This window comes from Streptomyces aureus, from assembly GCF_000725495.1.
Classification (GTDB): domain Bacteria; phylum Actinomycetota; class Actinomycetes; order Streptomycetales; family Streptomycetaceae; genus Streptomyces; species Streptomyces aureus_B.
On record NZ_JNZD01000026.1, the window covers coordinates 56,869 to 113,677 of the forward strand.

A 56,809-nucleotide genomic window follows, 5' to 3' on the forward strand; every position below is an offset into this window, starting at 1 on the left:
CGAACTCCCGGACGCCGTCGCGGTGCTTGAGTTCGCCTGCCGCGAGGTGGTGCCGCGGCTCGCCCGCACGACGGACGAGATCGGCCACATCCTCAAGGCCCTGGACGGCGGTTACATCCCGGCGGGCCCCTCGGGCTCACCGACGCGCGGACTCGTCAACGTCCTGCCGACCGGCCGCAACTTCTACTCCGTCGACCCCAAGGCCATTCCCTCCCGGCTCAGTTGGGAGGTCGGGCAGTCCCTCGCCGACTCCCTCGTCCAGCGCTACCTCCAGGACACCGGCGCCTACCCGACGTCGGTCGGGCTGACGGTGTGGGGCACGTCCGCCATGCGCACCCAGGGCGACGACATCGCCGAGATCCTCGCGCTGCTGGGCTGCCGTCCGGTCTGGGACGACGCCTCGCGCCGGGTGACCGGCTTCGAGATCGTGCCGCTGGAGGAGCTGGGCCGCCCGCGCATCGACGTCACGGTCCGTATCTCCGGCTTCTTCCGGGACGCGTTCCCGCACGTGATCGCGCTGATCGACGACGCCGTACGGGCGGTGGCCGAGCTGGACGAGCCCGCGGACCGCAACTTCGTCCGCGCGCACGCCGACGAGGACACCGCCGGGCACGGCGACCGGCGGCGCGCGACCGCCCGCGTCTTCGGCTCCAAGCCGGGCGCGTACGGCGCCGGTCTGCTGCCGCTGATCGACGCCCGCAACTGGCGCTCGGACGCCGACCTCGCCGAGGTCTACGCCGTCTGGGGCGGCTACGCCTACGGGCGCGGGCTCGAGGGACGGGCGGCGCGCGGCGACATGGAGACGGCGTTCAGGCGGATCGCGGTGGCGGCCAAGAACGTCGACACCCGCGAGCACGACCTCGTCGACGCCGACGACTACTTCCAGTACCACGGCGGCATGGTCGCGATGGTCCGCCACCTCACCGGGGCCTCCCCCGAGGCGTACGTCGGCGACTCCGCGGTGCCGGACCAGGTGAAGACCCGCACGCTGGGCGAGGAGACCCACCGGGTCTTCCGGGCCCGGGTGGTCAACCCGCGCTGGATGGCGGCGATGCGCCGGCACGGCTACAAGGGCGCCTTCGAGATGGCGGCGACCGTGGACTACCTGTTCGGCTACGACGCCACGGCCGGGGTCGTGGACGACTGGATGTACGAGAAGCTCAGCGCGGAGTACGTCTTCGACGCGGAGAACCGGGACTTCATGAAGAAGTCCAACCCGTGGGCCCTGCGCGGCATCACGGAGCGGCTGCTGGAGGCCGCGGACCGGGGCCTGTGGGCCGAGCCGGACGCGGAGACCCTGGAGCGGCTGCGCGCCACGTATCTGGAGCTCGAAGGCGACCTGGAGGGCGACGACCAGTGAGCACCCCCTTTCCCTTCACGGCCGTCGTCGGCCAGGACGACCTGCGGCTCGCGCTGCTGCTGAACGCCGTCTCGCCCGCCGTCGGCGGAGTGCTGGTCCGCGGCGAGAAGGGCACCGCCAAGTCGACCGCGGTGCGGGCCCTTTCGGCGCTGCTGCCGGAGGTGGCCGTCGTGCCCGGGTGCCGGTTCTCCTGCGACCCCGGCTCCCCCGATCCCGGCTGCCCGGACGGACCGCACGAGGCGGGTACCGGCACCGGGCGCCCGGCCCGGATGGTCGAGCTGCCCGTCGGCGCCTCCGAGGACCGGCTGGTCGGCGCCCTGGACATCGAGCGGGCGCTCGCCGAGGGCGTCAAGGCCTTCGAGCCGGGGCTGCTCGCCGACGCGCACCGCGGGATCCTGTACGTCGACGAGGTCAACCTGCTCCACGACCACCTGGTCGACCTGCTGCTGGACGCGGCCGCGATGGGCGCCTCGTACGTGGAACGCGAGGGTGTCTCCGTACGGCACGCGGCGCGGTTCCTGCTCGTGGGGACGATGAACCCCGAAGAGGGCGAACTGCGGCCGCAGTTGCTCGACCGGTTCGGGCTGACGGTCGAGGTCGCCGCCTCGCGCGAGCCCGACCAGCGGGTGGAGGTCGTACGGCGACGGCTCGCGTACGACGACGACCCGGCCGGCTTCGCCGCGCGCTGGGCCGGCGAGGAGGCCGCCGTACGGGCGCGGATCGTGGCGGCGCGCGCGCTGCTGCCCTCCGTGCGGCTCGGCGACGGCGCGCTGCGGCAGATCGCGGCGACCTGCGCGGCCTTCGAGGTGGACGGCATGCGCGCCGACATCGTGATGGCCAGGACCGCGACCGCGCTGGCCGCCTGGGCGGGACGCACCGAGGTGCTCGCCGAGGACGTCCGGCAGGCCGCGCTGCTCGCGCTGCCGCACCGGCGCCGCCGCAACCCCTTCGACGCGCCCGGGCTCGACGAGGACAAGCTGGACGAGACGCTGGAGGAGTTCGGGGGCGGCGGCGACGGGACGGACGACGACCCGGACCCGGACCCGGACCCCGGTCCGGACGGGCCCGGCGGTGGCGGTCCGCCGCCGCAGGACGGTCCGGACGAGGGCTCCCCGGCCGGTGACGTGCCGGCGCAGGGCGAGCCGGCGGAGAACGGGAAGGCGCCGGCCGGACAGGGCCCCGAGCAGTCCCCGGTCCGGGCCGCCGAGCCCTTTCGCACGAGGACGCTGAGCGTGCCCGGGATCGGCGAGGGCGCGGCCGGACGGCGGTCACGGGCGCGGACCGAGCACGGCCGCACGACCGGGTCGCGCCGTCCCCGCGGGTCGCTGACCAAGCTGCACCTGGCGGCGACCGTGCAGGCCGCTGCTCCGCACCAGCGGGCACGGGGCCGCTCGGGCCCGGGGCTGGTGGTGCGGCGGGACGATCTGCGGCAGGCGACGCGGGAGGGCCGTGAGGGCAACCTCGTGCTGTTCGTGGTGGACGCCTCCGGATCGATGGCGGCCCGGCAGCGGATGGGCGCGGTCAAGGGCGCGGTCCTGTCACTGCTCCTGGACGCCTACCAGCGGCGGGACAAGGTCGGTCTGGTGACCTTCCGTGGGTCGGCCGCCGAGGTCGCGCTGCCGCCGACCTCCTCGGTGGACGCGGCGGCGGCCCGGCTGGAGTCGCTGCCGACGGGCGGGCGCACTCCGCTGGCGGCCGGGCTGCTGAAGGCGCACGAGGTGCTGCGGGTGGAACGGCTGCGGGACCCGGCGCGCCGTGCCCTCGTCGTGGTGGTGACGGACGGACGTGCCACGGGCGGGGCCGAGCCGGTGGCACTGGCCGGGCGCGCGGCGGGGCTGCTGGCGGCCGGGCAGGTCGCCTCGGTGGTCGTCGACTGCGAGAGCGGGCCGGTCCGGCTCGGGCTCGCGGGGCGGCTCGCGGGTGAACTGGGCGGCGCGGCGGTGACGCTGGACGAGTTGCGGGCCGACTCGATCGCCGGTCTGGTCAGGGATGTGCAGGGGACGTCGACTTCGAGGAGGGCCGCCTAGTGCCGCAGGGACAGCCGAGTGTCGTGCCGGACGACGGTCTGACGACCCGCCAGCGCCGCAACCGGCCGCTGGTCGTCGTGCACACGGGCATCGGCAAGGGCAAGTCGACCGCCGCGTTCGGGCTCGCGCTGCGCGCCTGGAACCAGGGGTGGCCCATCGGGGTGTTCCAGTTCGTCAAGTCGGCGAAGTGGAAGGTAGGCGAGGAGAACGCGCTGCGGGTGCTCGGCGCCTCCGGCGAGGGCGGCAGCGTCGACTGGCACAAGATGGGCGAGGGCTGGTCCTGGGTCCAGCGCGACGCGCAGATGGACAACGAGGACAAGGCCCGCGAGGGCTGGGAGCAGGTCAAGCGCGACCTGGCCGCCGAGACGTACCGGCTGTACGTGCTCGACGAGTTCGCCTATCCGATGCACTGGGGCTGGATCGACACCGACGAGGTCGTCGCGGTGCTGCGGGACCGGCCGGGCACCCAGCACGTCGTGATCACCGGGCGCAACGCCCCCGAGAAACTGGTGGACTTCGCCGATCTGGTGACCGACATGTCCAAGGTCAAGCATCCGATGGACGCCGGCCAGAAGGGCCAGAGGGGCATCGAGTGGTGATGTCCTCCGTCCCCCGGCTGGTCGTCGCCGCACCCTCCTCGGGCAGCGGCAAGACCACCGTCGCCACGGGGCTGATGGCGGCCCTCGCCGGTCGGGGGCTCGCCGTGTCCCCGCACAAGGTGGGGCCCGACTACATCGACCCCGGGTACCACGCGCTCGCCACCGGGCGCGTGGGGCGCAACCTCGACGCGTACCTGTGCGGAGCGGACCTGATCGGGCCGCTGTTCGCGCACGGGGCGCGCGGCTGCGACCTCGCGGTCGTCGAGGGCGTGATGGGGCTGTACGACGGGGCCGCGGGCGAGGGCGAACTGGCCTCCACGGCCCATGTGGCGAAGCTGCTGCGGGCGCCCGTGGTGCTGGTCGTCGACGCGTCCTCGCAGTCGCGGTCCGTGGCCGCGCTGGTGCACGGCTTCGCCTCCTGGGACCCGGAGGTGCGGATCGGGGGCGTGATCCTGAACAAGGTCGCCTCGGACCGGCACGAGGCGCTGCTGCGCGACGCGCTGGACTCCTCCGGGGTGCCGGTGCTCGGTGTACTGCGGCGGGCGCCGCAGGTGGACACGCCGTCCCGGCACCTCGGTCTCGTGCCGGTCGCCGAGCGGCGGGCGGAGGCGGTCGCGGCCGTCGCGGCGATGGCGGCGCAGGTCGCCGAAGGGTGCGACCTGGACGCGCTGGCGGCGCTGGCGCGCACTGCCGGTGCGTTGTCGGGTGCGGCCTGGGACCCGGCCGAGGCCGTGGCCCCGCCCACCCACGACCACCCGACTCGCTCCGCCGACAAGCGTGCGCCCGTGGTGGCCGTCTCCGGAGCCGAGGCGCTCAGCGGCCACCCGACCCGCCCGGCCGGGAAGCGGGTGCCCGTGGTGGCCGTCGCGGGCGGGGAGGCGTTCACCTTCTCCTACGCCGAGCACGCCGAGCTCCTCGCCGCCGCCGGCGCCGAGGTCGTCCCCTTCGACCCGCTGCGCGACGAGCAGCTGCCCGAGGGGACGGGCGGGCTGGTGATAGGCGGCGGTTTCCCCGAGGTGTACGCGGCCGAGCTGTCCGCCAACGAGCCGCTGCGCAAGGCCGTCGCGGCCCTCGCGGAGTCGGGTGCGCCGGTGGCCGCCGAGTGCGCCGGGCTGCTCTACCTGTGCCGGGAGCTGGACGGGCGGCCGATGTGCGGGGTGCTCGACGCGCGGGCCCGGATGGACGAGCGGCTGACCCTCGGCTACCGGGACGCCGTGGCCCTCGGCGACAGCGTGCTCGCCCCGGCCGGCACCCGGATGCGCGGGCACGAGTTCCACCGCACGGTCGTGGAACCGGGCGCCGGGCCGTCCCCGGCCTGGGGGATGCGCGCCCCCGAACGGCGCGTCGAAGGTTTCGTGCAGCGAGGCGTGCACGCGAGTTATCTGCACACGCACTGGGCGTCCGAGCCCGGCGTGGCCCGTCGGTTCGTCGAGAGGTGCCTGACGTCATGAGCAGCAAGCTGATCGGAGTCGGGGTCGGTCCCGGTGACCCGGAGCTGGTGACCGTCAAGGGCGTCAACGCCCTGCGCGCCGCGGACGTCGTCGTCGTCCCCGTCATGGCCGCGGCGGACGGGACGGACGGCGGGGAGCGGGGACGGGCCGAGGCGACCGTCCTGCACTACGTGTCCGAGCAGAAGGTCGTCCGGGTGGTGTTCGCGCTCAACGAGCGCAGCGACCGGGAGCGGCGCGAGGCCGCCTGGGACGCCGCCGGCGACCGGGTCGCGGGCCTGCTCGCCCGGCACGGCACGGTCGCCTTCGCCACCATCGGCGACCCCAACGTGTACTCCACGTTCACCTACCTCGCGCACACGATCGGGGAGCTGGTCCCCGGCACGGTGGTGGAGACGGTGCCCGGCATCACCGCCATGCAGGACCTCGCCGCGCGCTCGGGCGCGGTCCTGACCGAGGGGACCGAACCGCTCACCCTCGTCCCGGTGACCGCGGGCTCGGCCGTGCTCAAGGACGCGCTGAACGGGCCCGGCACGGTGGTCGCGTACAAGTTCGGGCGGCAGGCCGCCGAGGTGGCCGAGGCGCTGCGGGACAGCGGGCGGCTCGAGGACGCCGTCTGGGGGTCGGCGCTCGGTCTCGACGCCGAGTCGATCCGCCCGGCCGCCGACCTCGACGGCGAACCGCTCCCGTACCTGTCGACGCTCATCGCGCCCGCGCGCCGCGACGGGACCCGCGGCGGAAAGCTGTGACCCTCCCCCGCCCGGCACGCCCGGCCGGCCCCACGGGCTCAGCCCGCGAGGCCCACCACCAGCCAGATGAAGGCCACCCCCGCGACCGTGCAGAGCAGGGTCGAGCGGGCCGGGTGGTCGTGGTGCGCCTCCGGGAGGATCTCGGCGGCGGCGAGGTAGAGCAGCACGCCGCCGAAGAGACCGAGGTACCCGCCGAGCACCCGTTCGGGGATGGTGAAGAAGAGCGTCGAGGCGGCACCGATCATGGGGGCCGCCGCGTCCGCGTACAGCATGAACAGGGCCTTGCGGCGGGCGTTCCCGTACAGGCTCGTGATCGTGTACGTGTTGAAGCCGTCCGCGAAGTCGTGCGCGATGACCGCGAGGGCGACGGCCAGCGCCATGCCCCCGCCGACCTGGAAGGCGGCGCCGATCGCGACGCCGTCCATCGCGCTGTGGCCGACCATCGCGGCGGCCGCCGTCAGGCCCACCTCGGGCGCCCGTCCGTCGTTCTCCCCGCCCCCGTGCGCGGCCCGGCGGTGGGCGAGGAGCCGTTCGACCAGATGGGCCAGCAGGAAGCCACCCACGAAAAGCAGCAGCGCGGCCGGGACCCCGAACACCTCGGTGCCCGCCGCGTCCAGCGCCTCCGGCAGCAGGTCCAGGCCGACCACGCCCAGCATCAGGCCCCCGGCCAGGCCGAGCACCAGATGGCGGCGGTCGGTCACCCGCTGCGCCGTCCAGCCGCCGGCCAGCGTCATCAGGAACGCGCCGAGCGCGACGAGGACCGCCATAGGCCCTTGCTATCCGATCCACCCCCGTGTCCGCACCTCAGGCGACGGCCCCGGGCCCACTGAACCCCTCGCAGCACCCCGATCTTCCGTAGGAGAGGACCCATTCCCATGGCCGAAGCCCCCACCGGCAAGGTGACCTTCGTCGGTGCCGGCCCCGGCGCCGCCGACCTGCTGACCTTCCGCGCCGCGCGGGCCATCGCCGAGGCCGACGTCGTGATCTGGGCGGCGAGCCTGGTGCAGGCCGAGGTCCTCGGCCACGCGCGCGAGGGCGCCGAGATCCTCGACTCGGCGACGATGTCGCTGGAGGACGTCGTCGCCGTCTACGAACGGGCCCGCGACGAGGGCCTGCGGGTGGCGCGGATCCACTCCGGCGACCCGGCCCTGTGGGGCGGGACGCAGGAACAGGTCGACCGGTGCGCCGAGATCGGCATCGACACGGAGATCGTGCCGGGCGTCTCGTCCTTCTCCGCCGTCGCCGCGATCGCGCAGCGCGAGCTGACGATCCCCGAGGTCGCCCAGTCCGTGATCCTGACCCGGCTCGGCGGCGGCAAGACGCCGATGCCGCCCGGGGAGGACGTCCGCGAGTTCGCGAGGCACGGCACGACGATGGCGCTGTTCCTGTCGGCGGCGCGCAGCGGGCAGCTGGTGCGGGAGCTGCTCGAGGGCGGCTATCCCACGAGCACACCGGTCGTCGTGGCCTACCAGGCGACCTGGCCGGAGGAACTGATCGTGAGGTGCACGGTCGGCACGCTGGAGGAGACCGTCAAGGAGCACAAGCTCTGGAAGCACACGCTCTTCCTGGTCGGCCCCGCCCTCGACGCGAGCGGCACCCGCTCGCACCTCTACCACCCGGGTCACTTCCACGGCTTCCGCAAGGCCGACCCGCAGGCGCGCGCCGAGCTGCGGGCCGCGCGCCGGGCCGGTGCGGGCGGTACCCAGGACCCGGCGTCGTGAGCGTGGACGTCACCGGAGCGGGGGTCCGGCCGGCCGGCGGGCGGGACGCGTCCGCCCCTCCGGCGGGCCGGCCCGGTGTGATCACCGTCGTCGGTACGGGCACGGGTGCGCCGCTCTCCCCGGAGGCCGAGGCGGTGCTCGCCGGGGCCGGGCTGGTCGTGGGCGCCCGGCGGCATCTGACGGCCGCCCGGACACCGGAGCGGGCGGAGCGGGTGGTGCTCGGGCCGCTGGCACCGGCCCTTGACCGGATCGAGCGGTACGCGGCCGAAGGGGAGCGCGAGGGCCCGGTCGTGGTGCTCGCCTCGGGCGACCCCGGATTCTTCGGGATCGTGCGGGCGCTCGCCGAGCGGTTCGGGTCGGAGCGGCTGGACGTGCGCCCCGGGGTCTCGTCGGTGGCGGCCGCCTTCTCCCGGCTCGGGCTGCCCTGGGACGACGCGGTGGTGGTCAGCGCGCACGGGCGTGATCCGCGCACGGCCGTCCTGATCTGCCGGTCGCGGCCCAAGGTGGCGGTGCTGACCGCTCCCGGGTCGGGGCCAGCCGAGCTGGGCGCGGCCCTGGCCGACGCGGGCGCGGAGCGCGTCCTGGTGGTGGCGAGCGCCCTCGGCGATCCGGAGCGGGAGCGGGTCGAGCGGGTCACCCCCGCCGAGGCGGCCGCCCGCGACTGGGGTCCGGCGGTCAGTGTCGTGCTGTGTCTGGACGAGGCGCGGGCCCTGGCGCCGGTGCGGACCGTCGCCGGCCCGGTGGCCGGCCCGGACCGCTGGGCCCTGGAGGAGGGCGAGTTCGCCCACCGCGACTCGATGATCAGCAAGTTCGAGGTGCGGGCGCTGGCCCTGGCCCGGATCGGGCCCGGGCTCGGCGACCTGGTGTGGGACATCGGCGCGGGCTCCGGTTCCGTCGCCGTGGAGTGCGCGCGGTTCGGCGCCGCGGTGACCGCGGTCGAGAAGACCGAGGACGGCTGCGAGCGGGTCCGCGCCAACGCTGCGGCGCACGGCGTGGACGTGCGGGTCGTGCACGGGGCCGCGCCTGGCGCACTGTCCGCCCTGGACGCTCCGCACGACCCGGACGCGGTGTTCATCGGCGGCGGCGGACGGGAGCTGCCGGAGATCGTCTCGGTGTGCGCGCGGCGGGCCCGGCGGGCCGTCGTGATCGCGATGGCCGCGCTCGACCGGGTGCCGGCCGCCCGGGACGCGCTCACCGCCGCCGGACTCGTCTGCGACGGCGTCCTGTTGCAGTCCTCGCGGCTCGCCCCGCTGCCGGGCGGGGTCTCCCGGCTCGCGGCGGCCAATCCCGTCTTTGTGCTGTGGGGCGTCCGGCCCCCGGCCCCTACCGAAGGAGTCCTCCAGTGATCGGCCTGATCTCCGCCACGGCGGCGGGCACGGCGGCCCGTGACCGGCTCGCCGCGGCCTGGCCCACCCGTACCCGGGTCTACGACGGACCCGTGGCGGAGGCCGTGCGGCGGGCCTTCGCGGAGTGCGACCACCTGGTGTGCTTCCTGGCCACCGGCGCGGTCGTACGGCTCGTCGCGCCGCTGCTCGGCGACAAGGCGTCGGACCCCGGTGTGGTGTGCGTCGACGAGGCGGGACGGTTCGCCGTGTCGCTGATCGGCGGGCACGCGGGAGGGGCCAACGAACTCGCCCGCGAGGTGGGGGAGTTGCTGGAAGCCCAGCCGGTGGTCACGACGGCCACGGACGCGGTGGGCGTGCCCGGACTCGACACCCTCGGCCTCCCCGTGGAAGGGGATGTCGCCGGGGTCTCGCGGGCGATGCTGGACGGCGAACCGGTCGTGCTGGAGCGGGAGTCGCCCTGGCCGCTGCCCGCCCTGCCGCCGAACGTGGGAAGCCCCGCGACGCCGGGTGCCGCCGTGGTCCGGGTGAGCGACCGTGACCGGGAGCCCGTCGCGCGCGAGGTCGTCCTGCGTCCGCCGACCCTGGTCGTCGGTGTCGGCGCCTCCCGGGGCGCGCCCGTGGAGGAGGTCCTCGGCCTCGTCGGGGACACCCTGCGCGAGGCCGGGCTCTCGGCGGCGTCGGTGGCCGAACTGGCCACCGTGGACGCCAAGTCGGAGGAGCCCGGCATCGTCGGGGCCGCCGCCCGGCTCGGGGTCCCGGTCGTCACGTACACAGCCGAGGAACTGGCGGCGGTCGACGTCCCGAACCCCTCCGGCGCGCCGCTCGCGGCCGTCGGGACCCCGTCCGTGGCGGAGGCCGCCGCGCTGATCGGCGGGGGCGAACTCCTGGTGCCCAAGCGGAAGTCGGTACGGGACGACGGGCGGCCCGCGATGGCGACCTGCGCGGTGGCGCGCCGCCCGGCGCGCGGACGGCTCGCGGTCGTCGGCCTGGGCCCCGGGGCCCGCGATCTGCTCACCCCGCGGGCGACGGCGGAACTGCGGCGGGCCGCGGTGCTCGTCGGGCTCGACCAGTACGTCGACCAGATCCGCGACCTGCTGCGGCCTGGCACCCTGATCCTGGAGTCGGGGCTCGGCGCCGAGGAGGAGCGGGCGCGCACGGCGGTGGCCGAGGCCCGGCGCGGACAGGCCGTCGCGCTGATCGGCAGCGGCGACGCGGGCGTGTACGCGATGGCCTCGCCCGCGCTGGCCGAGGCGTCGGACGACATCGACGTCGTCGGGGTGCCGGGCGTGACCGCGGCGCTCGCGGCGGGGGCGATCCTCGGCGCGCCGCTCGGCCACGACCATGTGTCCATCAGCCTGTCCGACCTGCACACGCCGTGGGAGGTCATCGAGCGCCGGGTGCGCGCGGCGGCCGAGGCCGACATCGTCGTGACCTTCTACAACCCCCGCAGCCGGGGCCGGGACTGGCAGCTGCCGAAGGCGCTCGCGATCCTCGCCGAGCACCGGGAGGCGGCGACGCCGGTGGGGGTCGTGCGCAACGCCTCCCGGCCGGACGAGTCGAGCCGGGTCACGACGCTGGGGTCCCTGGATCCGGCGATCGTCGACATGATGACCGTGGTGACCGTGGGCAACACGGCGACCCGCGAGATCGCCGGGCGCATGGTGACCCCGCGCGGCTACCGCTGGCAGAAGGAGACCGAGTGAGCCCCGTGAGCCAGGCACCGCCCCGGACCGGGCACCCGCTCGGGCGGGGTTCCGCCGGAGTCCGCCTCCCGGTCCCCGGGGCCGAGCGGGCCTCGGACGAGGCCGTGCGGGCCGATCTCGCCCCGCAGACCGTGGGGGCCGACCCGGCCCCGCAGACCGACCGGGCCCACCAGGCCTCGAAGACCACCGCGGCCGACGCCGCCGAGGAGACATCGTGACCACCCCGCCCCCCGCCCTGCTCGTCGCCGGACACGGCACCCGGGACGAGGCCGGAGCCGAGGCCTTCCGTTCCTTCGTACGGGAGCTGGGCCGCCGCCATCCCGAACTGCCCGTCGCCGGCGGGTTCATCGAGCTGTCGCCGCCCCCGCTGGGCGAGGCCGTCGGCGAACTCGTCGCCCAGGGGGTACGGCGTTTCGCCGCCGTGCCGCTGATGCTGGTGTCCGCCGGGCACGCCAAGGGCGACATCCCGGCGGCGCTGGCCCGCGAGAAGGAACGGCACCCCGGGATCTCGTACACGTACGGCCGTCCGCTGGGCCCGCATCCGTCGCTGCTCGCCGTGCTGGAGCGGCGGCTGGAGGAGGCGCTGGGCGACAGCGTCACGACGCCCGAGGAGCGGGCCGAGGTGACGGTGCTGCTCGTGGGCCGCGGGTCCACCGACCCGGACGCCAACGCCGAGGTGCACAGGGCCGCCCGGCTGCTGTGGGAGGGCCGCGGCTACGCGGGCGTCGAGACCGCGTTCGTGTCCCTGGCGGCACCGGACGTTCCCTCGGGCCTCGACCGCTGCGTGAGGCTGGGCGCCCGCCGGATCGTGGTCCTGCCCTACTTCCTGTTCACCGGCATCCTCCCGGACCGGGTGCGGCGGCAGACGGAGGACTGGGCGGCCGCGCATCCCGAGGCCGAGGTGCGCTCCGCCGACGTCATCGGTCCCGAACCCGAACTGCTCGACCTGGTCATGGAGCGCTACCGTGAGGCAGTGGCGGGCGCCGTGCGGATGAACTGCGACTCCTGCGTCTACCGCATCGCGCTGCCCGGCTTCGAGGACAAGGTGGGGCTCCCCCAGCAGCCGCACTTCCACCCGGACGACGACGGCGGCCACGACGGACACGGGCACCACCATCACGGGGGGCACACGCATTCCCATGCCCACTGACGAGGCCGCCGAGGGCGGGCACGATCTGCGGCACCACGGCGACGCCGAGGTGCGCGACGACGGTTCCAAGCTGACCGATCTGGCCGTGAACGTCCGGGCGGACACCCCGCCCGGCTGGCTGCTCGACCGGATCACCGCCTCGCTGCCCTCGCTCGCGGCCTACCCGGACGGGCGGGCCGCGCGGGCGGCGGTGGCGGCGCGGCACGGGCTGCCGGTGGAGCGGGTACTGCTCACGGCGGGCGCGGCCGAGGCGTTCGTGCTGCTCGCGCGCGCCCTGGAGGTGCGCCGGCCGGTGGTCGTGCACCCGCAGTTCACCGAGCCCGAGGCCGCGCTGCGGGACGCCGGGCACACGGTGGGCCGGGTGCTGCTGCGCGAGGAGGACGGCTTCCGGCTCGATCCGGCGGCCGTCCCCGAGGACGCGGATCTGGTCGTGATCGGCAATCCGACCAACCCGACCTCGGTGCTGCACCCGGCCGGGGTCGTCGCGGGGCTGGCCCGCCCCGGGCGGGTGCTGGTGGTCGACGAGGCGTTCATGGACGCGGTGCCGGGCGAGCGGGAGGCGCTGGCCGGGCAGACCGACGTGCCCGGACTCGTCGTGCTGCGCAGCCTCACCAAGACCTGGGGTCTCGCGGGGCTGCGGATCGGCTACGTGCTCGCCGACCCCGCGACGATCGCCCGGCTGGAGCGCGCCCAGCCGCTGTGGCCGGTCTCCACGCCCGCGCTCGCCGCCGCGGAGGCGTGCGTGTCCTCGCAGGCGCTGGCGGAGGCCGCCCACGCGGCCCGGCGGATCGCCAAGGACCGGGACCATCTGGTCGCGGGACTGCGGGAGTTCGCCTGCACCGACGGGTTGCGGGTGGTGGAGCCCGCGGAGGGTTCCTTCGTCCTGGTCCGGCTGCCCCGGGCCGCCGGGGTGCGCCGGGGGCTGCGCGATCTCGGGTTCGCGGTGCGGCGCGGTGACACGTTCCCGGGGCTCGGGGACGCGTGGCTGCGCATCGCGGTACGGGACCGGGCGACGGTCAACCGCTTCCTCCAGGCCCTGGACCGCGCGATGACCATCGCCGGGGACGGAGCGGGGCCCGCACCGGCGCAGAACGGAGGCACGGCCCCCGGGAACGACGGAGGCGGCGGCCCCGCTGCTGGACGGGACGGGGATCCGGCCCTCGGGCACGACGGAACCGGCGGCGGCCCCGCTGCTGGACGGGACGGGGGCCCCGCCCTCGGGCACGACGGAACCGGCAAGCCCGGCGGCGCAGAGGACGGCCGGGAGGCCACCCCCGGGAACGGCGAGACCGGAGGCCGGCAGGGCCGTACTGCCGGGCAGGGCAAGGCCGGGGGCTGGCGAGGCCACGTCTCCGGGAACGGCGAGACCGGAGACCGGCGGGGCCGTACCGCCGGAGAGGGCGAGACCGGAGACCGGCGGGACCACACCCCCGGGAACGGCGAGGCCCGAGACGGGCAGGACCACACCGCCGGAAAGAGCGAGGCCGGGGACTGGCGAGGCCACACCCCCGGGAACGGCGAGGCCGGGGACGGGACCGGGATCATTGCGCCCCGGCAGCCGCCGACGCCCTCGCCCTGCCCCCGTCCGAAGCCGCCCCGGAACTCCCCCTGACCTGAGCGGCCCGGCGCGGACGTCCGGTCCCGGCACGACGGCCACCGGGGCAGCCCGCGTCGCGCCGGGGTCGGCATGGGCCCCACCCCGGTCCGCCCCGTCAGGTGCGCCCGCGCCCTCGCCGACCGGCCCGGCGGGCGGGAACCGGGCTCCCGCCGTCGGCCGGCCCGTCAGGCACACTCCCGCCGCGGCCTCAGCCGCGGCCCCCGGCCTCCCGGCGCCGTCCTGACCGGCCCCTCGCCCGGGACCCGTCGCCCTCGTCAGGGCACAGGCCCGGTCCCCCTCCGGTCCCCCTGCCTCGGGAACCGCCCCGCCCCTCGGGCCGGACCGGCCGCCGCCGGAGTCAGCTCCTGCGGCGGCGGGAGAGGGTGACCGCTCCGGCGCCCGCGGCGAGCAGGACCGCCGCGCCGCCGGCCAGGTACGGCGTCATGGAGCTGCCCCCGGTCTCGGCGAGGCCCCCGGTCTCCTCCTCCTGCCCGCCCTGCGGGGACGCCTCGGCCACGGGGGCGTCGGCCTCCTTCGAGGGGGCGGGGGACGCGGACTCCTCGGCGGCGGGCGCGGCCGGGGACTCGCAGGTCGACTTCGCCAGGGTCACCGTGCCCTCGACGGCGGCCACGCCCAGCTTCAACGGGTCGACGGACACGTTGAGTTCGAGCGCGGAGGCGGCCGCGGTCCGGGAGGTCGTCTCGGTCTTGGAGAGGTCGAGCCGCACCTCCCCGACCCCGGGCACCTTCACATGCGTCGGGCCGCCCGTCGTCACCGTGACCTTCTTGCCGAGCACGGTGACGGAGCCCAGCAGATTCGCGGTGGCGACGGGCTGCTTCCCCGCCTCGCAGGTCGCCTTCGAGGTCACCTGCTCGACCTCGATGAGCGACAGCAGCGGCAGCCCGGGGACGTGGACCACGGCGTGCGCGAGGTGGGTCGAGCCCTCGGCCTTGGCGGCCGAGACCGTGGCCTCGGCGTGGGCGACGTCCGCGCGCAGCACGCTGAACGGCCGCCCCCGGTCGACGCCGTCCAACTGGGCGGTGAGCGCGGTCTTGTCGGCGCTCTGCGGTGCCTGCACCTCGTTCAGGGAGACCGCGAGCGGGACGTCCACGGTCTTCTTGAGGAGGGACACGTCGAGCCCGGTGCGGAGCACGACGGCGCTCGCGCGGCCGTGGTCGTCGCTCGCATGGGCGGTGCCCGCGCCGGCCAGCGCGGTGGGACCCGCGGCGAGGACGGTGGCGGCCGCGGTGACGGCGAGACGGCGTGCGGGAGTGCGGTGGGTGTAGCTGTTCAAGGGTGGGACCCCCCTAGGAGAAAGCCTGGGACCCGGAAAGAATTACGCACTGAGAGTGAACAGTCAGGCACCTGACGTGAGTTCACTCCTTCGTGGGTTTACCGCGCACGCCTTCGAATCCCGGGGCACGGCTGTTCCCTGCCGTCACTCGGTCAACACCCCCGGGTGAACGCGCCGGTTGACGCGCCTGCCGGTGAACCGTTCCCGCGCGGGGCGGGCCCGAGGGTGCTCAACGAGCGCGCCCTCGGGACCGTCACGCTCCGTCAATCGATGACGCGTCCGTTCAGGACCACCCGGCGCGGATCCGCCAGGACCCGCACGTCGGCGCGCGGATCCGCGTCGTAGACCACGAGGTCCGCGGGCGCTCCCTCGTCGAGTCCGGGCCGACCCAGCCAGCGCCGGGCGCCCCAGGCGGTGGCGGACAGCGCCTCGACGGGCGGGATGCCCGCGGTGACGAGCTCGGCGACCTCGGCCGCGACGAGGCCGTGCGCGAGGGAGCCGCCCGCGTCGGTGCCGACGTAGACGGGGATCCCGGCGTCGTACGCGGCCCGCACGGTGTCGTACCGGCGCTCGTACAGCCGCCGCATGTGCGCCGACCAGTCGGGGAACTTGCTCTCCCCGCCGTCGGCGAGCCGCGGGAAGGTGGCGATGTTCACCAGGGTCGGGACGATGGCGACCCCGCGCTCGGCGAAGAGCGGGACGGTGTCCTCGGTGAGCCCGGTGGCGTGCTCGATGCAGTCGATGCCCGCCTCGACCAGGTCCCGCAGCGAGTCCTCGGCGAAGCAGTGCGCGGTGACCCGGGCACCGAGCCGGTGCGCCTCGGCGATGGCGGCCTCGACGGCGTCGCGGGGCCAGCAGGCGCTCAGGTCGCCGGTGCCGCGGTCGATCCAGTCCCCGACGAGCTTGACCCAGCCGTCGCCGTTGCGGGCCTCCCGGGCGACGTACGCGACGAGGTCCCCGGGCTCGATCTCATGGGCGTAGTTGCGGATGTAGCGGCGGGTGCGGGCGATGTGCCGGCCGGCCCGGATGATCTTCGGGAGGTCCTCGCGGTCGTCGATCCAGCGGGTGTCTGAGGGCGAGCCCGCGTCCCGGATCAGGAGGGTGCCGGCGTCGCGGTCGGTCAGCGCCTGCTTCTCGGAGACGTCCGCCGGGACCGGGCCGTGGGCGTCGAGCCCCACGTGGCAGTGCGCGTCGACGAGGCCGGGCAGCGCCCAGCCCTCGACGGTGCGGACGTCACGGGCGCCGCCGGGGCGCTCGTACGAGATCCGGCCGCCGACGACCCACAGCTCGTCGCGGACGTCGTCGGGTCCGACGAGGACCCGCCCCTTCACGTGCAGTACCGGGTGATCGCTCATGTACGGCACCTTAGTGACGCGGTCCGCCCGCCCCCACTCCCCCTTCACCGGTGCGGCCCCGGCGGGTACGGCGGTGCTACTCCCGCGTGTCCTCCGTGTCCGCCGTCTCCTCCTCGACGTCCGCCATCGCCGGGTCGAGGAGCCGGGACAGGAAGTGCCGGGTGCGCGCGTGGGCCGGCCTGCCGATCACCTGGGCCGGGGCGCCCTCCTCGACGATCACGCCGCCGTCCATGAAGACGACCCGGTCGGCGACCTCGCGCGCGAAGGACATCTCGTGGGTGACGACCATCATCGTCATGCCCTCGTCGGCGAGCATCCGCATGACGGCGAGCACGTCGCCGACGAGTTCGGGGTCGAGCGCCGAGGTCGGCTCGTCGAAGAGCATCACGTCGGGGCCCATGGCCAGCGCGCGGGCGATCGCGACGCGCTGCTGCTGGCCGCCGGAGAGCGAGGCGGGGAACGCGTCGGCCTTCTCCGCGAGGCCCACCCGGGAGAGGTTCTCCGCGGCGATCCGGGCGGCGTCGTCCTTGCTCCGGCCGAGCACCCGGCGCTGCGGGAGGGTGAGGTTCCCGGTCACCGAGAGGTGGGGGAAGAGGTTGAACTGCTGGAAGACCATGCCGATGCGGCGGCGTACGGCGTCGATGTCGACGTCCGGGTCCGTGATCTCCGTACCGCCGACGAACACCCGGCCGGCGGTGGGCTCCTCCAGGAGGTTCACACAGCGCAGCAGGGTCGACTTCCCGGAGCCCGACGGGCCGATCACGCAGACGACCTCGCCCTGGCCGATCTCCAGGTCGATGCCCTTCAGCACCTGGTTGTCGCCGAAGGACTTGTGGAGGTCCTGGACCCGGATCTCGGGTGTGCTCACTTGTCGGCCCCCTTCCTCTTGTCCTCGAGACGCCGCGCGAGGAAGCCGAGCGGGATCGTGACGAGCAGATAGCACAGGCCCGCGACCAGGATCGGCGTGGAGTTCGCGGTCTCGCTGGCCAGGTCGCGGCCGTACTTGGACAGTTCGCGTTCCTCCAGCGTGACACCGAGGAACAGCACCAGCGAGGAGTCCTTGAACAGCGTCACGAGTTCGTTGGTGAGCGGCGGGACGATGATCCGGAACGCCTGCGGGACGACGATCGAGACCATGGCCCGGGCGTGCGAGAAGCCCAGCGAACGGGCCGCCTCCATCTGCCCCTTGGGCACGGCCTGGATGCCCGCGCGGAACGTCTCGGCCATGTACGCGGCCCCCACCGTGCCGAGCGCGATGGCGACCTTGCCGTACGTCCCGCCGGGGATCTCCGTGCCCGGGAAGGCGAGCGGCACCGCGACGCCCACGAAGATGAAGATCAGCAGGGCCGGCAGCCCCCGGAAGATCTCGATGTAGAGGCCGGCGACCCAGCGGTAGGGGCCGACCGAGGACAGCCGCATCAGGGCGAGGACGATGCCCAGCACGAGACCGACGACGAAGCCGAACGTCGTGTAGAGGACGGTGTTCTTCAGCGCCAGCGTGATGACGTCCGGGAACATCTGCTTGACCAGGTCCCACTGGAAGAACTGGTTCTTCAGACGGCCCCAGTCCGCCGTGACCGCGAGGGCGATCACGACGGCGGCGAAGACGGCGTACTGCGCACCGCGCGAGATCTGGCGCTTGCGGCTCCGGCTCAGGCCAGTCCTTCGGGGCTGGAGGGGCGTGCCGGGATCGGTCATGAGGCGGACGGGGAGGCGGCGGCCGCGTCGTACGGGCCGATCCACTTCTCGTAGAGCTTCTTGTACGTGCCGTCGGCCTTGGCGTCCGCGATGGCCTTGTTGATGGCCGCGAGCAGCTTGGTGTTGCCCTTCTTCACCGTGAAGCCGTACTGCTCACCGGTGTTGATGTTGTCGGCCACCTTGAACGCGTCGGCGTTGGCCTTGTCCTTCAGCCAGCCCTGGACGACCGGGTAGTCGATGATGACGGCCTTGACCTGGCCGGTGCGCAGTCCGTTCAGCACCGCGTCGGAGGACTCGAAGGAGATGGGGTCGAGGCCCTGCTTCTTCGCGTAGTCCTCACCGGTGGTCTGCGCCTGGGCGCCGAGCTTCACGCCCTTCGCCTTGATGTCGGCGAGCGAGGTGACGCCGCTGTTCTTGTCGACCAGGACGGCCTGGGTGGCGTCGAAGTACGGGTCGGAGAAGTCGACGTTCTTCTTGCGCTCCGGCGTGATGGTCATACCGGCGGCTGCGAGGTCGCACTGCTCGGAGTTGAGGAACGCGCCCGTCTTGAAGTTCTCGAAGGGCGTGTCGACGATCGTCTGCTTCACGCCGAGGTCGCTCGCGACCAGGTCGATCAGCGACACGTCGAAGCCCTGCACCTTGCCGTCGATCTCCGACTGGAAGGGCGGGTAGGGCAGGTGGGTGCAGGTCGTGAGCTGACCGCTCTTGACGAGCGGGACCCCGCTCGCGGTCGTGGTCTTGCCGCCTCCGCTGTCCGAGGAGCAGCCGGCCACGAGCAGCAGCCCGGCCGTCGCGGTGGTGGCGGCCAGGATGCGGGTCCGGCGTCCGGGGACCGAGTACACGGAGACCTCCAGTGGGGGGGCGCAGAGGGTCGTCTGACGGGAACACAGGGTTCCGATTATAAGGAAAGGTTTGGGTTGCTCAAATCATTCCGATGGCCACTGGTCCGTCTGGCCTCAGAATTCGCCGCTCCGGGTACCTCGGGGTCGGCGGTTACGCTCTGATCGTCGACCCTGCCGCGAGTGAAGAGAGCAACGCCGTGACCCACCCCCTTCTTGACCTCGCGCCGCTGAGCGCCGCCCGCTTCGCGTCGATCGAGGACCGTGTCGCCCGGCTGCTCGGCACCGTGCAGGACGTCGTGATCATGCAGGGCGAGGCACTGCTCCCGCTGGAAGGGGCCATCCGGGGGACGGCCGGTCCCGGCACCACCGCGCTGAACGTCATCACCGGTCCCTACGGCCAGACCTTCGGGAACTGGCTGCGGGACTGCGGGGCGACCGTGATCGACCTGGCGGTGCCGTTCCACACCGCGGTGACCGCCGCGCAGATCCGTGAGGCCTTCGCCGAGCACCCGTCGATCGACTTCGTGTCGCTCGTGCACGCCGAGGCCGCGACCGGGAACACCAACCCGGTGGCGGAGATCGGCGAGGTCGTCCGCGAGCACGGGGCCCTCTTCTACCTGGACGCCGTCGCCTCGATCGGCGCCGAGCCGGTGCTTCCGGACGCCTGGGGCGTCGACCTGTGCGTGATCGGGGCGCAGAAGGCGATGGGCGGTCCCGCCGGGGTGTCGGCGGTGTCGGTGAGCGAGCGGGCGTGGGCACGGATGGCGGCGAACCCCGGCGCGCCGCGCCGCTCCTACCTGTCCCTGCTGGACTGGAAGGAGCGCTGGGTCGACGGCGGCCGCACGACGCTGCTGCACGCGCCGGCCCAGCTGGAGATGCTGGCGCTGGAGGCGTGCGTCGAGCGGATCGAGGGCGAGGGCCTCGACGCGGTGACGGCGCGTCACGCGGCGGCCGCCGCGGCCACCCGGGCCGGGGCCGTGGCGCTCGGCGGCGGCCTCGCGCCGTACGTCGACTCCGCGTCCGAAGCGGCGCCCGTGGCCACCACGCTGCGGGTGCCCGAGGAGGTGGACGCGTCCGTGGTGGTCGCCAAGGCGCTGGCCGCCGACCCCGCGCTGCCGCTCGCGGCGGGCGGCGGCGCCCTCGCGCAGTCGATGATCCGCGTGAACCACTACGGCCCCGACGCCACGCCCGGCGCCGTCCACGCCTGCCTCGCGGGGCTCGGCGCGGCCCTGGCCGAGTCCGGCCACGCGGTGGACCTGGAGGCGGCGCGCCGGGCCGTGACACTGGCCTGGGGCTGACCCAGGGCATCCCGGTGGAGGCGTGCACGCCTCCACCGGGCGTCCGGCGCCGGGGCTGGAGCCTCCCGAGCCTCCCGCCGGAGAGCCGGACCGGGGCGCCCGCGCCGGGACGGGGGATCCGCTCCGGGAACGGGCGGCTTCGGCAGGACCGCCACGACGGGGACGAGCGGCCACGGCAGGACCGCCACGACGGGACCGCCGTGCCGGGGACGGGCCGCTTCGCCCGGACCTCCCGGCCGGGTCCGGGGCGCCCGGGAGCGGGCCGAGGAGCCGCGCCGGGGACGGGGGTCTTCGGCAGGACCGCCGCGCCGAAGTCGGGCGGCCGCGGCCGGACCGCCGAACCGAGGACGAGCAGCCCCGCCCGGACCGCCCGGCCGGAGTCGGGGTGTCCGGGCGGCGCGCCCGTCAGGGCGCGGGAATCGCGCATCCACTCCGCACCTTTATTCCGCCGCCCTATTCTCCAACGAATACCCGCGACATTTATTCGGAATAGCTTCCCGCGTTCTCCTGCCCGCTTCACCGGTACCTAAACTCAAAGATTTCGCGAACGCCGAATGGCGCGATCCGGCGGAACCCTCACACCTTCAACTACTGTGATGCACTCCACAACGCACCCCTTTTCTGCGGTATTTTCCGGGCAAAAGCACGCATAAACCTGTGGTCGCCGCCACTCCTTCACGGGCGCGTGATAACACACCGACGCCCCATCCGTAACCCGGTCCGACGATGCAATCCGAACTTTCCGTCGGTAAATTCAATCCGCATGACCGTCGCCCATGCAGACCTGTCAGCGGAATTCCTGGAAATGCCGGAGGGCCTTCGGATCGACCGTCCGGAGGTGGCCGACGGGGCCGCCCTCTGGCGTATCGCCAAGGACTCCCGGACCCTCGACCTGAACTCCTCCTACAGCTACCTGCTGTGGTGCCGTGACTTCGCCGGCACCTCGGCGGTGGCGCGCGACGCCGACGGACGGCCCGTCGGCTTCGTCACCGCGTACGTGCGCCCCGAGCGTCCACGGACCCTGCTCGTGTGGCAGGTCGCGGTCGACGACGCCCACCGCGGCCGCGGACTGGCCGCGCGCCTGCTCGACGGACTGACCGCGCGGGTGGCGGCCGAGCGCGGGCTGTCGGCCGTCGAGACCACCATCACCCCGGGCAACACCGCCTCCGAGCGCCTCTTCACGTCGTACGCACGGCGTCACGGGGCGGCCGTCGAGCGCGAGGTGCTGTTCGAGTCGGGCCAGTTCCCCGACGGACCGCACGACCCTGAAGTGCTGTACCGCATCGGCCCGTTCACGGCCTGAGCCGACCGGGCCGACCCGACCGACCGGCCCCGACTCCCCTACTTCTCCCCTCCCCCCACGCTTCGAGGAGCGAATCGTCTTGACCATCACCCAGCCCGACCTCAGCGTCTTCGAGACCCTCGAGTCGGAGGTGCGCAGCTACTGCCGCAACTGGCCCACCGTCTTCGACCGGGCCCGGGGCAGCCGCATGTACGACGAGGACGGACACGAGTACCTCGACTTCTTCGCCGGCGCCGGATCGCTGAACTACGGGCACAACAACCCCGTGCTGAAACGGGCCCTGATCGACTACCTGGAGCGCGACGGCGTCACCCACGGCCTCGACATGTCGACGACCGCCAAGCGCGGTTTCCTGGAGGCCTTTCAGAACCTGGTGCTGCGGCCGCGCGACCTGCCGTACAAGGTCATGTTCCCGGGCCCGACCGGCACCAACGCGGTCGAGTCGGCGCTGAAACTGGCGCGGAAGGTGAAGGGGCGCGAGGCGATCGTGTCGTTCACCAACGCCTTCCACGGGATGTCGCTCGGCTCGCTCGCCGTGACCGGCAACGCCTTCAAGCGCGCGGGCGCCGGCATCCCGCTGGTGCACGGCACCCCGATGCCGTTCGACAACTACTTCGACGGCCAGGTCCCGGACTTCCTGTGGTTCGAACGGCTCCTGGAGGACCAGGGGTCCGGGCTCAACCAGCCCGCCGCGGTGATCGTCGAGACGGTGCAGGGCGAGGGCGGCATCAACGTCGCCCGGCCCGAGTGGCTGCGCGCCCTGGCCGACCTGTGCACGCGCCGCGACATGCTCCTGATCGTCGACGACATCCAGATGGGCTGCGGCCGGACCGGGGCGTTCTTCTCCTTCGAGGAGGCGGGGATCGTCCCCGACATCGTGACCGTGTCCAAGTCCATCAGCGGGTACGGGCTGCCGATGTCGCTGTGCCTGTTCAAGCCCGAACTGGACGTCTGGGAGCCGGGCGAGCACAACGGCACCTTCCGCGGCAACAACCCGGCGTTCGTGACGGCCGCCGCCGCCCTGGAGGCCTACTGGACCGACGGGTCCGCGATGGAGAAGCAGACCCGGGCGCGTGGCGAGCAGATCGAGCAGGCGCTGATCTCCATCACCGAGGAGAACCTCGCCGACGTCAAGGAGTACCGGGGCCGTGGACTCGTCTGGGGGCTCGAGTTCAAGGACAAGGCCCGCGCGGGCCGGGTCGCCCGGCGCGCCTTCGAACTCGGGCTGCTCGTCGAGACGTCCGGACCGGAGAGCGAGGTGGTGAAACTGCTGCCCGCCCTGACCATCACCCCCGACGAACTCGACGAGGGACTGCGCACGTTGACCCGCGCGGTCTCCGAGACCGTCTGACAAGGACCCGGACGGCCCGCAGGAACGGGCCCGGGCCTACAGCACCGCAGACCCGGGCACCGACACGGTCACGGGCACACGCGGTCCGGGCGCGAGCAGCACGCGAGACAGGCACGAGAGACACGAGAGAGAGGCATCGCACCACCGTGATAGTCCGTTCGTTCAAGGATCTCGAAGGCACCGACCGGCACGTGAAGGCGGCGACCGGCACCTGGGAGAGCAAGCGCATCGTCCTCGCCAAGGAGAAGGTCGGCTTCTCCCTGCACGAGACGATCCTCTACGCGGGCACGGAGACCCGGATGTGGTACGCGAACCACATCGAGGCCGTGCTCTGCGTGGAGGGCGAGGCCGAGCTCACCGACGAGGAGACCGGCGAGAAGCACTGGATCGCCCCCGGGACGATGTACCTGCTCAACGGCCACGAGCGCCACACCCTGCGCCCCAAGAGCGACTTCCGGTGCGTCTGCGTCTTCAACCCGCCCGTCACCGGACGGGAGGACCACGACGAGAACGGCGTCTACCCGCTGATCACCGAACCCGAGGAGGTGTGACACACCGATGACCACACTCACCGATCTGTACCCCAGCCGCGCCGCCACCGAAGTGGCCGTGCCCCGCCAGGACCCGGTCGTCTGGGGCGCCCCGGACGGCCCCGGCCCGATCTCGGTCCCCGATCTGCACGCCTACGAGCGCGACGGCTTCCTCCCCGTCGAACAGCTCATCGCCGACGACGAGGTCGCCGTGTACCGGCGGGAGCTGGAGCGGCTCGTCACCGATCCGGCGATCCGCGCCGACGAGCGCTCCGTCGTCGAGCCGAGAACGCAGGAGATCCGGTCCGTCTTCGAGGTGCACCGGATCAGCGAGGTCTTCGCCCGCCTGGTGCGCGACGAGCGCGTCGTCGGCCGGGCCCGGCAGATCCTCGGCTCGGACGTGTACGTCCACCAGTCGCGGATCAACGTGAAGCCCGGCTTCGGGGCGAGCGGCTTCTACTGGCACTCGGACTTCGAGACCTGGCACGCCGAGGACGGTCTGCCGAACATGCGGACCGTGTCCGTCTCGATCGCGCTGACCGAGAACCTCGACACCAACGGCGGCCTCATGATCATGCCGGGGTCGCACCGGACGTTCCTCGGGTGCGCGGGGGCCACGCCGAAGGACAACTACAAGAAGTCGCTCCAGATGCAGGACGCCGGGACACCCTCGGACGAGGCGCTCACGGAGATGGCGACCCGGCACGGCATCAGGCTCTTCACGGGCAGGGCCGGTTCGGCGACCTGGTTCGACTGCAACTGCATGCACGGCTCGGGGGACAACATCACCCCGTTCCCGCGCAGCAACGTCTTCATCGTGTTCAACAGCGTGGAGAACACCGCGGTGGAGCCGTTCGCGGCACCCGTGCGCAGGCCGGAGTTCATCGGGGCGCGGGACTTCACACCGGTCCGCTGACGTCCCGTCCCACGGGGTGCCCGCCGTCCGTCCGACGGCGGGCACCCCGTGGTGCCGCGGGCGCTCAGCCGGGCACCGCGTCGAGCAGCCGGTCCACGTCGTCCTCGGTGTTGTAGAGGTGGAAGGCCGCCCGCAGCCGGCCGGCGCGGTCGGAGACCTCGACCCCAGCCCGGCTCAACTCCGCCTGGAGACCCCCGAGTCCGGGCACGGAGACGATCGCGGAGCCGGGCGCGGGAACCGGTTCGTGGCCTCGCCGGAGCAGCCCGTCGCGAAAGCGCGCGGCGAGGGCGAGGTCATGGGCGTGCACCCGGTCCACGCCCAGTTCCTCCACGAGTTCGAGCGAGTGGCGGGCGCCCGCGTAGGCGAACAGACCGGGGCTCTCGTCGAACCGCCGCGCCGAGCGGGCGAGTCGGTCGACGGGTCCGTAGCAGCTCTCCCAGGGGGACTCGCCCGCGGCCCAGCCGGCGAAAACCGGTGTCAGTCCGCCCAGGTCCTCCGGGACCACCAGGAAGGCCACCCCGCGCGGGCAGACGAGCCACTTGAAGGCGACGGTGGCGACGAAGTCGAAGGCGTCCGCGCGCACGGGCAGCCAGCCGGCGGCCTGGGACACGTCGACGTACGTACGGGCCCCGTGCTCCCGCGCGGCCTCCCCGATCGCCTCCAGGCAGGCGATCCGGCCGTCGGCGGACTGGGCGGCGCTCACCGCGACGAGCGCGGTGCCCGGACGCACGGACTCGGCGATCCGCTCCAGCGGTACGGCGCGGACCTTGAGGTCGCCACGGACGTGGAAGGGGTTCACGACCGAGCTGAAGTCCGCCTCGGCGGTGAGGACTTCGGCGCCCGACGGCAGCGAGGCGGCGATCAGCCCGCTGAACACGGCGACCGAGCCCCCGGTCGCCACCCGGCGGTCGGGCACCCCGACGAGGCGGGCGAACGACGAGCGGGCCGCCTCGACGTCCGCGAACATGTCGGAGGGCTGCCCGGCGGCCACCGACTCCACGGCGAGACGCATGGCGGTCACGGTGCGGGCCGGCAGCAGGCCGGTGCTCGCGGTGTTCAGATAGGTGTTCTTCGGGGCGAACTCGGCACGGACGAGAGTCTCGAAGGTCTCCATGGGACCACTGTGGGCCCGGACGGTGCCCAAGTCCATCGCGAGGCTTTACCGGGTTTCCCCAAGCGATGCTTATGCATGGGCCCCGACCTGCGGTTTCCCGCGCCGGGGCCCTGTTCCGGCGCCGCTCAGCCCTGGGGGACGGCGCAGCCGTCCGGACCACAGGCCTCGGCGTTCCCGTCCTGGACCAGCGTGAGCTGGGGACGCGCGCCCCATGCCTGGGCCAGCGCCTGGGCGAAGACCTCGGCGGGCTGCGCTCCGGAGACGCCGTAGGTGCGGTCCAGGACGAAGAAGGGGACGCCGTTGGCGCCCAGCTCGGCGGCCTCGCGCTCGTCGGCGCGGACGTCGTCGGCGTAGGCGGCCGGGTCGGCCAGCACCGCGCGGGCCTCCTCGGCGTCGAGCCCGGCGGCGGCGGCGAGCTCCACGAGCCGCTCGTCGTCGCCGAAGACGGTCTCCTCCTCGGCGAAGTTCGCCTTGTAGAAGAGGCCGATCAGCTCGTCCTGGAGGCCGCGCGCCTTGGCCAGGTGCAGCAGCCGGTGCATGTCGAAGGTGTTGCCGTGGTCGCGGTCCCGGGTGCGGTAGGCGAGGCCCTCCGCGGCGGCCTGGGTGCCGAGGTTCTCCTCGCCCGCCTGGGCCTGCGCCGCGCTCATCCCGTACTTCTTGGTGAGCATCGTGATCACGGGCTGGACGTCGCCCTTGGCGCGGCCGGGGTCCAGCTCGAAGGAGCGGTGCACGACCTCGACCTCGTCACGGTGCGGGAAGGCGTCGAGCGCCTTCTCGAAACGGGCCTCCCCGACGTAGCACCAGGGGCAGGCTATGTCGGACCAGATCTCGACGCGCATTCTTCGGCTCTCTCCAGGTCGTGCGGATACGGGACACCCTCCGGGGACGTCGTTAGGTGAACATTCAAGCGGCTCGGGTCATTCCCGGGGCGTGCCCGGACGCTCCTGCGCGCCGCCGTTCCCGTCCGCGCGCCGGGCCACGGCGTACCGCAGGTAGAGGTGGTGGTCGCCCTCCTCGGGCGGGTTGTCCGGGTCGGGGACCCAGCCCTGGCGGGCGTAGAAGGCCTGCGCGCGCAGGTTGTCGGTGTGCACGTCCAGCGTCGCCGTGCGCTTCCCGTCCGCCTGCCACTCCTCCACGCAGGCCGCGTGCAGGGCCCCGCCGATGCCCGCGCGCCAGCGGTCGGGGTCGACGTGGAACTGGAACAGCTTGACCGTGTCGGCGCTCATTCCCTCGTCGGTGCGGAACGAGGCGATGCCGACGATCCGGCCCTGGGCGACGGCGCACAGCACGTGTCCGTCGGGGCGGGCGATGGAGCCGCGCCACGCCTCGGTCCAGTCGGCGTCGCCCGCCGGGACGCCGTCCGGGTAGTACGTCGAACGGGCCCGGAAGTGCAGATCGGCGATGGTCTCGGCCTCGGCGGGCAGGGCGGTGCGGATCACCAGCGCGCCGGTCACACGTTCACTGATCATGCAACGGAGGACGTCACCGTTCCGGTCGCGGTTCCGTGCCGGCCGAACTGGGCCCGGTAGGCGCTCGGGGTGAGCCCGGTCCTGCGCACCACGTGGACGCGCAGCGAGTCGGCGGTGCCGAGTCCGCAGGCGGCGGCCACCCGGTCCATCGGCAGGGTCGTGGTCTCCAGGAGTTCCCTGGCCCGTTCGACGCGCTGGTGGAGCAGCCACTGCAACGGGCTGACCCCGCTCTCGGCGTGGAACCGGCGGGTGAGGGTGCGCACGCTGACGCCCGCGTGCCGGGCCAGGTCGGCGAGGGTGAGCGGCCTGTCGAGGTGGCGCATGGCCCAGCCCCGGGTGTCGGCACAGGCGTCGCCGCGCTCCGGGGGCAGCGGGGTGTGGGTGAACTGGGTCTGGCCGCCGGGCCGCACGGGGGCGACCAGGGCGCCGCGGGCGACCTCGTTGGCGACGGCGGCGCCGTAGTCGGTGCGGATGACGTGCAGGCACAGGTCGATGCCGGCGGCGTAGCCGGAGGAGGTGAGGAACGGCCCGTCCTGGACGTAGAGCACGTCCCCGCGCAGGTCGACCTGCGGGTAACGCCTGCGCATCTCGTCGGCGTGGGCCCAGTACGTGGTGGCCCGGCGGCCCTGGAGCAGGCCCGCCTCGGCGAGCTGGAAGGCGCCGGTGCAGATGGACGCCACGCGCTTGCCGGCGGCGGCCGCCTCGCGGACGGCCGCCACGATCCGCGGGTCCGGCTCGAACGGCGCACCGGTGCCGGCGACGACCACCGTGTCCGCCTCCCGTACGGCCTCCAGACCGTGGGGGACGTACAGGTCCAGTCCGCCGGTCGTGGGCAGGGGTCCCGGTTCGGCCGTGCAGACGACCACCTCGTAGCCGGGCCGGCCGTCCACCTCGACCTTGCCGAACAGCATCTCCGGCATCGCGAGGTTGAACAGCGCGACCGGGGACGGGGCGATGACGGCGACGCGGTGCGGGGCGGGACGGTCGGGCATGGCCAGAACCTCCGGACGTATGGCATTCAGGCCACTACTGTACGGAGCCGGCTGTCACCAGCATGGGGACATGCCGACGAACCAGATCTCCAGAGCTCCTGAACCCGGCCTCGGACGGCGGGACTTGGAGCCCGGGAAGCCCGCGCTCACCCTCGCCGCCGCCCTGCTCGGCTTCGCGCTGACCTGTCTCGACGCGTCGGTGGTGAACGTGGCCCTGCCCGCGATCGGCTCCGCGTTCGGCGCCGGGATGTCGGGCCTGCAGTGGGTGGTGGACGCCTACACCCTGGCCTTCGCCGCGCTGATGCTGTCCACCGGGGCCTTCTCGGACCGGGCCGGGGCGAGCCGGGCGTACGCGCTGGGGACCGCGCTGTTCACGCTCGCCTCGGCGGCCTGCGGGCTGGCTCCGGACCTGCCGGCGCTGATCGGCGCCCGGGTGGCGCAGGGCGTGGCGGCGGCGGTCGTGCTCCCGGCCTCGCTGGCGCTGGTGCGCCAGGCGTACCCCGAGCCGGCGCGGCGGGCCCGGGCTGTGGCGGCCTGGGCGGCGGGCGGTTCGCTGGCCGTGGCGCTCGGTCCCGTGGCGGGCGGCGCGCTGACCACGGCCTGGGGCTGGCGCGGTGTCTTCTTCGTCAATCTGCCGGTGGGCGCGGCGATCCTCGTGCTGCTCGTGCGGGCCCCGCGCTCCCGGCCCCGGCCGGCCCCGCTGGATCTGCCCGGCCAGCTGGCGGCTGTGGTGGCCCTCGCGGCGCTGACGTTCGCGGTGATCGAGGGCGGGGCGGCGGGCGGTGCCGCGGCCGTGGTGGCCGTCGTCGCGGTGGCCGCGTTCCTGTGGATCGAGAAGCGGCAGCCGCATCCGGTGGTGCCGCTCGGTCTGTTCCGCGACCGGACGGTGGCCACGGCGGTCGCCGTCGGCTCGGCCGTCAGCGTGGCCTTCTACAGCGTGGTGTTCGTCTTCTCGCTCTTCTTCCAGGAGGTCCAGCACCGCTCCGCGCTGGGCGCCGGGCTGCTGTTCCTCCCGATGACGGGTCTGATCGCGGTGACGAACGTGGTGGCGGGCAAGCTCACCGAACGCCACGGGCCGCGGCTGCCGATGCTGGTGGGGCAGCCGGTGGCCGTCGCCGGGCTGCTCGGGCTCCTGTGCGTCGACGCCCGCACTCCCCCGGCGCTGGTCGCGCTGCTGCTGGTCCCGCTGGCGCTGGGGTGCGCGCTGACGGTGCCGCCGCTCACCGCCGCGATGATGGACGCCGTGCCCGCCGAACGGGCGGGGCTGGCGGCCGGGGTGCTCAACTCCGCCCGGCAGGTGTCCGGGGGCCTCGGGATCGCGGTGTTCGGGGCGCTGGTCGCGGGCGGGTTCGAGGCCGGGATGCGGCTGAGCCTGGCCGCCGCGGCGGCCCTGCTCACGGTGACGTCCGCCCTCAGTGTCCGTCTCTCAGGTCGCTCGGCCAGGCGGGCCTGAATTCGATGTGGTCGTAGGTGACCACGCAGCCCTCGCCCATCGGCGACTGGGTCATGAACCCGACCAGCGCCGCGCCCGTCTCCTTCTCCCCGCCCAGCGTGAACAGCCGCACGAAGGTCCACCGCTCGCCGTCGCGGGAGGCGTGGAAGGCGAAGGCACGGCCCGTGCGGCTCACCCGCAGCCAGACGGAACTGCCTTCCACGGTGAAGGAGTTGGCGTCGTCGGAGTGTTCCCGGGTGACCACCGTGCAGACGGTCGGCACGTCCGGGGAGTACTCCAGGCACAGCTTCGCCCAGGCCCGCTCCGCCACATGGACGTAGAGCACGCCCGCGTCGAAGGCCGCCCCGAAGCCGACGGTCACGCGGGCGATCAGCTGGAAGTCGCCCTCCGGCGAGCCCAGCAGCCGCGGTGCGTCGGAGGCCGGGTCGAGCCCCTCGCCGGTGGGCGGCACGAAGCGGTCCTGCCGGGGCCCGGCCCAGCCGGTGAGCACGCCGTCCTCGTACGACCAGTTCCCGTCGGGGCCGTACGTGCGGAAGGAGAAGGGGAGTTCGGGGAGCGTGACGTCCATGCCCCGAGTCTCTCAGGTCCCCACCGGGCCCACCGGGGCACTCGGCCACGCCGGGCGGACCGGTGCGGAACGGGACGTGCCCGCCTCCGCACGGCCCGCCAGCCGCCAGGCGCACCGCACCGGTCCGCCCGCCGGGTGCTAGCGCTCCAGGTTGCCGTCGTACCGGCGCGGGAGTCCCAGCGGGTTGTCGTCGCGGAGTTCGAGCGGGAGCAGGGCCTCGGGGACGCCCTGGTAGGCCACCGGACGCATCCACCGCTCGATGGCGGTGCCGCCGACCGAGGTGGACGTCGAGGTCGTCGCGGGGTACGGCCCGCCGTGGTGCTGGGCCGGAGCGACGGCGACGCCGGTCGGCCAGCCGTTCACCAGCACCCGGCCCGCGAGGGGGGTGAGTTCGGCGAGGATCTCCGCGCCGCGCCCCTCGCCCGCCGCCTCCTCGGCGGAGAGCTGCACGGTGGCCGTGAGGTTGCCGGGGAGCCGGGAGAGCACCGCGCCCGCCTCGGACTCGTCCTCGTAGCGCGCCACGACCGTGAGCGGCCCGAAGCACTCCTCGAGCAGCAGGTCGTGTTCGCCCTCGGCCGCGAGCCTGCTCGCGGGGACGGTCAGGAAGCCGGGGCTCACGGTGTGCTCACCGGCCGCGCCGGGGGTCACCGGCGACTGGACGTCCGGGAGCCCGGCGCGCTCGGCCACCCCGGCGATGAAGTTGTCGCGCATGCGGTGGTCGAGCAGGACGCCGGCGGCGGTGTCGCTCACCGCGTCGGTCAGGGACTTCAGCAGCCGGTCGCCCGCCGCGCCGGCCGGCGCGAGCACCAGGCCCGGCTTCACACAGAACTGGCCGACGCCCAGGGTCATCGAGCCGGCGAGTCCCGTGCCGATCTCCTCGGCGCGCTCGGCGGCCGCGGCCTCGGTGACGACGACGGGGTTCAGGGAGCCCAGCTCGCCGTGGAACGGGATCGGCACCGCACGCGCGGCGGCCGCGTCGAACAGCGCGCGCCCGCCGCGGACGGAGCCGGTGAACCCGGCGGCCGTGACCAGCGGGTGCCGGACCAACTCGACACCGGCCTCGAAGCCGTGCACGAGACCGACGACGCCCTCGGGGATCTCGTGCCGGGCCGCCGCGCGGCGCAGCACGGCCGCGACCAGCTCGGAGAGCGCCGGGTGGTCGGGGTGGGCCTTGACGACGACCGGGCAGCCCGCGGCCAGCGCGCTCGCCGTGTCGCCGCCGGCCACCGAGAAGGCGAAGGGGAAGTTCGAGGCCGAGTACACGGCCACGACGCCCAGCGGCACCTTGTAGCGGCGCAGGTCCGGGATCGGCGGGGTCGCGGTGGCGTCGGGGTGGTTGATCACCACGTCGAGGAAGGCGCCCTCGTCGACGATCCCGGCGAACGCGCGCAGCTGGTAGCAGGTGCGGGCGAGCTCTCCGGTGAGCCGGACCGGGCCGAGCGCGGTCTCCGCGTCGGCGGCCTCGACCAGCAGGTCCTTGGCGCCTTCCAGAAGGTCGGCGGCGGTGCGCAGGAACGCGGCGCGGACGGCGCGGTCGGCGAGCGCGGGACGCGCGGCGTGCGCGGCGCGGACGGCCTCGTCCACCTCCTGGCCCGTGGCCTCCACCGCAACCTGTTCCCGCTGCTTCCCGGTACGGGGGTCGACACTCCAGACTGGTGCTGCTGCCACCGCGGGTCCCTTCACATGTGATGCCACGTTCTTGTGTCACTCACCAGGGGTGTTCGATATGCTGAACGCTGTCTCTGATGGTGAATCTCCTGTCGGAGACTATTTCCCGTCCAACGAAGGGGTCAAGGGCGATGTCGGCAGGCGAGACAGGCGGCGGGGCGCAGGTCAAGTCCGCGGTGCGGACCGTTGAACTGCTGGAGTACTTCGCCGGCCGGCCCGGTATGCATTCCCTCGCCGCGGTCCAGGAGGCCGTCGGATATCCCAAGTCCAGCCTGTACATGCTGCTGCGCACGCTCGTGGAACTCGGCTGGGTCGAGACGGACGCGACGGGCACGCGGTACGGCATCGGCGTGCGCGCCCTGCTCGTCGGCACCTCGTACATCGACGGCGACGAGGTGGTCGCCGCGGCCCGTCCCACCCTCGACCGCCTCTCCGACGACACGACCGAGACGATCCACCTCGCGCGCCTGGACGGCACGAACGTCGTCTATCTGGCCACCCGGCAGTCGCAGCACTATCTGCGCCCCTTCACCCGCGTCGGCCGCCGGCTCCCCGCCCACTCCACCTCGCTCGGCAAGGCGCTGCTGGCCACGTACAGCGACGAGCAGGTCCGCAAGATGCTGCCGGAGGCGCTGCCCGCGCTCACCGAGCACACGATCACCGACCGGGAGAAGCTCATCGAGGAGCTGCACCAGGTGCGGGAGCAGGGCTTCGCGGTGGACCGCGAGGAGAACACGCTCGGACTGCGCTGCTTCGGCGTGGCGATCCCGTACCGCACGCCGGCCCGGGACGCGATCAGCTGCTCGGTCCCGGTGGCCCGGCTCACCCCCGCGCACGAGCAGATGGTCAAGGACGCCCTGTTCGACGCCCGGGACCGGCTCACCCTGGCCACACGCAGGCTCTGACCCCCGGCGGCCCGCCCGGTGGCCTCGGAGGAAAGGGCCGCCCCATGAGGAACGGATGAGAAATCCGGCCGGACGGGAACGATTCGCCCCTGATCGCTCGTCCTTTTGGTCGGAATGAACAAGACGATCAGGCGTGCCGCCGTCTTCACGCTGCTGCTGGTGCTCTCCCTGCTCATCAGGGCGACCTGGGTGCAGTTCTACGACGGTCAGGCACTCGCGGACGACAAGGACAACCGGCGGAACGCGATCGCGCTGTACGCGAACCCGCTCGGGAACATCATCGTGGCCGGCGAGGCGATCACCGGTTCCGCGCAGACGACAGGGAGCGACCTCAAGTACAAGCGGACGTACAAGGACGGCAGCCTGTACGCGGCGGTCACCGGCTACAGCTCCCAGGTCTACGGGGCGACGCAGCTCGAGGGCATCTACCAGAAGCTGCTCGACGGCTCGGACATCCAGCTGAAGAACCCGCTGGACACGCTGACGAACAAGCGCGCCTCCCCCGGTGACGTGGTCACGACCATCGACCCGGCCGTGCAGAAGGCCGCCTACAACGCGCTCGGGAGCAACAAGGGCGCCGCCGTCGCGATCGACCCGAAGACCGGCAAGATCCTCGCGGTCGTCTCGACGCCGTCGTACGACCCGACGTCGATCAGCGCCGGCAACAACAGCGTCTGGAAGAAGCTGACCACCGACTCCGACAAGCCGCTGGTCAACCGCGCGCTGCGGCAGCCGCTGCCGCCGGGCTCGACGTTCAAGCTGGTCGTGGCCGCCGCCGCCCTGGAGGACGGGCTCTACGCCGACGCGGACGCGAAGACGGACAGCCCCGACCCGTACCTGCTGCCGGGCACGACGACGAAGCTGAGGAACGAGAACGCGTCCGCGCCCTGCAAGAACGCCTCGATCCGGGTCGCGCTCCAGTACTCCTGCAACAACGTCTTCGGCAAGATGGCGGTCGACCTCGGCCAGGACAAGGTCAGGGCCATGGCGGAGAAGTTCGGCTTCAACGACACGAAGCAGGACGTGCCGGTGCGGGCCTTCACCAGTGTGTATCCCTCGGGCATGGACAAGTCGTCCACGGCGCTGACCGGCATCGGCCAGTACGACGTGACCGCGACCCCGCTCCAGATGGCCATGGTGTCCGCGGCCCTTGCCAACGACGGCAAGCTGGTCTCGCCGCACATGGTGTCGCAGACCAGCGACGCCGACGGCGACGTCCTCAAGGACTACGACGACAGCGCCGGGACCGAGCGGATCGTCAGCTCGGAGACCGCGCGGCAGCTCCGGTCCGCGATGCAGACGGTCGTCGAGGACGGCACCGGCACCAACGCCCTGATCCCCGGCGCGACCGTGGGCGGCAAGACCGGCACGGCCCAGCACGGCGAGAAGAACAGCAAGACGCCGTACGCCTGGTTCACCTCGTTCGCGAAGTCCGACTCGAACGGCAAGGAGGTGGCCGTCGCGGTCATGGTCGAGCAGTCGGACGCGGCCCGCTCGGAGGTCAGCGGCAACGGACTGGCGGCTCCGGTGGCCAAGGCGATGATGCGCGCGGCCCTGAAGGACTGAGGCCCGGCCACCCCGAACGACAGGCGGCCCCGCACCCGATGGGGTGCGGGGCCGCCTCGTCGCGTGCGGGACCCGGTGCGCGGACCGGCGCCTCACGGACCGGCCGCCTCACGTCACGTCATGTCATGTCACTTCACTTGACGCCGCTTCACGTCACTTCACGCCGAGCAGCTGCTCCAGCGGGTCGATGGCGAAGTACACGAGGAACAGGGCCGAGACCGCCCACAGCAGCCAGTTGACCTCCTTCGCCTTGCCCAGCACCGCCTTGATGAGGACGTAGGAGATGAAGCCGGCGCCGATGCCGTCGGTGATGGAGTACGTGAACGGCATCGCGGCGATCGTCAGGAACGCCGGGATAGCGATCTCGTACTTGTCCCAGTCGATGTGCTTGACGTGGGTCATCATCAGGAACCCGACCGCGATGAGCGCGGGCGCCGCGGCCTGGAGCGGGACGATCGTCAGCAGCGGGGTGAGGAAGAGCGCGAGACCGAAGAGTCCGCCGGTGACCAGGTTGGCGAAGCCGGTGCGGGCACCCTCGCCTACACCGGCCGCGGACTCGATGTAGGCGGTGTTGGAGGAGGCGGAGCCCAGACCGCCCGCGACGGCGGCGGCACCGTCGATGAACAGCACCCGGCCGATGCCCGGGACCTGCCCCTCCTCGTCGAGCAGTCCGGCCTCCGCGCTGATGCCCACGATGGTGCCCATGGCGTCGAAGAAGTCCGACAGGACCAGGGTGAAGACCAGCAGGACCGCGGTGAGCACCCCGGCCTCGGCGAAGCCGCCGAACAGGTCGACGTGGCCGATGAGTCCGAAGTCCGGGGTCGCGACGATCTTGTCCGGGACCTTCGGGGTGGTCAGGCCCCAGCTCTTGATGTCGGCGACGGCGTCGATGACGATCGCGACGACGGTCATCGTCACGATGCTGATGAGGATCGCGCCCTTCACCTTGCGGGCGAGCAGCGCGATGGTCAGCAGGACGCCGAGACAGAACACGAGGACGGGCCAGCCGGTGAGCCGGCCCACGGCGCCGAGCTGCACGGGCACGGTGGTGTGGGCGATGTCCGGGATGCGGCTCACGAACCCGGCGTCCACGAAGCCGATGAACGCGATGAACAGGCCGATGCCGACGCCGATGGCCTGCTTCAGCTGCTGCGGGATCGCGTTCATGATCGCTTCCCGGAGGCCGGTGAGCACCAGGACGCAGATCAGGAGACCCTCGATGACGACGAGGCCCATCGCCTCGTCCCAGCTCATCAGCGGGGCCAACTGGAAGGCCACGACGGCGTTGAGGCCGAGGCCCGCGGCGATGGCGAGCGGAAGGTTGCCGCCGATGCCCATGGCGACGGTCATCACGCACGCCACCAGCGCGGTGGCGGTGACCAGTTGGCCGGTGTCGAGCGTGTGCCCGAACTTGTCCTTGGCGCTGCCGAGGATGATGGGGTTCAGGACGAGGATGTACGCCATGGTGAAGAAGGTGGCGAATCCGCCGCGTATCTCCCGGCCCATGGTGGAGCCTCTGGCGGATATCTTGAAGAACCCGTCGACCCCGCCTGCCGCCGGTGGCGCGGCACTTGGCCGGTTGTCGACCTTTTGAGCTTCGGACATGGCGATTCTCCTCGTTGCCTGCGTGCGCGGTGTGCGGATGCTGGCTGGATTGTTCCCCTCTTCCGGCACTTTCAGGTTTTCCTTGTGTTACGGAATAGGGTTCGGCCCGCCATACGCCGTTCGAGGCCCCGTACGGCCGGCTGATACGCTCACGCCTCCCGCCCCGCCCCAACTCCCGTGCGCCCACCGGAATCACGGGGCCGCACTCACCGCACCCGCACCGGTGCGCCCGGCCGACGCGAGGGGAGGTAGCCCGTGGGCACGGTCGTCGACGACGCCGCCTCCGTGGAGTTCCACGCCTTCTTCGAACGCCACCATGCCGAACTGGCGCGTTTCGCCCGTCTGTTGACGGGCGAGCCGGACGCCGCCGATGATCTGGCCGCCGACGCGCTGCTGGCGCTGTGGCACCGCTGGGACCGGGTGCGGTCCGCGGAGCATCCGGCGGCGTACGCGCGCGGGGTGGTCGCCAACCTCGCCCGCACCCGGATCCGCGCGGCGGTGCGCGAGCGCCGGCGGATCACCCTCTTCTGGTCGCAGCGCGAGGACAGGACCGAGAATCCCGACGTGGCGGGCACGGTCGACGTCCAGGAGGCGCTGCGCCGGCTGCCGTTCCGCAAGCGCGCCTGTGTCGTGCTGCGGCACGCCTTCGACCTGTCGGAGAAGGACACCGCGCTCGCCCTCGGGATCTCCGTGGGTACGGTGAAGAGCCAGACGTCCAAGGGCATGGCGGAACTGAAGCGGCTGCTCGGCACCGACGAGGCGTCGGTACGGATGCACGCGGGGGCGTTTCCCGCGGGCGGGGCCGCCGGAGGACGAGACCGATGAGGGAGCCGCGCGAGGTGCACGACGAGCTGCGGGCCCGGCTGCGCGAGGAGGCCGGGGCCCACGAGCCGGACCGCGCGCGCATCCTGGCCCGGGTGGAGCGCGGGATGGCGGGCCCAGGTGAGCGGCGGCCCGCGCGGCGCGCGGCCCGTCCGCCGCTGCTCGGCTGGGTCCGTGTCCTCGGCGCGACGGCGGCGGTCGCGGGCATCCTGGCGGTCGGGGGCTACGCGGTGGCCTCCGCGGTACGGGAGGAGGCCCCGGCGGGGCGGCCCGTGGCGGTCCCCCCGGTCCCGGACGTCTCCCCGGAACCGACCACCCCGGCGTCGAACTCCCCCTCCCACGGCTCTCGTTCGGGATCACCGAGCGGGCCGGACCGGCCGCGTCCGTCCCGTTCGGGCACGCCCGCGGCGAGCGCGACCCCCACCGCGTCCCGGACGCCCGCCGGACACACCGCGGACGGTCCGCTCTGGTCGGACGGCTCGGTCGACCCGCACGGCAACGAGTTCTGGGCCCAGAGCGACGTCACCCTCAAGACCTCGGAACAACTCACCTCGCTCACCGTCACGTTGAAGGTCCGGCGCACCGAAGGGGTGCGGGACACGGGAGCCTGGCGTTCGCTGCCCGAGGCCGACTTCACGACGACGGTCGACGAACGGGACGGCTTCCTCGTCTACACCTGGGCGCTCGAACCCGGGCGCACGGTCTGGCCGGGCGAGTGGGTCTTCGCCGGCCAGTACGACCATGCGCGCGGCGGCCGGGACGCGAAGGACGACGGCTACACGGTGACGGCGACCGCGAAGAGCGGCGAACAGGCCGCCGTGAGCGGTGACTTCGCGGCCCAGGGAGCAGCCGGTAAGGGTTCCTAGCACGGGACGGACGCGCACCGGGGAGAGAAAGATCCACAGGGGCGGCAACCCTTTCCCCGGTGGTGGCGACCAGGAGACGCACGATCTCCCCACCACGCAAGGAACCCGGTTCATGACTGCACGAGTTGAACAGCGCGTCCGCCACCGCCGCCGCATCGGCGGACGGCGTGCCGCGATCGGCGCCCTGTCCGCCCTCGCCCTCACCGGCGCGGCGATCGCCACGACCGCGACGCTGGGCTCGGCCGGGGCGGCGACGGCCTGGCCCACGGCGAAGGGCAGCAAGGCGGTGAGCTCCACCATCCCGGTGTCGGGCACCTTCGACGGCAAGCTGACGAAGTTCTTCGGCAGCGGCGCGCTCGGGACGAGCGGCCAGGACGAGGACCAGGGGCCGATCTTCGAACTCGCGGACGGCGCGGTGCTGAAGAACGTCATCATCGGCGCCCCCGCCGCCGACGGCGTCCACTGCCTGGGCAGCTGCACCCTGCAGAACGTGTGGTGGCTGGACGTCGGCGAGGACGCGGCCACCTTCAAGGGCACGTCGCCCTCGGCCGTCTACAAGGTCTACGGCGGCGGCGCCAGGGGCGCGGACGACAAGGTCCTCCAGTTCAACGGCGCGGGCAAGCTGGTGGTCGGCAAGTTCCACGTGGAGGACTTCGGCAAGCTGGTGCGCAGCTGCGGCAACTGCAAGAAGCAGTTCAAGCGGACCGTGATCATCGACGACGTGGACGTCACCGCTCCGGGCAAGGCGATCGTGGGGGTCAACTCCAACTTCGGCGACACAGCCTCGCTGCGGAACATCCGCATCCACGGCGACACCAAGAAGAAGATCAAGACGTGCGTCCGGTTCCAGGGCAACAGCACGGGCAAGGAGCCGACGGAGCTGGGCACCGGCCCGGACGGCACCACGTGCAGGTTCACGGCGTCGGACGTCACGTACGACTGAGTCCGGAATTCGTCCGCCCCCGGGAGACAACCTCCGGTCCGCTCTCCTCGTCATCCAGGGTGCGGACCGCCGGCCCGGTCCCCCCTCGGCCGGCGGGAAGACGAACGCCCCCGCCCGGTGACGACCGGCGGGGGCGTTCGACCGTGGGGCCGCGTCAGCTGACGAAGTACGTGGGGTTCGGCAGCTTGTAGGTCTTGTCGGCGTAGCCGCCGTCGAGGTCCGAGTACTGGTCGCCGAAGTTGGCGACGATGTCGTACCCGAGGGACTCGATGTGCTTGCGGGTGCCGGCCTTGTACTGGACGGTCGTGCAGTTCCAGGCGGCGGCGGTGGCGCAGTCGCTCAGGTAGGCGGGCGGGTTGGCCGCGTCCTTGAGGAACATGTGCGCGGAGTCGAGGTTGACGTCGACGCCGACCTTCTTCAGGTTCTCGACCGCGGAGACGCGCTGCGACTCCTTCAGGCCCGAGTTGTAGAACACCTCGACGCCCTTGGAAGCGGCGTAGTTGACGAGGTCGGGGCTGCCGAAGACGGCCGGACGGTCCGCCTGGGCGACGTAGGCGGCCCAGGAGGCCGAGTTGTAGGTGTAGTTGGTCTTCTTCTCGTAGTCGAGCGAGAGCAGCAGCGTGTCGTCGATGTCGAAGACGACGGCGGCCTTCTCGTGCCGGTGGTGGGCCTTGCGGGCCGCCTGGTCGATGTGCCGCTTGGCGGCGGCGTCGAGGCGCGCGAGGTCCTTGGCGTACTGGCTGTCGGGGGACGCCTGGTAGACACCGTTGCTGTCGGCGGTGGTGCCGTAGTAGGTGTCGATGTCCTTGACGAGGACGCCTATGTTGTACGGCTCGTGCGTCGAGTTCGCCGTCGACTGACCGGCGGTGGCGACTCCGGTGCCGTACAGGGCGGCACCGGCGACGACACAGGTTGCGGCGACGGCCGCGATGCGCAGTGGCTTATGCATGACAGATTTTCTACGCGCGTCACGTCCCTGGGCGCGAGACCCTTTGCCGGATCGATACATACTTTTCGGCCGACTTGGGCCCCGCGCCGCGTTCTTCGGGCCTCCCGCCCTGCGGGAAGGGTCAGTTCATGGTCGCGCCGATGGTCGTGCTGCCCGTCGTGAGGAAGGTGGTCGCGGGCAGGGTCCCGCCGGAGGAGCGGGAGTTGTACGTGGTGCTCGCGTCCGTGGAGACGAACGACGGGGTGGAGACGCCGGAGTCCCAGTTGTTGCCGGCCGATGTCACCGAGGAGCCCTTGGACACCGCCGCGGTGCCGTTGCCGACCGCCAGGTTCTTGCCCAGCCGGGCGGAACCGGTGGCGAAGTAGTAGCCGTACTTCCCGTTGGCGTAGGCGGTGGTGCGGTTGATGACGATGGCGCCGGTGTTGGAGTTCTCGGTGAACCCGCTGCCCGCGTCGTCCCAGGCCGCCGAGTTGTTGACGACGTGGGCGACGACCTCGCCGTCGCCGCCGAGCTTGTAGCCGTTGCCGTCGCCGGCGAAGGCCGAGTCACCCCAGCGGTTCTTGCCGTTGCCGAAGGACCAGGTGTGTTCGACGGTGACCGGCGAGGAGAAGGACCAGAAGTCGATCCCGTCGTCGGAGTTGTTGTAGAGGCGGGCTCCGGTGATCAGGTTGCCGGTGCCGGAGCCGAACTTCACGGCGACGCCGTCGGCGTTCTCGCCGTGGGTGGCGGCGTCGTAGTTGCCGTACGAGTCGAGGTTCCTGACCGTGTTGTTGACGGTGCCGTCGCCGGTCAGCGTGAAGCCGGAGTCGCCGCCGTCGATGGTCTTGACGTTGTTCCAGACGGTGCCGGTGCAGGACTGGCAGACGACCGCGCTGTCCGGGGAGTTCTGGAACGTGATGCCCGAGACGTTCCAGTAGTCGGCGGTCAGCTTGAAGATCCAGTCGCCGGACGGGAGCGAGGATCCGTCGATCTTCACGGTCTCCGAGCCGTACGCGGTGAGGGTCACCGGCGAGGAGGACGTGCCGTTGGTGGTCGACTGGAGGGTGGCCGTCGGGTAGTAGGTGCCGCCGCGCACCTGGATCACGGTTCCGGCGGTGGCTCCGGAGATCGCGCTGGTCAGTTCGGCGGTGGTGTCGACGACGACGGTCGCGGCCCGCGCCTGCGCGGGAAGGGCGGCAAGGCCCGCGCCCAGCGCCAGGGCGGCGCCGAGACTGAGAGCGGTACGACGAGACATGGAGTGGGGTCCTTTCGTCGTGCTGTCGGACGGAACGGGGGAATCACGGACACCAGTCGCCGAGATACGCGGCACGCGTGTGCTGCCCGGCCTCGGCGTCCGTGAGCTGGGGACGGTTCTCCGGAACGGTGATCACCGCGCCGGGCCCGGTGTTGCGGTACTCGGCGAAGCGCTGGGCCTGCCACGGGTGGGCGGCGGACATGTCCGTGTAGGGCGCGACGGCGTCGACGCCGGCGTCCAGGCGGGTGTCGCGGACGGTCAGCATCGGGCGGGCGGTGGGGTCCGAGCCGGGCACCCAGGGACGGGCCAGCTTGTAGTACGCGTCCGGGGCGGAGCTGCTGATCCTGCCGCCGGTGACCAGGTAGCCGCGCGGGTCGGCGACGGCCGTGGACGGCGCGAACACGAAGCCGTACGGGGCACCGGCCAGGTCCGTGCGGTCCAGGGTGTGGAAGTGGCAGTGCTCGAAGACCGCCGTCGCGCGCCCGAAGACGAAGTCCACGTCCCCCTCGACGTAGCAGTCGCGGTAGTACTGCCGGGCGAAGACGGCGAGCGCGGTCGTGTCGGCGTACAGGGTGTCCTGGTGGCCGAGGAAACGGCAGCGGTGAAAGGCGGAGCGGTCGCCCTGCACCTTGATCGCCACGGCCTGGGTGCCGGTGATGTCCGGGTGGTCGGCGCGCAGCCAGTCGTTGGCGAAGGTGACCGAGCGGGCGGTGAAGCCGTCGGCGCGCACGGTGGTCGTCGCGGACCCGGTGGTGCCGTAGGTGCCCGAACCGTCGGGTTTCGGGGTGCCGTTGGCGTTGTCGTAGACCACGACGACGTCGCGCGGATCCCCGGAGGCGCCGATCCAGGTCATCTCGGAGGCGACGGGGCCGGGCAGGCCGGTCGCCGGGTCGACCGCGCCGACCGACACCGTCTCGCGGTACACCCCGGGCCCGATGACCAGGGTGAACCCGGCTCCGGTCGCGGCGGTCACGGCGGCCTGCACGGTGGTGTGGTCGCCGAGGCCGCCCGGATGGACGTACAGCGTCCTCGCGTCGAGCCGCGCGGACGGCGAACCGTACCGCCCGAACGGCCGGCGTCCGTTGGCACGGGCCGGGGCCGCGAGCACGGGAGCCAGCACGGCTCCGGTGCCCGCGGCGACGAACGCCCTTCTGCTGACGTGGTGTCCGGCCATGGTCAGCAGATCCTTCCGGCGCCGGCCCCGCGGTCGACGATCCGGGCGACGGTCCGCGCGGGATCGACCTCGCTCCGCAGGACCGGGGTCCAGCCGGCACCGGCCTGGAGGGTCTCGGCGGGGATCTCCGCGTTGTGCACGGCGATCAGATCGGTGAGGACGCCGTTGACGTAGTTGTCGGCCGCCGTCAGCGGGGCCTCCTTCCACTTCTTGAGGATCGTCCCGGTTCCGACCGAGGCGGGCAGGGTGAACGCGTTGTGCTCGGCGACGAGCTGGGACTCCATCCCGATGCCGTAGCTGTAGCCGTATCCGGCGTCGGCCACGAAGTGGTTGTTGTAGGAGTCCACTTGTCCGAAGCGCACCCGCGGGGCCCGCTCGACGAGGCGGGTGAACAGGTTGTGGTGGAGGGTGACCTTCAGATGGCCCCGGTCCACCGCGGCGGTCGACGCGCTGTCGCTGTTGCCGATCAGGATGGTCTTGTCGTGGTCGGCGAAGACGTTCCAGGAGACGGTCACGTGATCGGCGCCCTTGACGATGTCCAGTTCACCGTCGTGCTGTTCGTAGATCCGGCCGAAGTAGCTCGGCAGCGAGCTGTCCGGGTGGTCGCCGTCGGTGAACGTGTCGTGGTCCAGCCAGACGTGCGTGGCGCCGTACACGACCGCGCTGTCGTACTCGGAGTTCCAGTTGCCGGTGTCGCCGTCGGTGGGGTCCCACTGCGGGAAGCAGTCCAGGGGGCTCTCGAAGGCGAGGTTGCGGACGATGACGTTGTCGACGCCCTTGATCTGGAGGCTCGCGCCCTTGAAGCCCGCGTCCGGACCGAGGCCGATGATCGTCGTGTTGGCGGGGACGTACGCCTTGATGGCGGCGTCCTGATGGGCCGCGGACGCGGCGCGCAGGTCCTCCTGCTCGCCGCTGACGACCTGCTCGTAGCCCCACACGGCCGGGTCGTAGTCGGCGAGGTACTGGTCGAAGTCGTAGCCGGGCGCGGCGAAGGAGCCGCAGCCCTCGGCGCCGGCGTCGATCGTGCCCCGGACCTTGATGATCTTCGGGGCGCTGCCGCCCGCGGCGAGCGCGGCCTTGAACTGCGCCCAGGTCGTGACCGTGCTGACCTGCGCGGCGGTCGCGGCCGAGCCGCCGGTGGTGCCGGTCCCCTCGGACGCCCAGCCGTCGCCCGCGGCGAGCGTCTGCCGGGCGGGGTCACGGGGACGGGCCTCGGCGGTGGTTCCGGTGACGGTGAGCACGAGCGCGGTGCAGCCGATCAGCGCGGCGGCCCTGCGTACGGCACGCCCGCGCCAGGTGGTGGCATGCCCATGCCATTTCTGTGTGTCCGTCATACGACTCGCTCTCCTTCGGCTCAGGGGGTCAGGCGGTGGGCCAGGTGATCCAGGACTCGGGGATCTCCGCGCCGAGACGGCGGACGTCCCGGGGCGTGAGCACCCGGCGGTGCAGCAGCGCGCCCGCGACCAGGCGGGCCACGGCGATGGCGCCGGGCGGGTTGAAGTGGGTGTTGTCCTGCTCGGTGGCGGTCCAGTTGAAGTACCTCTTCGTCTCCTCGACGCCGAGCCGCTGCCACAGCGCGATGGACAGCGCCTGGATGTCGAGGAGGGCCACGTGCTCGTCCGCGGCGAGCGCGCGCATCGACGCCGGGTAGTCGCCGTGCGTCGGCACCGCGTTGCCGTCCGCGTCGAACTTCCTGCGCTCCACCGGGGTGGCGAGCACCGGCCGGGCACCGCAGGCCCGGGCTCCGTCGAGGTACTGCCGCAGACAGTCCTGGTACGTCGTCCACGGCTCGGTGTAGCGGGTGGGGTCGGCGCTCTTCTCGTCGTTGTGGCCGAACTGGACGAGCAGGAGGTCGCCGGGCCGGATCACGCCGAGGATCGCGGCGAGGCGGCCCTCGTCCAGGAAGCTCTTCGAACTGCGGCCGTTCACCGCGTGGTTGGCGACCACGAGGTCCTCGCGGAGGAAGAACGGGAGGGCCATGCCCCACCCGGTCTCCGGTGCGGCGTCGGCGTACTTCTGGGCGGCGGTGGAGTCGCCGGCGATGTACAGGGTGCGCGGCCGGCGGCGCGGTCCGGCGGACGCGGGGCCCGCGGCGGCGACCGCGAGCGGCAGGGCGGCGACGGCCGCCGAGGTGACCTGTCTGCGCGTGAGGGACACGGGCGTGTTCCTTTCGACAGAGGTTCGGGAGGGTGCCGACGGGGGTGTGGCACGGAGGTTCGAGCGCGGCTCGGGGGGTGCGGCACGGAGGTTCGAGCGCGGCTCGGGCGCGTGCTCGCGGGAGTGCGGCACGGAAGGAGGAGCCGGGAGGGCCGCCCGGCCCGGCCGCGGGGCGCACCACGGCCGGGACCAGGCGTACCGGGACCAGGCGTACCGGGACCTGGCGTGCGGGGACGGATGCCGTCCGCCGGGCGCTAGTGGTGTGCCTTCCAGTCGGCCTGTGCCTTGTTCAGCTGGTCGGCCAGGGTGTCCAGGAAGTCCTTCACGCTCATCTTGCCGAGCAGCACCTTCTGGAAGTTCGGCTCGTTGTCGGCCTTGGAGATGGTGTTCCAGTCGGGCAGGTAGTACGGCAGCTGCACGATCTTGGTGCCGGTGCCGTTCAGCGCCTCGGCGGCCAGCCGGGTCGGCTCGGCCTGCTGCACCCAGTTGTCCTTGGCGGCGTCGGTGTTCGCCGGCACCTGCCCCGCCGACTCGTTGAACTTGGAGTTCTCCGCCGCCGAGACGGCGAACTCGATGAACTTCCAGGCGGCCGCCTTGTTCTTGCCGGACTTGAACAGGCTCAGCCCGTCGACCGGGTTGGAGACCTGCACCCGGGTGCCGTCGTCCAGGGTCGGGTTCGGGACGCCGCGGAACTTGCCGGTGCCCAGTGCCTTCACATGGTCCTGGTAGGAGCCGAGGTTGTGGCTCAGCATGCCGATGGTGCCGCTGTCCCACTGCGCGACCATCTTGGTGAAGTCGTTGTTGACGTCGGCGGACGGGGTGTCCTTCTTGTAGAGCGCGACGTACTTCTCCAGGGCGGCCACGTTCTTCGGGTCGTTGACGGTGGTCTTGTCGCCGTTCCAGAACGAGGTGATCCCGGTCTGGCCGTACGCGGCGTCCAGCGCCGGGGCGATGGAGCCCTCGCCGCCGCGGATGGTGAAGCCGAACTTGTTCTTCCCCTTGTCCGTGAGCTTCGCCGCGGCCGTGTAGAACTTCGACCAGGAGGTCGGCGCGTCCAGGCCCGCCGACTTGAACAGGTCGGTGCGGTACCAGAGCGTGCCGTTGTTGGCGGAGGTCGGCACCTGGTACAGGGTGTCGCCGCCGCCGGCGGCCCGGCTGACGTCGAGCAGGTTCCGGCTCAGCTTCCCGTTCAGCGGGCTCTTCTCGATCCGGCTGTCCAGCGGCTCCAGCGCCCCCTGGACGGCGACCTCGGCGAGCATCGCGGTGCCCACACCGCCGACGTCGGGCAGACCGCCGCCCTGGATGGCGGTGTCGTACTTGGACTGGGCGCTCGCGGCCGGGATGCCGACGTACTTGACCTTGATGTCCGGGTACTTCTTCTCGAAGTCGGCGATGATCTGCTTCCAGATGTCGGTGCGGACACCGCCGTTGTTGTCCCAGAAGGTGATCTCGCCCTTGCCGGACCCCTCGGTCCCCTTGTCCCCCGCGCTGCCGCTGCCGTCGTCGCCGCAGGCGGTGACGGTCAGCGCCAGTACGGAGCCGAGGGCGACGGCCAGGGCGGCGCGCCGGGCTCCGCGCACGCCGAAGCTGCGCCGGCCGGCTCCCGGCGGGAGGGCGGCCGGGCGGTTCTCGCGTCTGCTGATCTTCATGGGTCGGCTCTCTTCTCCGGGATCCAGCGGGGCGGTGGGGTCGGTGAGGTGCACTCGGGGCGCGGTGTCCGGCTGCTTCCGGAAGGGACGCCGGGGGAACGGACGCGCCCTTCCCTCTCCATCCGGTAAGCGCTTGCTACGAAGGTGTGGCATTGCGGCTCCCAACAGGCGGGCGATACGACGGGCGAACTGCGGACGAGCGGCGGGCGGAGGACGGGCTCCGGATGGCGGACGAAGCCCGGAAGGGGGACGAGCGGCGGGCGGCGGACCTCAGCGGGCCGCGGTGACTCGGAAGCGGGTGAAGCCGGCGGCCCCTGCGGGCCCCGCGCCGGGCGGGGCGAGCGCGAACAGGCCCAGCAGGGCGCCGATCCAGCCCTGTCCGGTGGCGGCGAAGACCTGCCCCGAGGGCTGCCGGCCCTCTCCGGTGTCGTAGGAGAAGCGGCAGCGGGCCCCGTCGCCGATCTCGATCCACAGCCGGGCCCGGCCCCGGGGCGCCGGCCGTGCGGGAGCGGCGTCGCGCTCGCGCCCGCCCGCGCACCCTCCGGACCGGGGGACGGGTGCCGCCGGGTCCACCGGTTCGGCGAACCGGTGGACCAGCCGTACCGCTCCCCCGGGCTCGCGTTCGAGGCCGATCCAGGCGAACGCGTCGCCCAGCACCACGAGTCCGGCCCGCGCCCCCGGCTCCTCGCTGTCGAGGCACAGGTCGACCCGGACGGTGGCGGGCCGGCCCGGCATCCGCTGGGTCAGGACGTGGGGCACCGCGCGCAGGTCGTGGGCGAAGGGCGTACGGACACAGCTCAGCCGCAGTCCGTCACCCGAGTGCTGGGGGGCCCAGCCCTCCTGGGGGTTGGCGGCCCACTGCCACTGGCGCCCGAAGCGGCCCCCGGGGAAGTCGTCGTCGGTGGCGGGCGCGGACGGCGGCTGGGCGGGCAGCTCCGGTTTGCGGTGCACGGCCACGGGAGTGCCCCGCTCTCCGATCACCGGCCAGCCTCCCCCGCTCTCGGCTTCGCTCGAACGGGGGGACCCCCATGAGCGGGAGGTGCCTCCACCGCCCCAGCGCATGGGCTGGAGGTGGACGACCCGCCCGTAGGGCCCGCGCTGCTGGAAATGGAGGAACCAGTCCTCGCCCGCCGCCGTGCGCACCCAGCCGCCCTGGTGCGGGCCGTTGACCCGGGTGTTCCCCTGCTCCAGGACCACCCGTTCCTCGTACGGGCCGAAGAAGCCGCGTGAGCGGAAGGCGCCCTGCCAGCCGGACGCGACTCCCCCGGCGGGGGCGAGGATCCAGAACCAGCCGTCGTGCCGGTAGGCCTTGGGCCCCTCCAGGGTGAACCAGCCGGGGATCAGGTCGCCGTCGACGATCACCTTCCCCTCGTCGAGCAGCCCGGTGCCGTCGGGGCGCATCCGGTGTCCGGTGAGGCGGTTCTTCACCCCGGACCGGGACCGCGCCCAGGCGTGCACCAGATACGCCTCGCCGCTCTCCTCGTCCCACAGCGGGCAGGGGTCGATGAGTCCCTGGCCCTCCTTCACCAGGTACGGCCGGGTCCAAGGGCCCCTGATGTCGGGCGCGTTGACCTGGAAGATGCCGTGGTCGGGGTCTCCCCAGAAGATCCAGAAGCGGTCGTCGTGACGGCGCAGCGCGGGTGCCCACACACCCCCGCCGGGCCGGGGGGAGCTGAACTCGCGCGCGGGTTCCAGGCGTTGGAGCGCGTGGCCGACGAGGGTCCAGTTCACCAGGTCCCGGGAGTGCAGCAGGGGCAGGCCGGGGACTCGGCCGAAGCTGGAGGCGGTCAGATAGAAGTCGTCACCGACGCACAGCACGTCGGGGTCGGACCAGTCGGCGTCGAGGACCGGGTTGCGGTAGGTGCCGTCACCCAGGTCGGCGGAGGGCAGGGCCATCAGGGGCTCACCGCCTTGCGGACCAGCGCGGCGGCGCCGTCCCGGTCCGGGGTCCCGTCGGCGACGACCGTGACGATCCTGCGGACGAGCGTGCCGCCCGGCTCGACGGTCAGACGCTCGTCGTGGGCGAGGGAGGAGCCGACGCCCGGGTACTCGGCGGCCCGCACGAACCAGGGGTCGCGGCGGGTCGCGGCGGTCGCCCCGGCGAGGACGAGGGTCCAGCCGGCGCCCGCGAGGGCGAGCCAGTCGGCGGGGCGCCCGTGCACCGCGTCCTCTCCCTCGGCGTCGGCGGTGAACACGCGCGGGGCGTCCGGCTCCTTGCGGGCCCGCCAGAAGAACCCGCCGTAGGCCGCGCCGGGCCGTCCGTTGGTGGCGGGGCTGCCGATCGACAGACCGCGCCCGGTGACGTTCGTGAGGGAGAAGGTGAGGTCCAGCGCCCAGGCGGTGTCGGTGAGGGCGACGGCGGCGACCGTACGGCGTTCCCTCAGCAGTTCGGTGCCCGCGGCCGTCCAGCGCAGTTCCTCCACGAAGCCGTCCGGGTCGCGCAGCTGGAAGCCGAGGTGCCGCTGGGCGCCGTGATTGTCGAGCTCGGTCGGACCGCGGTCGCGGACGTAGGTCCGCCCGCCCCAGAAGTTGTGCCCCTCGACGTCGGGGACGGCGACACCGGCGCCGAGGTGGTGGGGGTGGTCGGCCGGGCCCAGCTCGGTGACGGCCGTGCCGGCCAGGGTGGTGACGGGGTGCAGGTACGGGCGCGGCGAGAGCCGGCCGGGCACTGCGGGCCGGGTGACGTAGCGGGCGACGGGGCGGCCGCCGATCCGCAGGACCGTCGAGTCGTCGTTCATCGGGTGCTCACCTCCTTTGGGAGCGCCCAGGGAGCGCCCAGCTCGGAGTAGAGGGCGAGGGTGTCGGCGGCGGCCGCGACGAATCCGTCGACGCCGGGCACGACGCGGCGGCCTTCGCCGGGGAGCGTCTCCCAGGCGTCCGGGGGCAGCGGGACGGGGTCGGGCGCCCGCCGGATCGCCTCGACGACCTTCATGAAGGCCTCCGTCGACGCGGGCGGGACCAACAGGGCGGCGCCCGCGCCCAGATGCTCCGCCAGGTTCTCCAGCAGATCGGTGCGGCCGTACCGCAGCTCCTCGGGGCCGTGCCCGGCCCGCTGGACGAGGACCCGGTCCTGCTTGTACCAGAAGGTGATCCGGCCGCCCGTGCCGTGCACCAGGACGTAGGGTTCGCCGGGTTGTTCGGCGCAGAGGGTCGCGGCGACCGTGATCCGGCCGCCGGTGGTCGTCACCCGGACGCACGAGGTGTCGTCGGACTCGATGGCGTTGGCGCGCAGCAGCTCGGTCTCGACGTCGGTGACGTCCTCGGCGCGGGCCGTGCCGGCCAGCGCGAGGGCGGTGGCGACGGCGTGCGCCAGCGGGTTGGTCAGCACCCCGTCGACCACGTCCACGCCGTCGAGCCGGCGCCGGCCCGCCCAGGGGGCGCGCCGGAAGTACGCCTCGTCCCGGGCCCAGGCGCCGGCCCCGCCGATGCCGGTCACCCGGCCGAGCGCGCCTTCGGCGATCAGCTTCCTGATGGCCGGCACGGCGTGCGAGCCGAGCGACTGGAAGCCGATCTGGCAGACGACTCCGGCCGCCGCGACCCCGTCGGTCATGCGCCGGAACTCGGCGTAGGACGGCGCGGGCGGCTTCTCCAGGAGCAGATGGACGCCGCGGCGGGCGGCGGTCAGCGCGAGGTCGGTGTGGGTGGGGATGGGGGTGCAGATCACGGCGACGGCGGCGCCGGTCGTATCGAGGAGGGCACCGAAGTCGGCGGACTGCTCGACGTTCCGTCCGTCCAGCTCCTCCTCGGTGAGCGGGGCCAGCTCGCAGATCCCGGCGAGGCGGACGAGTCCCTTGTCCTGGAGCCGGCGGATGTTGTCCAGGTGCCGGCGGCCGTGGCCCCGGGCGCCGGCGAGGACGACGGGCAGCGGGAGGGGGTGCGGGCCGGCGGGCGCGGTGCGGCGGTCGCCCGGGTGCCGGTCCCGGCGCGGGGCGGCGGTCATCCCTTCACCGCCCCGGCGCTGAATCCGGTGATCAGCCACTTCTGGATGAACGCGAAGACGACGACCACGGGGACGGCGGCGACGATGCCGCCCGCGGCGAGCGCGCCGAGGTCGACGCTGTCGGAGCTCATCAGGGTGTTGAGGCCGACCGGGATGGTCTGCTTGCTCTGGTCGCTGAGGAACATCAGGGCGAACAGGAAGTGGTTCCAGGCGTGCACGAAGGCGAAGGAGCCGACGGCGATCAGCCCGGGCCGCAGCAGCGGCAGGACGACGATCCGGAAGGCGTCGAAGCGGTTGCAGCCGTCCACCCAGGCGGCCTCCTCCAGGCTGTAGGGCACGTTCCTGATGAACCCGCTGATGAGGATCATCGACAGCGGCAGCTGGAAGACGGTCTCGGCGATGACGACGCTGACCAGGGAGTTGATCATCCGGAGCTCGGCGAAGATCTGGAAGAGCGGGACCAGCAGCAGCGCGCCCGGCACGAACTGCGAGCAGAGCAGCGCGAGCAGGAAGCCGCGCTTGATCCTGAAGTCGAAGCGGGCGAGCGCGTAGCCGCCGGCGAGGGCGACGAGGGTGGTCATCACCAGGGTGGCGACGGCGATGATCACGCTGTTCTGGAAGTAGGTCCCGAAGCTGCGCTCGGTCCAGACCTTGCCGAAGTGGTCGAGGGTCATGGGCCAGGGCACGAGCGCGGTGGACCCGGCGGGGCGCAGCGCGAAGAGCAGGATCCAGTAGAAGGGGACCAGGGTGAACAGGAGGTAGCAGCCCAGGGGGAGGTAGATGTGGCTGCGCGGGACCTCGTCCCAGGCACGCCGCTTCCCCGGCGCGCCGGGGCGCGGTGTCCTGGCGGGCGGTGCGGGTGCGGCCGGGGCGGTCGCCACGGCGTCCTTGGTGATCATTTGTCCCCGCCTCCGAACTTGCTCAGCCGCAGATAGACGATCGAGCAGAACAGCAGGATCACGAACGCGACGGTGGTGAGGGCCGAGGCGTAGCCGAAGTTGTGGGCGTCGACGCTGGTGTTGGCGATGTAGAGCGGGAGGGTGGTCGTCTCGCCCGCGGGTCCGCCGCCGGTCAGGGTGTAGAGCAGGTCGACGTTGTTGAACTCCCAGACGGCCCGCAGCAGCGTGGACAGCACGATCGCGTCCTTGAGGTGCGGCAGGGTGATGTGCAGGAACTGGCGGACGCGGCCCGCCCCGTCGACCTCGGCGGCCTCGTAGAGGTCCTTGGAGACGGACTGGAGGTCGGCGAGGATGAGGATCGCGAAGAAGGGGACCCCGCGCCACAGGTCGGCGACCACGGCGGCCGGGAAGACGGTGGAGGTGTCCGAGAGCCAGCTCGTCCCGTACGCGCCGATGCCCGCGTCGGCGAGGTAACGGGTGATGCCCGTCTGGGAGTTGTAGAGCAGGACCCAGATCGCCGAGGTCAGCACCCCGGAGACGGCCCAGGGCGAGAAGACCAGCGCGCGGGCCGCGGCCCGGCCGACGAAGGTCTGGTTGACGATGAGGGCGAGCGCCAGGCCGAACAGCAGTTGCAGGCCCACCTCGACGACGACCCACTTGGCGCTGAAGGTCAGGGTGTCCCAGAACTGGGGGTCCTCGGTGAAGGCGTGCGTGAAGTTGCCCAGGCCCGCGTAGCCGTTGCGCCACGGCTTGGTCGGGTTGTAGTTCTGCAGGCTGTAGTAGAAGACGCTGATGACGGGGTAGGCGATGAAGCCGAGCATCAGCAGCGCCGCGGGGGCGATCAGCAGGTACGGAAGCCCCCGCGGGGTCGCGGAGGCACGGCGCCGCGGGGGTGGCGCGGGCGGTTTCGCCACGGCTGCGGCTTGGGCCATGACTGTTCTCCGTTCGCAGTGGGTCACGTACAGCGAGTGCAGGAAGCGCTTGCTACGACCGCATGGGCCGAGCACGTCGACGGGCGGGTGTTGGGGGGCGTCAGCCCGCGTACGGGTCCGGCACCTGGCCCGGACGGGCCAGGAACGCGAAGTCGCAGCCGGTGTCGGCCTGGGTGATCTGGTCGTTGTAGAGCGCGCCGTATCCGCGTTCGTACCGGACGGGCGGCGGGGTCCACGCGGCCCGTCTGCGCTCCATCTCCGCGTCGTCCACGTGGAGATGGAGCGAGCGGGCCGCGACGTCGAGGGTGATCCGGTCGCCGCTCCGTACGAACGCGAGCGGGCCGCCGACGTGCGACTCGGGTGCCACGTGCAGCACGCAGGCGCCGTAACTCGTGCCGCTCATCCGGGCGTCGGAGATCCGCACCATGTCCCGGACGCCCTGCTTCAGCAGATGGCCGGGGATGGGCAGCATCCCGTACTCGGGCATGCCCGGCCCGCCCTTGGGGCCGGAGCCCCGCAGCACGAGGACGCTGTCCGCGGTGATGCCGAGCGACGGGTCGTCGATGGTGCGCTGCATCGTGCGGTAGTCGTCGAAGACGACCGCGGGACCGGTGTGCTTGAGCAGGCGCGGCTCGGCGGCGATGTGCTTGATGACGGCGCCGTCGGGACAGAGGTTGCCGCGCAGCACCGCGACCCCGCCCTCGGCCGCGACCGGGTCGTCCCGGGTGCGGATGACGTCGTCGTTGTGCACCCGGGCGCCCGCGAGCTGTTCGCGCAGCGTGTCGTGCGCGACCGTGGGCCGGTCCAGGTGCAGCAGATCGGTGATCCGGGACAGGAACCCGGGCAGACCGCCGGCGAAGTGGAAGTCCTCCATGAGGTACGTCCGTCCGCCGGGCCTGACGTTCGCGAGCACCGGAACGGTCCTCGCGATCCGGTCGAAGTCGTCCAGGGTGAGGGTGACACCGGCCCGTCCGGCCATGGCGATCAGATGGATCACGGCGTTCGTCGAACCGCCGATGCCGAGCACCGTGGTGACCGCGTCCGCGAAGGCGTCCGCGGTGAGGATGTCGGACAGTTTCCGGTCCGTGCGGACCAGTTCGACGATCCGCAGCCCGGCCGCGGCCGCCATCCGGTCGTGCCCGGAGTCGACGGCCGGGATGCTGGAGGCGCCGGGGACGGTGACGCCGAGCGCCTCCGCGGCGGCCGTCAGCGTGGACGCGGTGCCCATCGTCATGCAGTGCCCCGGCGACCGGGCGAGCCCGCTCTCCAGTTCCGTCATCTCGCAGTCCCTGATGAGACCCGCACGCCGGTCGTCCCAGTACTTCCACATGTCCGTGCCGGAGCCGAGGACCTCGTCGCGCCAGTGGCCGGGCAGCATCGGCCCGGCGGGCACGAAGACGGCCGGCAGATCCGCCGAGGCGGCGCCCATCAGCAGCGCGGGCGTGGTCTTGTCGCAGCCGCCCATCAGGACGGCCCCGTCCACCGGGTACGACCGCAGCAGTTCCTCGGTCTCCATCGCGAGCAGGTTGCGGTAGAGCATCGGGGTCGGCTTCTGGAAGGTCTCGCTCAGCGTGGACACCGGGAATTCGAGCGGGAAGCCTCCGGCCTGCCACACGCCCCGCTTGACGGCCTGGGCGCGCTCGCGCAGGTGAACATGGCACGGGTTGATGTCGGACCAGGTGTTGAGGACCGCGATCACCGGCTTGCCCAGGTGCTCCTCGGGCAGGTAGCCGAGCTGCCGGGTCCTGGCCCGGTGGCTGAACGAACGCAGTCCCTCGGTGCCGTACCACTGGTGGCTCCTGAGCTCCTCGGGCCGTTTCACAGCGACCATCCGGCGGCTATGGCGGCGACCTCGGACCGCTCGCTCGCGGGCAGCGGCCGGCTCGGCGGGCGCACGTCGGGGCGGCACAGACCGAGCGAGGACAGGGCCTCCTTGACCACCGTGACGTTGTTCGCCGAGGCGTCGGCGGCGCGCAGTTCCTCGAACCGGCGGATCCGCTCCCAGATCTTCATCGCGGCCGGGTAGTCGCCGCAGCGCAGCGCCTCGATCATGTCCAGCGACACGGCCGGGGCGACGTTGACCAGGCCCGAGGTGAACCCGGTGGCACCGGCCGAGAAGTACGAGGGGGCGTACGGCTCGGCGAGGCCGGCCACCCACACGAACCGTTCGAGTCCGGCGTCACGCGCGAAGGACGCGAACCGCGCCGCGTCCGGGACGGCGTACTTCACGCCCACGACGTTCGGGCAGGCGTCAGCGAGTTCGGCCAGCCGCGAGCCCGCGAGCGCCGGATTGCGGATGTACGGGACGACACCGAGCTCCGGCACGGACTCGGCGACCGCCCGGTGGTAGTCGACCCAGCCGCCCTCCGAGACATACGGGTGGACGGGCTGATGGACCATCACCATCGGTGCGCCGAGGGAGCGGGCGTGCCGGGCGGAGGCGACGGCGGTGGGCAGGTCGTGACCGACGCCGACGAGGACGGCCGCGCGGTCGCCGGCCTCCTCGACGGTCAACTCGGTGACGGAGCGCCGCTCTTCGGGGGTGAGGGCGTAGAACTCGCCGGTGTTGCCGTTGGGAGTGAGGGTGCGGACGCCGCCGTCGATCAGCCGGCGCAGCAGGGCCCGGTGGGCCTCGCGGTCGATCGTGCCGTCCTCGGCGAACGGCGTCACCGGGATCGCCACGACCTCGGCGAGCGCGGCCCGCTGCGTCTCGAAGGTCGCTGTCATCGCTGTCCGTCCTCCTCCTGGCCCTGCGGGAAGGCCCGTCGTACGAACGAGGCGATGTGCGCGTGCAGCGCCCCGGCGGCGCCCTCGGCGTCACCGTCCAGGGCGAGGCGCAGGATCTCCCGGTGCTCGCTCGCCTCCCGCTCCCAGGAGGGGTCGGCGGCCCAGGCGACCGCCGAGACGAGGGCCGCCTGGTCGCGTACCTCGTCGAGCATCCGGCCGAGCAGGGGGTTGCCGCAGGGCGCGTACAGGGCGCGGTGGAACTCCCTGTTGGCCAGGGAACGTTCGGCGGTGTCGGCGGCGTCGTCGGCACGGGTGAGCGCGTCGCGGGCGGCGTCGAGGGACTCGCCCCGGCGCACCACCCGCCGCAGCGCCTCGGGTTCGAGGAGCAGCCGTACGTCGTACACCTCGCGCGCCATGTCCGCGTCCACCATGCGCACCGTGACGCACTTGTACTGGTTCATCACGACGAGCCCGGTGCCGGCCAGGGTCTTCAGCGCCTCGCGCACCGGGGTCTTGGACACCCCGAACTGCGCGGCGAGGTCGGTCTCGACCAGGGCCTGTCCCGGGGGCAACTGCCCGGTGAGGATGCGGTGTTTGATCCCCTCCAGCACGAACTGCGTGCGGGACGGGATCGGGGTGGGCACAGAGGTCATGCGCGCCTCTCCGGTCTCACGTGGCGGATCGTGCGAGCCCGGTCACCGGTGACGGACACCGGACTCCGGGTCTCGCATATCGCGTCTCATATATGACGTACGAAGTACGACGCGTCGAAGGTAGGAGCGCGACCGCGTTTCGTCAACGCTTCGGACAGAGGGAATTCCGGGGGGAGTTGGGGAGACGCGGGGGCGGCGGTGGGACGGTGGAGGTGCGGCACTCACCCCGGGGCGGGGCACGCCGCGCGGTCCGGGCGCTTCCCTGGGCGGGTCTTGGCGGGCTGTCCGGCCACCTCGCCAGGCAGGTCTTGGCTGGCAGTCCGGCCGCTGTCCCGGCGGGACACGCGGGCCGGTCACTCATCCCGGCGGGCCGCTCCCCCGGGGCCCGTGTTGGCGGGCGGTACGGCAGCCCAGGGACGACATGGGCCGGCCGTACGCGCCTTTGCGGGCCACTCCTCCCAACAGGACTCCTCCGCCGTTCGCTTCCGCGATGCCCTGCCGGGGAACGCGTACGGGCCGCCCGCTCGGCGGGCGGCCCGTGACTCACTGCGGGGCGGCGACGATTCGGCAGGTAGACGGACGTTGCAGGCTTGGCGGCGGCCCGGCGGCCGGCCCGCCTCAGCCCGCGCCCACCTCGACCTGCGGCACCGCGCGAACCGTGTGCTTTCGTGACGTGGTGGCGTCGGATCGACGCCCGCCGACGCCCCTGCCGCCCGCCGCGCTCTACCGCTTCCAGCCGGGGTCGCGGCCGCTGAGGCCGATCACGCGGTCGAGGAGGGGCGCGCCGTCGGGCACCGGCACGACGGGGCCGAAGATGCCGCCGACGCGGGTCGGGTCGTCGGCCACACCGGCGAGGAACCGGTGCGTCACCTCCAGGAGGACGGGGTCGGGGTCGTACTCCTGGCCGGTGGCCCGCGCGAGGTCCCAGCCGTGCACCACGAGTTCGTCGGCGGCGACGGCCGCCGCGACCTCGGCGGGCAGGTCCACCCCGCCCGCCCGGGTCGTCCCTGTCCAGGCGGCCGGGTCCCGCCAGGCGTCGGCGAGTTCGTCGAGCGCCTTGGGCAGGGCCTCGCGCCAGTCCGGCCCGATGTCGGGCAGGGAGGCGGTCGGGCTGGTGTCGGTGGTGGGGCCCAGGTCCTTGCGCCCGGCGTCGCGGAAGGCGACGGCCAGTCCGGCCAGATGCCCGAGCAGGTTGCGTACCGCGTACCGCGGACAGGGCGTGACCCCGTCGAGCTGCGCGTCCGTGACGCCCTCCGCGAGGCGCGCCACGACGAGGGCCTGCGGCCCGAAGTCGAAGGTCTGGCCGGTCATCCGAATCTCCTCAGAACGCGTGTCCGATGTGGTCCGCACTGCCACGGGAGCCCGTCGGGGCACTCCCGTGGGGTAGACCCCGGGCGCCCCCGGAACTCATCGGTTCCCCGCGCGCGAGGTCACGGACGTGAGGCAGCCGGACGGCCCCGCGCCGGGCACAGAACCGGACGACCCCGCCCGCCGCCCCTCGCCGGGCACCCCACCGCACAGCCCCGCGCCCAGCGGCCCGCGCCGGGCACACAAGCGGACGACCCCCGTCTGCCGGCCCGCGCCGGGCCCCCAGCCGAACAGCCCGCTCCCGACGGCCCGCACCGGGCACACGACCGGACAGCCCCGCCCCCAGCAGCCCGCGCCAGGCACACAACCGGCCGACCACCCGCCCGCCGGCCAGCTCCCGCCCAGCAGCCCGCGCCGAGCACACAACCCGACGCCCCCGCCCGCCGGCCCGCACCGGGCACACCACCGCACAGCCCCGCGCCCAGCGGCCCGCGCCAGGCGCACCACCGCGCAGCCCCGCGCCCAGCGGCCCGCTCCTCCGTATGCAGCAGCGGCGCGGGCGGGGCGGCCTGCCGGGATCGAAGCTGGGCGTGCCCACGCCCGCCCGACCCGGGAGAACCCCCATGCCCCTGCCCCGCCGCCCCCGGCTGCGCCCCTCCCTCGGCGCCCTGCTGGCCGCCGCCTGTCTGACCGGCGCCGTGGCCGGACCGGCCGACGCCGGTTCCGGCACCGCGGACCGCGACCAGGACCGCGCTCTGCGCAAGCAGCTCGAGGAGCTGGTGCGCAGCCCCGGCGGCCCGCCCGGTGTGATCGCCGTGCTGCGCCGCGAGGGTGCGTCCCGCGTCGTGCGCGCCGGAGTCGCCGACCTCGACAGCGGGCGTCCGATCGAAACGGACGACCACACCCGGATCGCGAGTACGGCGAAGGCG

The 56,809-nt window shown here is 73.0% G+C and carries 50 protein-coding genes and 1 pseudogene (2 of these 51 running past the window's edge); 23 read left to right on the top strand and 28 right to left on the bottom strand.

From position 1 onward, the window contains the following. The 5 genes in view from cobN to cobI are tightly spaced (each overlapping or abutting the next) and all read left to right on the top strand, a layout consistent with a single transcriptional unit that may run on beyond the window. Positions 1–1,360, top strand: the 3' end of a protein-coding gene (gene cobN, locus IO36_RS27890) for a cobaltochelatase subunit CobN (RefSeq protein WP_037623793.1). It extends 2,297 nt beyond the left edge of the window; the window shows 1,360 of its 3,657 coding nt (coding positions 2,298–3,657); its start codon lies off the left edge, out of view; the stop codon is at positions 1,358–1,360. Continuing rightward, positions 1,357–3,387, top strand: a complete 2,031-nt coding sequence (locus IO36_RS27895; RefSeq protein ID WP_037623794.1) for a putative cobaltochelatase — start codon at positions 1,357–1,359, stop codon at positions 3,385–3,387. Before cobN ends, IO36_RS27895 begins: the two co-directional genes overlap by 4 nt. Beyond that, complete coding sequence (gene cobO, locus IO36_RS27900; RefSeq protein WP_037623795.1) at positions 3,387–3,986, top strand: cob(I)yrinic acid a,c-diamide adenosyltransferase; 600 nt, start codon at positions 3,387–3,389, stop codon at positions 3,984–3,986. Before IO36_RS27895 ends, cobO begins: the two co-directional genes overlap by 1 nt. Further along, the gene (locus IO36_RS27905) at positions 3,986–5,437 is read left to right on the top strand and encodes a cobyrinic acid a,c-diamide synthase CobB (protein ID WP_209441279.1); all 1,452 of its coding nucleotides are present in this window, start codon (positions 3,986–3,988) and stop codon (positions 5,435–5,437) included. Before cobO ends, IO36_RS27905 begins: the two co-directional genes overlap by 1 nt. Further along, positions 5,434–6,183 (top strand): precorrin-2 C(20)-methyltransferase, encoded by a 750-nt coding sequence (cobI, locus tag IO36_RS27910; RefSeq protein ID WP_037623796.1) that lies wholly within the window; start codon positions 5,434–5,436, stop codon positions 6,181–6,183. The genes IO36_RS27905 and cobI overlap by 4 nt, the downstream gene beginning before the upstream one ends. Before the next feature lie 38 nt (positions 6,184–6,221). On the opposite strand, the gene IO36_RS27915 is transcribed toward cobI, so the two are convergent. Further along, a complete protein-coding gene (locus IO36_RS27915) occupies positions 6,222–6,950 on the bottom strand; it encodes a ZIP family metal transporter (protein ID WP_037623797.1) in 729 nt (242 codons plus the stop codon). A 108-nt stretch (positions 6,951–7,058) separates the two neighbouring features. On the opposite strand from IO36_RS27915, the gene cobM reads away from it, so the two are divergent. The 6 genes and pseudogenes from cobM to cobC all read left to right on the top strand — a co-directional run. Then, positions 7,059–7,904 (top strand): precorrin-4 C(11)-methyltransferase, encoded by an 846-nt coding sequence (gene cobM / locus IO36_RS27920; RefSeq protein WP_037623798.1) that lies wholly within the window; start codon positions 7,059–7,061, stop codon positions 7,902–7,904. A 77-nt stretch (positions 7,905–7,981) separates the two neighbouring features. After that, the gene (locus tag IO36_RS27925) at positions 7,982–9,250 is read left to right on the top strand and encodes a bifunctional cobalt-precorrin-7 (C(5))-methyltransferase/cobalt-precorrin-6B (C(15))-methyltransferase (protein WP_037623850.1); all 1,269 of its coding nucleotides are present in this window, start codon (positions 7,982–7,984) and stop codon (positions 9,248–9,250) included. Then, on the top strand, positions 9,247–10,953 hold the full coding sequence (gene cobJ, locus IO36_RS27930; protein ID WP_037623800.1) for a precorrin-3B C(17)-methyltransferase: 1,707 nt from the start codon (positions 9,247–9,249) through the stop codon (positions 10,951–10,953). The genes IO36_RS27925 and cobJ overlap by 4 nt, the downstream gene beginning before the upstream one ends. Next, the gene (locus tag IO36_RS27935) at positions 10,950–11,171 is read left to right on the top strand and encodes a hypothetical protein (protein ID WP_037623801.1); all 222 of its coding nucleotides are present in this window, start codon (positions 10,950–10,952) and stop codon (positions 11,169–11,171) included. Before cobJ ends, IO36_RS27935 begins: the two co-directional genes overlap by 4 nt. Then, on the top strand, positions 11,168–12,103 hold the full coding sequence (locus IO36_RS27940) for a sirohydrochlorin chelatase (RefSeq protein WP_037623802.1): 936 nt from the start codon (positions 11,168–11,170) through the stop codon (positions 12,101–12,103). The genes IO36_RS27935 and IO36_RS27940 overlap by 4 nt, the downstream gene beginning before the upstream one ends. Further along, a pseudogene (gene cobC / locus IO36_RS27945) lies at positions 12,093–13,163 on the top strand (Rv2231c family pyridoxal phosphate-dependent protein CobC); the annotation flags it as partial. The gene IO36_RS27940 and the pseudogene cobC, both read left to right, overlap by 11 nt. An 895-nt stretch (positions 13,164–14,058) precedes the next feature. Here cobC and IO36_RS27950 read toward each other — a convergent pair. The 5 genes from IO36_RS27950 to IO36_RS27970 form a co-directional block, all read right to left on the bottom strand. Then, positions 14,059–14,994 (bottom strand): SCO1860 family LAETG-anchored protein, encoded by a 936-nt coding sequence (locus IO36_RS27950; RefSeq protein WP_037623804.1) that lies wholly within the window; start codon positions 14,992–14,994, stop codon positions 14,059–14,061. A 263-nt stretch (positions 14,995–15,257) separates the two neighbouring features. Next, positions 15,258–16,349, bottom strand: a complete 1,092-nt coding sequence (locus tag IO36_RS27955) for an amidohydrolase family protein (protein ID WP_037623805.1) — start codon at positions 16,347–16,349, stop codon at positions 15,258–15,260. A 76-nt stretch (positions 16,350–16,425) separates the two neighbouring features. Beyond that, positions 16,426–17,217 (bottom strand): amino acid ABC transporter ATP-binding protein, encoded by a 792-nt coding sequence (locus IO36_RS27960; RefSeq protein WP_037623806.1) that lies wholly within the window; start codon positions 17,215–17,217, stop codon positions 16,426–16,428. Next, entirely contained in the window at positions 17,214–18,047 is an 834-nt protein-coding gene (locus IO36_RS27965; RefSeq protein ID WP_037623852.1) for an amino acid ABC transporter permease, read from the bottom strand. Before IO36_RS27965 ends, IO36_RS27960 begins: the two co-directional genes overlap by 4 nt. After that, positions 18,044–18,889, bottom strand: a complete 846-nt coding sequence (locus tag IO36_RS27970) for a transporter substrate-binding domain-containing protein (protein WP_037623807.1) — start codon at positions 18,887–18,889, stop codon at positions 18,044–18,046. Before IO36_RS27970 ends, IO36_RS27965 begins: the two co-directional genes overlap by 4 nt. A 197-nt stretch (positions 18,890–19,086) precedes the next feature. Here IO36_RS27970 and IO36_RS27975 point away from each other — a divergent pair, with 197 nt between their 5' ends. From IO36_RS27975 to thpD, 5 genes are all read left to right on the top strand, one after another. Further along, on the top strand, positions 19,087–20,187 hold the full coding sequence (locus IO36_RS27975; protein ID WP_037623808.1) for a pyridoxal-phosphate-dependent aminotransferase family protein: 1,101 nt from the start codon (positions 19,087–19,089) through the stop codon (positions 20,185–20,187). A 763-nt stretch (positions 20,188–20,950) separates the two neighbouring features. After that, on the top strand, positions 20,951–21,490 hold the full coding sequence (gene ectA / locus IO36_RS27980; RefSeq protein ID WP_078943478.1) for a diaminobutyrate acetyltransferase: 540 nt from the start codon (positions 20,951–20,953) through the stop codon (positions 21,488–21,490). Between the two features lie 79 nt (positions 21,491–21,569). Next, on the top strand, positions 21,570–22,841 hold the full coding sequence (ectB, locus tag IO36_RS27985) for a diaminobutyrate--2-oxoglutarate transaminase (RefSeq protein ID WP_037623809.1): 1,272 nt from the start codon (positions 21,570–21,572) through the stop codon (positions 22,839–22,841). Between the two features lie 146 nt (positions 22,842–22,987). Further along, entirely contained in the window at positions 22,988–23,392 is a 405-nt protein-coding gene (locus tag IO36_RS27990; protein ID WP_037623810.1) for an ectoine synthase, read from the top strand. Positions 23,393–23,399: 7 nt separating this feature from the next. Then, the gene (thpD, locus tag IO36_RS27995) at positions 23,400–24,287 is read left to right on the top strand and encodes an ectoine hydroxylase (protein WP_037623811.1); all 888 of its coding nucleotides are present in this window, start codon (positions 23,400–23,402) and stop codon (positions 24,285–24,287) included. Positions 24,288–24,351: 64 nt separating this feature from the next. On the opposite strand, the gene IO36_RS28000 is transcribed toward thpD, so the two are convergent. From IO36_RS28000 to IO36_RS28015, 4 genes are all read right to left on the bottom strand, one after another. Further along, positions 24,352–25,401, bottom strand: coding sequence for an aminotransferase class V-fold PLP-dependent enzyme (locus tag IO36_RS28000; RefSeq protein WP_037623812.1), 1,050 nt, complete (start codon positions 25,399–25,401; stop codon positions 24,352–24,354). 125 nt (positions 25,402–25,526) lie between these two features. Next, a complete protein-coding gene (locus IO36_RS28005) occupies positions 25,527–26,240 on the bottom strand; it encodes a DsbA family oxidoreductase (protein ID WP_037623813.1) in 714 nt (237 codons plus the stop codon). Positions 26,241–26,318: 78 nt separating this feature from the next. Further along, a complete protein-coding gene (locus tag IO36_RS28010) occupies positions 26,319–26,870 on the bottom strand; it encodes a GNAT family N-acetyltransferase (RefSeq protein WP_209441280.1) in 552 nt (183 codons plus the stop codon). Continuing rightward, positions 26,867–27,862, bottom strand: coding sequence for a GlxA family transcriptional regulator (locus tag IO36_RS28015; RefSeq protein WP_037623814.1), 996 nt, complete (start codon positions 27,860–27,862; stop codon positions 26,867–26,869). The genes IO36_RS28010 and IO36_RS28015 overlap by 4 nt, the downstream gene beginning before the upstream one ends. Before the next feature lie 70 nt (positions 27,863–27,932). Between IO36_RS28015 and IO36_RS28020 the strand changes: the two genes are divergently transcribed. Next, the gene (locus tag IO36_RS28020; RefSeq protein ID WP_037623816.1) at positions 27,933–29,315 is read left to right on the top strand and encodes an MFS transporter; all 1,383 of its coding nucleotides are present in this window, start codon (positions 27,933–27,935) and stop codon (positions 29,313–29,315) included. On the opposite strand, the gene IO36_RS28025 is transcribed toward IO36_RS28020, so the two are convergent. Together IO36_RS28025 and IO36_RS28030 are read right to left on the bottom strand one after the other, a co-directional pair. After that, a complete protein-coding gene (locus tag IO36_RS28025) occupies positions 29,275–29,883 on the bottom strand; it encodes a DUF1349 domain-containing protein (RefSeq protein WP_037623818.1) in 609 nt (202 codons plus the stop codon). The genes IO36_RS28020 and IO36_RS28025 overlap by 41 nt on opposite strands. Before the next feature lie 138 nt (positions 29,884–30,021). Beyond that, positions 30,022–31,551, bottom strand: coding sequence for an aldehyde dehydrogenase (NADP(+)) (locus tag IO36_RS28030; protein ID WP_078943482.1), 1,530 nt, complete (start codon positions 31,549–31,551; stop codon positions 30,022–30,024). A 131-nt stretch (positions 31,552–31,682) separates the two neighbouring features. On the opposite strand from IO36_RS28030, the gene IO36_RS28035 reads away from it, so the two are divergent. After that, complete coding sequence (locus IO36_RS28035) at positions 31,683–32,456, top strand: IclR family transcriptional regulator (RefSeq protein ID WP_037623820.1); 774 nt, start codon at positions 31,683–31,685, stop codon at positions 32,454–32,456. A gap of 114 nt (positions 32,457–32,570) precedes the next feature. Continuing rightward, positions 32,571–34,022, top strand: coding sequence for a peptidoglycan D,D-transpeptidase FtsI family protein (locus IO36_RS28040; protein WP_037623822.1), 1,452 nt, complete (start codon positions 32,571–32,573; stop codon positions 34,020–34,022). 153 nt (positions 34,023–34,175) lie between these two features. On the opposite strand, the gene IO36_RS28045 is transcribed toward IO36_RS28040, so the two are convergent. Next, complete coding sequence (locus IO36_RS28045; RefSeq protein ID WP_037623824.1) at positions 34,176–35,627, bottom strand: NCS2 family permease; 1,452 nt, start codon at positions 35,625–35,627, stop codon at positions 34,176–34,178. 255 nt (positions 35,628–35,882) lie between these two features. Here IO36_RS28045 and IO36_RS28050 point away from each other — a divergent pair, with 255 nt between their 5' ends. The 3 genes from IO36_RS28050 to IO36_RS28060 all read left to right on the top strand — a co-directional run bounded on the left by IO36_RS28050 (position 35,883) and on the right by IO36_RS28060 (position 38,258). Then, positions 35,883–36,452 carry a SigE family RNA polymerase sigma factor gene (locus tag IO36_RS28050; protein ID WP_037623825.1) on the top strand — a complete coding sequence of 190 codons (570 nt, stop codon included), beginning with the start codon at positions 35,883–35,885 and terminating at the stop codon, positions 36,450–36,452. Then, complete coding sequence (locus tag IO36_RS28055) at positions 36,449–37,315, top strand: hypothetical protein (protein ID WP_037623826.1); 867 nt, start codon at positions 36,449–36,451, stop codon at positions 37,313–37,315. Before IO36_RS28050 ends, IO36_RS28055 begins: the two co-directional genes overlap by 4 nt. A 112-nt stretch (positions 37,316–37,427) precedes the next feature. Beyond that, positions 37,428–38,258: a pectate lyase gene (locus IO36_RS28060; RefSeq protein WP_037623827.1), complete on the top strand. Its 831-nt coding sequence runs from the start codon at positions 37,428–37,430 to the stop codon at positions 38,256–38,258. A 154-nt stretch (positions 38,259–38,412) separates the two neighbouring features. On the opposite strand, the gene IO36_RS28065 is transcribed toward IO36_RS28060, so the two are convergent. From IO36_RS28065 to IO36_RS28135, 15 genes are all read right to left on the bottom strand, one after another. Next, entirely contained in the window at positions 38,413–39,207 is a 795-nt protein-coding gene (locus IO36_RS28065) for an HAD family acid phosphatase (RefSeq protein WP_037623828.1), read from the bottom strand. Positions 39,208–39,328: 121 nt separating this feature from the next. After that, positions 39,329–40,441 carry a right-handed parallel beta-helix repeat-containing protein gene (locus IO36_RS28070; RefSeq protein ID WP_037623829.1) on the bottom strand — a complete coding sequence of 371 codons (1,113 nt, stop codon included), beginning with the start codon at positions 40,439–40,441 and terminating at the stop codon, positions 39,329–39,331. Positions 40,442–40,484: 43 nt separating this feature from the next. After that, complete coding sequence (locus IO36_RS28075) at positions 40,485–41,615, bottom strand: pectinesterase family protein (protein ID WP_037623830.1); 1,131 nt, start codon at positions 41,613–41,615, stop codon at positions 40,485–40,487. Between the two features lie 2 nt (positions 41,616–41,617). Continuing rightward, positions 41,618–42,949 carry a pectate lyase family protein gene (locus IO36_RS28080; RefSeq protein ID WP_037623831.1) on the bottom strand — a complete coding sequence of 444 codons (1,332 nt, stop codon included), beginning with the start codon at positions 42,947–42,949 and terminating at the stop codon, positions 41,618–41,620. Between the two features lie 28 nt (positions 42,950–42,977). After that, positions 42,978–43,772, bottom strand: coding sequence for a rhamnogalacturonan acetylesterase (locus tag IO36_RS28085; RefSeq protein WP_037623832.1), 795 nt, complete (start codon positions 43,770–43,772; stop codon positions 42,978–42,980). A gap of 254 nt (positions 43,773–44,026) precedes the next feature. Further along, on the bottom strand, positions 44,027–45,421 hold the full coding sequence (locus IO36_RS28090; protein WP_245173517.1) for an ABC transporter substrate-binding protein: 1,395 nt from the start codon (positions 45,419–45,421) through the stop codon (positions 44,027–44,029). A 270-nt stretch (positions 45,422–45,691) separates the two neighbouring features. Then, complete coding sequence (locus tag IO36_RS28095) at positions 45,692–47,317, bottom strand: glycoside hydrolase family 43 protein (protein WP_037623833.1); 1,626 nt, start codon at positions 47,315–47,317, stop codon at positions 45,692–45,694. Beyond that, on the bottom strand, positions 47,317–48,159 hold the full coding sequence (locus IO36_RS28100) for a DUF6807 domain-containing protein (RefSeq protein WP_037623834.1): 843 nt from the start codon (positions 48,157–48,159) through the stop codon (positions 47,317–47,319). Before IO36_RS28100 ends, IO36_RS28095 begins: the two co-directional genes overlap by 1 nt. Then, positions 48,156–49,361 carry a Gfo/Idh/MocA family protein gene (locus IO36_RS28105; RefSeq protein ID WP_037623835.1) on the bottom strand — a complete coding sequence of 402 codons (1,206 nt, stop codon included), beginning with the start codon at positions 49,359–49,361 and terminating at the stop codon, positions 48,156–48,158. Before IO36_RS28105 ends, IO36_RS28100 begins: the two co-directional genes overlap by 4 nt. Continuing rightward, the gene (locus IO36_RS28110) at positions 49,358–50,260 is read right to left on the bottom strand and encodes a carbohydrate ABC transporter permease (RefSeq protein ID WP_037623836.1); all 903 of its coding nucleotides are present in this window, start codon (positions 50,258–50,260) and stop codon (positions 49,358–49,360) included. The genes IO36_RS28105 and IO36_RS28110 overlap by 4 nt, the downstream gene beginning before the upstream one ends. After that, positions 50,257–51,192: a carbohydrate ABC transporter permease gene (locus IO36_RS28115; RefSeq protein WP_037623837.1), complete on the bottom strand. Its 936-nt coding sequence runs from the start codon at positions 51,190–51,192 to the stop codon at positions 50,257–50,259. Before IO36_RS28115 ends, IO36_RS28110 begins: the two co-directional genes overlap by 4 nt. Before the next feature lie 100 nt (positions 51,193–51,292). Then, positions 51,293–53,023, bottom strand: coding sequence for an L-arabinonate dehydratase (araD, locus tag IO36_RS28120; protein ID WP_037623838.1), 1,731 nt, complete (start codon positions 53,021–53,023; stop codon positions 51,293–51,295). Beyond that, entirely contained in the window at positions 53,011–53,919 is a 909-nt protein-coding gene (locus IO36_RS28125) for a dihydrodipicolinate synthase family protein (RefSeq protein ID WP_037623839.1), read from the bottom strand. The genes araD and IO36_RS28125 overlap by 13 nt, the downstream gene beginning before the upstream one ends. After that, positions 53,916–54,572 (bottom strand): GntR family transcriptional regulator, encoded by a 657-nt coding sequence (locus IO36_RS28130; RefSeq protein WP_037623840.1) that lies wholly within the window; start codon positions 54,570–54,572, stop codon positions 53,916–53,918. The genes IO36_RS28125 and IO36_RS28130 overlap by 4 nt, the downstream gene beginning before the upstream one ends. 723 nt (positions 54,573–55,295) lie before the next feature. After that, entirely contained in the window at positions 55,296–55,883 is a 588-nt protein-coding gene (locus IO36_RS28135; RefSeq protein ID WP_037623841.1) for a TIGR03086 family metal-binding protein, read from the bottom strand. Between the two features lie 620 nt (positions 55,884–56,503). Here IO36_RS28135 and IO36_RS28140 point away from each other — a divergent pair. Then, on the top strand, positions 56,504–56,809 hold the 5' portion of the coding sequence (locus IO36_RS28140) for a serine hydrolase domain-containing protein (protein WP_037623842.1). It continues 870 nt past the right edge of the window; the window shows 306 of its 1,176 coding nt (coding positions 1–306); its start codon is at positions 56,504–56,506; its stop codon lies beyond the right edge, outside the window.

What these genes read in the sequence shown, in the direction of transcription:
- IO36_RS28095 (WP_037623833.1), bottom strand. Translation starts at nt 47,317, where the DNA reads ATGGCCCTGCCCTCCGCCGACCTGGGTGACGGCACCTACCGCAACCCG.
- IO36_RS28110 (WP_037623836.1), bottom strand. Translation starts at nt 50,260, where the DNA reads ATGATCACCAAGGACGCCGTGGCGACCGCCCCGGCCGCACCCGCACCG.
- IO36_RS28070 (WP_037623829.1), bottom strand. Translation starts at nt 40,441, where the DNA reads ATGTCTCGTCGTACCGCTCTCAGTCTCGGCGCCGCCCTGGCGCTGGGC.
- cobM (WP_037623798.1), top strand. Translation starts at nt 7,059, where the DNA reads ATGGCCGAAGCCCCCACCGGCAAGGTGACCTTCGTCGGTGCCGGCCCC.
- cobI (WP_037623796.1), top strand. Translation starts at nt 5,434, where the DNA reads ATGAGCAGCAAGCTGATCGGAGTCGGGGTCGGTCCCGGTGACCCGGAG.
- IO36_RS28080 (WP_037623831.1), bottom strand. Translation starts at nt 42,949, where the DNA reads ATGACGGACACACAGAAATGGCATGGGCATGCCACCACCTGGCGCGGG.
- IO36_RS28135 (WP_037623841.1), bottom strand. Translation starts at nt 55,883, where the DNA reads ATGACCGGCCAGACCTTCGACTTCGGGCCGCAGGCCCTCGTCGTGGCG.
- IO36_RS28045 (WP_037623824.1), bottom strand. Translation starts at nt 35,627, where the DNA reads ATGTCCGAAGCTCAAAAGGTCGACAACCGGCCAAGTGCCGCGCCACCG.
- IO36_RS28130 (WP_037623840.1), bottom strand. Translation starts at nt 54,572, where the DNA reads ATGACCTCTGTGCCCACCCCGATCCCGTCCCGCACGCAGTTCGTGCTG.
- IO36_RS28000 (WP_037623812.1), bottom strand. Translation starts at nt 25,401, where the DNA reads ATGGAGACCTTCGAGACTCTCGTCCGTGCCGAGTTCGCCCCGAAGAAC.
- IO36_RS28020 (WP_037623816.1), top strand. Translation starts at nt 27,933, where the DNA reads ATGCCGACGAACCAGATCTCCAGAGCTCCTGAACCCGGCCTCGGACGG.
- IO36_RS28125 (WP_037623839.1), bottom strand. Translation starts at nt 53,919, where the DNA reads ATGACAGCGACCTTCGAGACGCAGCGGGCCGCGCTCGCCGAGGTCGTG.
- IO36_RS28035 (WP_037623820.1), top strand. Translation starts at nt 31,683, where the DNA reads ATGTCGGCAGGCGAGACAGGCGGCGGGGCGCAGGTCAAGTCCGCGGTG.
- IO36_RS27965 (WP_037623852.1), bottom strand. Translation starts at nt 18,047, where the DNA reads ATGACCGATCCCGGCACGCCCCTCCAGCCCCGAAGGACTGGCCTGAGC.
- IO36_RS27955 (WP_037623805.1), bottom strand. Translation starts at nt 16,349, where the DNA reads ATGAGCGATCACCCGGTACTGCACGTGAAGGGGCGGGTCCTCGTCGGA.
- IO36_RS28105 (WP_037623835.1), bottom strand. Translation starts at nt 49,361, where the DNA reads ATGACCGCCGCCCCGCGCCGGGACCGGCACCCGGGCGACCGCCGCACC.
- ectA (WP_078943478.1), top strand. Translation starts at nt 20,951, where the DNA reads ATGACCGTCGCCCATGCAGACCTGTCAGCGGAATTCCTGGAAATGCCG.
- IO36_RS28115 (WP_037623837.1), bottom strand. Translation starts at nt 51,192, where the DNA reads ATGGCCCAAGCCGCAGCCGTGGCGAAACCGCCCGCGCCACCCCCGCGG.
- IO36_RS28015 (WP_037623814.1), bottom strand. Translation starts at nt 27,862, where the DNA reads ATGCCCGACCGTCCCGCCCCGCACCGCGTCGCCGTCATCGCCCCGTCC.
- IO36_RS28040 (WP_037623822.1), top strand. Translation starts at nt 32,571, where the DNA reads ATGAACAAGACGATCAGGCGTGCCGCCGTCTTCACGCTGCTGCTGGTG.
- IO36_RS28060 (WP_037623827.1), top strand. Translation starts at nt 37,428, where the DNA reads ATGACTGCACGAGTTGAACAGCGCGTCCGCCACCGCCGCCGCATCGGC.
- IO36_RS28065 (WP_037623828.1), bottom strand. Translation starts at nt 39,207, where the DNA reads ATGCATAAGCCACTGCGCATCGCGGCCGTCGCCGCAACCTGTGTCGTC.
- araD (WP_037623838.1), bottom strand. Translation starts at nt 53,023, where the DNA reads ATGGTCGCTGTGAAACGGCCCGAGGAGCTCAGGAGCCACCAGTGGTAC.
- IO36_RS27905 (WP_209441279.1), top strand. Translation starts at nt 3,986, where the DNA reads ATGTCCTCCGTCCCCCGGCTGGTCGTCGCCGCACCCTCCTCGGGCAGC.
- IO36_RS28100 (WP_037623834.1), bottom strand. Translation starts at nt 48,159, where the DNA reads ATGAACGACGACTCGACGGTCCTGCGGATCGGCGGCCGCCCCGTCGCC.
- IO36_RS27915 (WP_037623797.1), bottom strand. Translation starts at nt 6,950, where the DNA reads ATGGCGGTCCTCGTCGCGCTCGGCGCGTTCCTGATGACGCTGGCCGGC.
- IO36_RS28055 (WP_037623826.1), top strand. Translation starts at nt 36,449, where the DNA reads ATGAGGGAGCCGCGCGAGGTGCACGACGAGCTGCGGGCCCGGCTGCGC.
- IO36_RS28090 (WP_245173517.1), bottom strand. Translation starts at nt 45,421, where the DNA reads ATGAAGATCAGCAGACGCGAGAACCGCCCGGCCGCCCTCCCGCCGGGA.
- IO36_RS28005 (WP_037623813.1), bottom strand. Translation starts at nt 26,240, where the DNA reads ATGCGCGTCGAGATCTGGTCCGACATAGCCTGCCCCTGGTGCTACGTC.
- IO36_RS28010 (WP_209441280.1), bottom strand. Translation starts at nt 26,870, where the DNA reads ATGATCAGTGAACGTGTGACCGGCGCGCTGGTGATCCGCACCGCCCTG.
- IO36_RS28025 (WP_037623818.1), bottom strand. Translation starts at nt 29,883, where the DNA reads ATGGACGTCACGCTCCCCGAACTCCCCTTCTCCTTCCGCACGTACGGC.
- IO36_RS28075 (WP_037623830.1), bottom strand. Translation starts at nt 41,615, where the DNA reads ATGGCCGGACACCACGTCAGCAGAAGGGCGTTCGTCGCCGCGGGCACC.
- thpD (WP_037623811.1), top strand. Translation starts at nt 23,400, where the DNA reads ATGACCACACTCACCGATCTGTACCCCAGCCGCGCCGCCACCGAAGTG.